The organism is Pseudomonas sp. p50(2008) (genome assembly GCF_015351605.1).
Lineage (GTDB): Bacteria > Pseudomonadota > Gammaproteobacteria > Pseudomonadales > Pseudomonadaceae > Aquipseudomonas.
This window is the reverse complement of the sequence record NZ_JACMYF010000001.1, coordinates 688,706-745,386: the sequence shown is the minus strand read 5'-3', so window position 1 is coordinate 745,386 and position 56,681 is coordinate 688,706. Positions and strand designations below refer to the sequence as shown.

Sequence of the window (56,681 nt, the reverse complement as noted above, 5' to 3'; positions counted from 1 at the left end):
CATTTCTGGCTTTTTTTAGCTGCCCCAATAGTAGCAATACCCTTATTTGTCCGCTTTGGAATGTATCGTGCCGTTATGCGGTACTTCGGTAACGATGCATTGATTGCAATTATCAAGGCAGTCAGCTTGTCCTCGCTAATTCTAGGGGTGTTTGTTTATTGGTACAGTAATCATCAAAATATTGTCCCTCGATCAATTATTTTCAACTACTGGTGGCTGAGCTTGATCATGATTGGCGGGCTTCGCCTTGCTATGCGTCAGTATTTCCTGGGCGACTGGTATGCAGCGGCTCAGCATGTGCCGTTCACCAGTCGGGACGATGGCTTACCGAAAGTCGCTATCTATGGCGCGGGTGCTGCCGGTAACCAATTGGTAGCGGCCTTGCGTATGGGACGAGTCATGCGCCCGGTGGCGTTCATCGATGATGACAGCGGGATTGCCGTCAGGACCATATCCGGTTTGCAGGTCTATAAGCCAAAACATATACAACAGATGATTGATAGGACCGGGGCTCAGGAAGTTCTATTGGCCATCCCTTCAGCAAGCCGGGGGCGGCGTCGTGAAATTTTAGGTTATCTCGAACGTTTCCCTCTCCATGTTCGAAGCGTTCCCGGTTTCATGGATCTAGCCAGCGGGCGTGTAAAGGTTGATGACATCCAAGAAGTAGATATTGCCGATCTCCTCGGCAGGGATGCCGTTCCAGCGCAAGGCGACCTGCTTGCACATTGCATTGAGGGGCAGTCTGTTCTTGTTACCGGAGCTGGCGGTTCCATCGGTTCAGAGCTATGTCGGCAAATTCTTGCTCTCCATCCTACGACGCTGATATTGTTTGAACACAGTGAGTTCAATCTTTACAGCATCTTGTCCGAGCTTGAGCAACGAATAGCCCGCGAGTCACTGTCTGTCCGCTTATTGCCACTTCTAGGTTCTGTGCGCGATCCGGAGAAGTTGCTGAATGTGATAAAAGCCTGGCGTGTAGATACTATTTATCATGCGGCGGCGTATAAGCATGTGCCAATGGTTGAGCACAACGTTGCTGAAGGGGTTCTTAATAACGTTGTGGGTACGCTTAATACTGCCCAGGCTGCTTTGAAGGCAGGCGTCGCCAACTTCGTACTGATTTCGACTGATAAGGCAGTGCGGCCGACTAACGTCATGGGCTGCACCAAGCGGCTTGCCGAGATGTTGTTGCAGGCGCTGAGCCGTGAATTGGCTCCAGTGCTGTTTAGAGATATCACTAATGTCTCGCATGTCAATAAAACACGTTTCACTATGGTGCGTTTTGGTAACGTTCTTGGTTCATCCGGCTCCGTCATACCTTTGTTCTACAAGCAGATACAGTCCGGCGGGCCGCTTACGGTGACGCACCCGAAAATTACTCGTTATTTCATGACCATTCCCGAAGCTGCACAGCTGGTAATTCAAGCAGGCTCTATGGGGCAAGGCGGGGATGTGTTCGTCCTTGACATGGGGGAGCCTGTTAAAATTGTAGAACTTGCTAGAAAAATGATTCATTTATCGGGCTTGAGCATTTGTTCAGAGAAGAACCAGTATGGTGATATTTCAATCGAGTTCACAGGGTTGCGTCCAGGTGAAAAACTCTACGAGGAGTTGTTGATCGGTGACAACGTCAGCGCGACTCAGCATCCGATGATAATGAGTGCAAACGAGGACCATCTGGTATGGGATGTGCTCAAAATCAGGCTGGCAGAGTTACTCGAGGCTGTTGAGGAGGACGACTATCCGCGCGTCAGACAGATCCTTAGCGACACCGTCAGCGGCTATACGCCCGATGGAGATATTGTCGACTGGGTTTACCAACAGCAGCGTCTCGAACACTGATTTTTAATTTTGCAGCAGACCCCTGATTCCAACGGAGACCTGTGCATGGACAGTATAACGTTGATCAGCAATTGAGTTATATCAGCACTGGATATATATCATTCGTATTATATTTGTTAAGGGGAAACTGATGTGGGCGCGATAGTAAAAGTTAGGTAATATCTGCCAAAAGACGTCAGGTGAGACTTTCGCCTGACGTGCATTGACTAAGGTGAAAGTGCAGAGGTGGAATATAAAACGGACACCCCGCTTTCGCGGGGTGTGTTTTATTTAATAGGTATGAAGATCTCTGCCGACCCGCTGATGACTCTTTTTCCTTTGACCCTGCAAGTGGTGTCAAAAAATACACGCCTTTTCTCTTGGTCAACCTTGGTGACAACAACTTCTGCCGTTACTGTGTCATCTATATAAACGGGTCTCAGAAAGTTAAGGTTCTGTGATACGTATACACAGCCAGGGCCGGGGATCCTCATACCGAATATTGCTGAAAAAAAGCCGGCAGACATCAACCCATGTGCAATTCGTTTTCCAAATCGTGATCCGGCAGCATAGTCGCTGTCAACGTGCACCGGGTTATGGTCGCCACTGATTCCGGCGAAGGACTTGATATCAGCATCGGTTATCGTCTGGGAATAGCTAGCTTTCATCCCTACTTCGATTTCGTCGATGGGCACTGAAGCTATAGTAAAGTCTGCCATTAGCTGCCGAGTCCCTTGCGGAGTGGTTTTGCGGGGTTCCCTACCATTACGGCTCCGGCGGGTACACTCTTGGTTACAACCGCTCCCATACCAATCACCGCGCCTTCTCCTATCACTATAGGTTTATTGGGCGTGCCTTGTTTAATTATAGCTCCTGTGCCGATGTATGCATGGTTTTCAATAATTACATTGCCGTTGCATTTTACGCCAGGTGCGAAAGTTACGTAATCGCCAATTACACAGTCGTGGGCAACGTAGGAATAGATATTGGCATGGAAGAACTTTCCAATTGTAGCGTTCGAAGTAACGGTAGTGAAGGGGCACAAAATTACGCCGTCATCGATTTTATTTTCGTCGAGGACCACACTGTTGATTGAGGTTATCGCGAAGGGTTTTATACCCGCGGAGATCATATCGTCAGCTATTTTTTCGCGAACCTTACTGTTGCCGATTGCGATATTGAAAAATTTATCTACGGCGGGAGTCTCTTTAAACGCCTCTGTGGTCATGACTTCAATACCATTAACATGGTCTTCGTTTGAGCCGTCATCGACAAATACAATTCGGCATTCGTCATTGGCCGCAATGCGAATGTGCTCACGAACAAGCGGCAGCACTTCACGGCCAAAACCTCCAGCCCCAATAATTGCGTAAATATTCATATATTCTCCTATTTGATAGCTTACAGCTGACGGCCCGCTTTCAGAACCCTGCAAATATACACGAACCCGATCATGATGGTCTCTCGTGCTGGGGGATTCGCTGATTCTCGTCGTTCGACAGTTAGCCTTGGTCGATATGCCGCTCTAGTTCGGTCTGGTTTGCTTGCCTGAAACATTGCATCTTGACTTTGGGTACTCCGAACCCTGACCGGCGTCAGGGCCTTTCACCGCTGGCTTTTGAACTTAGTGCGGACCGCCAGATTGGGTGCATTGGCCGTTACCCCTCGGATCGGGACTCCCCCGCCTTACGTTTGGTCTCGCTTTTGCGCCTCGTTAGATTTACTAAGCATAGATGCCCAACACTCCAGACATTGGCCCTCGGTGGTTCTGGAGGGGCTCGTAAATACAGCATTCGGTATCCGAAAAGCAATTTTCACTTTTTGATCATTGAATCAGTCGCGATTGTTTCACATCCCGCAACAGACACACTTTTGACAGCCCCCATACATCGCCTAGATTTGGGAGGCAGCTTCGGAAAAGCTGCTTTCCCAATCGATGTCATGGAGCTTCAAATATGCGTACCGGTTACCTCTCCTCTCTGATTTTTGCCCTGCTCACCAGCCTCTCGATCAGCGCTACTGCTGCGCCCGCAGCCAAGCCCGAGACTGGCAAACCCCTTGCAGTGATGGAAGCTGCTCCAAAGGAAATGTCAGGCAAAGTCGACCTCAATGGTGCCGACGCGCCAACTTTGCAGCGAGAACTGACAGGTGTTGGTGAAGCAAAGGCCCAGGCAATTGTTGCGTATCGCGATATGAACGGGCCCTTTGCATCCGTTGATGAGTTGCTGGAAGTGAAGGGGATCGGCAAAGCGATTCTGGATAAAAACCGTGAGAAGCTCGAGGTGAACTAAGCTGATTGTTCAGCATTAGGAAGGCCGGTCATTGACCGGCCTTTTTTCGTTTAGAGGCGATCAAAAAATGTCCTGCGCTTCAAGGCGTGGCACCTGCGCACGGCACCTCCTTTCGTCGGCGCCTAAAAAATTACGACTATCATATGCACTTTGGATTATGCCTATAATAAATACGTCGTCCAACGAACCGCTCGTACGTTCTCGCCCTCAGCCTCTCCCCAGGAGCACCCTTTATGAACTCTCCCAAAGCCCAAGGAACCGCTCTCGTCACTGGTGCATCTTCCGGCATCGGTGCAATTTACGCCGAGCGTCTGGCCGCCCGCGGTTTTGACCTGCTCCTGGTCGCACGCGATCAGGAGCGCCTCGACGCAGCCGCAACCAGGCTGCGCACAGAGCACGGTATACAAGTCGAAGTGCTCAAGGCAGATCTGACGCGAAAGGACGACGTGTTAAAACTCGAACAGCGCCTGCGCAGCGATTCCAGTATCAGCCTCCTGCTAAACAATGCCGGCGTCGCGGCCGATGGTTTGCTGGCCAACTCCGACATGGACCAGCTTGAGCGTTTGATTCAGCTCAACATCACGGCAGTCACGCGGTTGGCCTCGGCGGCGGCGGCGAGTTTTTCCAAGGCGGGTCGTGGGACGATCATCAACATCGCCTCGGTTGTGGCATTGTTTCCAGAACGTTTCAACGCGACTTACAGCGCCAGCAAGGCATATGTGTTAAGTCTGACCCAGTCGTTAAACGCCGAACTGGACGGCACAGGCGTCAAGGTCCAGGCCGTATTGCCTGGGGTGACGCGCACCGAAATCTGGGAGCGTTCCGGTATCGATGCGGCGCAAATTCCTGCGGATATGGTGATGGAAGCCGGTGAAATGGTAGATGCGGCGTTGTCTGGTCTGGACCAAGGTGAGCTGGTCACCATTCCGTCATTGCCGGACGCTGGCGATTGGGAAGCCTTTGTAGCGGCGCGTCATGTGATGGCGCCGAACCTGTCTAAAAGCAAGGCGGCCACGCGTTACAAGTGAGGCGCCATGTATGGGATCGAGGTGTGTGCGGTATGAGTGATCGTCGAATAGTGGTAACGGGTATGGGGCTGGTGTCGCCTCTGGGCAGCGATGTTGAAGCGGTCTGGGAGCGCCTTCTGGCCGGGCAATCCGGGTTGCGTATTTTGCCGGAGGAGGTGGTTGCGGACTTGCCCGCCAGAGTCGGCGGCGTGGTGCCGACGCTGGCTGAAGATGCCGAGGCGGGTTTTGATCCGGATCGGGCGACGCCTCCTAAAGAACAGAAGAAGATGGATCGCTTCATTCTGTTTGCGATGGAGGCGGCGCGTCAGGCGCTGGAGCAGGCGGGTTGGCAAGCGGTGGACGCCACCGCTCAGGAGCGCACAGCAACCATTATCGGATCAGGCGTTGGCGGTTTCGGCGCTATTGCGGATGCGGTGCGCACCACCGACAGCCGAGGGCCGCGGCGCTTATCGCCGTTCACTATTCCTTCGTTTCTGGTCAACCTGGCGGCAGGCCATGTGTCGATTCAGCACGCGTTCAAGGGCCCTTTGGGTGCTCCGGTGACGGCGTGTGCGGCTGGCGTGCAGGCGATTGGTGATGCGGCGAGGTTGATTCGTAGCGGTGAGGCGGACATAGCCGTCTGTGGCGGTGCCGAAGCTGCAATCGATCGAGTCAGCCTTGCCGGATTTGCCGCTGCTCGCGCGTTGTCCAGTGGTTACAACGAAACACCTGAGCGTGCCTCGCGGCCATTCGACAGTGGCCGCGATGGCTTTGTCATGGGGGAGGGGTCCGGTCTGTTGGTGATCGAATCCCTGGAACATGCGCTGGCCCGTGGTGCCCAGCCCATCGCGGAACTGGTCGGCTACGGCACCAGCGCCGATGCCTATCACCTGACCGCCGGACCTGAGGATGGTAGCGGCGCCCGACGCGCGATGTCACTGGCGTTGGCTCAGGCCGGGATTTCGCCGGCACAGGTTCAGCATCTCAATGCTCACGCAACCTCGACACCGGTCGGGGATTTGGGTGAGTTGGCGGCGATCAAGTCATTGTTCGGGACGGATAACAAGATTGCGGTGACATCGACCAAGTCGGCCACCGGGCATTTGCTCGGTGCTGCCGGTGGGATCGAGGCGATTTTCACGCTGTTGGCCATCCGCGATCAGATCGTGCCCGCGACCCTCAATTTCGAAACTCCGGACCCGGCGGCCCAAGGCGTAGACATCGTCCATGGCGAGGCGCGCCCGATGGTCATCGAATACGCGTTATCGAACGGCTTCGGGTTTGGTGGGGTTAACGCCAGCGTGCTGTTCAAGCGCTGGCAGGGTTAATCCTGCGATCGCTTGAGGTGATCACGAGTGACGTCGAGAATCCGCCGGGCCAGTTCGGGATTCTCGACGCTGCGTGACAGCAGCAGTGCGCCGACCAGCGTCGACATGATGACAATGCTGCGATCTTCGGCGTCGTCACCTTCCAGTGTTCCTCGCACCTGTTCCAGCCTTGCATTGAGGATGGTATCGGAGGTTGCGCTGGGCTGTCCGCGCAGACCCAATTCCGATGACATGGTTGGGAGCGGGCAACCCTGATGCGGCGATGTCTGGTGCCATTCGGAGAGATAGCGGTCGATGAAGGCTTCAAGCGGCCGTTCCTCGGCAAACAACATTGCGCAAACGCCTTCCACTTCTTCGCCCGCAGCTTGCAGCGCCCTTTCTACCAGTTCGTCCTTGGAGGCGAAGTGCGAGTAAAAACCACCGTGAGTCAGTCCTAAAGCTTTCATCAAGGGTTGCAGGCCAGTGGCGCCAATTCCATCGCGGCGAAAGCGTGCAGCAGCTTCCTTGATAATACGTTGGTGGGTTTGGGCTTTATGATCCTGCGAGTAACGCATCTTAAATCTCCACGGCAATGCGTCAGTTTAACCAAGGAAACATAGATGGTGACTGTACTTCTACTTCTAAAAAAGCACACAGATGCTTCGAATCGAATTCCGGATATTTAGTTGCTGGCACGAATAGTGATTACTCGTTTGCCGACTGACCACTGAGGCCGGCGAACTTGCACGGCGTTCACTGACTGAGGATTCGTGCCATGTACAAAGACTATCCAGCGGCCTATCAGGTCAGCAAAGGCTCTGCGTTGCAGGTTGATACTGCCTTTTACGACCGGATTCGCGAGGCGAAGGACGGGCGCACGCTGGTCGAACAGTTCGAGGTCCCCATTCGCACCGGCCGCGCCTGGAATGTGCCGGCCGGGCATGTGTTTCGTGTCACCACACCCGTCGGGCCACAAGTGGGGGACTTCAACGTCTGGAACGCCAATGATCCGCGGGAACGCTTGTGGGCAGCCCGTACCCGGCAGTTGCAGGGCGCCCATGTCAGCACCCATGACCGGCTCTGGTCGAACCTGCCATTTTTACGACCATTGGTGACCATTACGGATGACAGTCTGGCCGGTTATGGCATCGACGAGCATGGTGGACGCCTGCACGATTTGCTCGGCACTCGCTGCGATCCGTATGTAAATAAAATGCTTACGGGTGAGGATTTCCATCACCACTGTCATTCGAACCTGACCCGCGCCGTGCTGCCCCACGGTCTGACAGAGTTCGATGTGCATGACGTGCTGAATATTTTTCAGTGCACCGGTCTCAATCATGACGATATGTACTTCATGAAGGCGTGTCCGGCGCAGAAGGGCGATTACCTGGAGTTCTTTGCCGAGATCGATCTGCTGTGCGCGCTCTCGACCTGTCCCGGTGGCGATTTGTCACTGGCCATGTGGGGGCCGGATGCACAGGATCCGCTGAGCGTGTGTCGTCCGCTGGGCGTGGAAATTTATCGATTGGAGGATGCGTTGCTTGAAGGCTGGAGTCAGCCGGAACGTGCGGCGTACAACGGGATGCATGGCTTGCAGGTCGCAAAAGCCGATTGGGAAAAGTAGAAACACATGTGGCGAGAGAGCCGGCTCCCTCGCCACATTTACACTTCAGCGGTCCTGCGCTTCCTTGGCATCCATTTCCGCATTGCGTTCAGCGACGCGTTTCCGTTGCTCTTCGGTAAGATCGACCTTGGTGGCGGTGTCGCGCAACATCATCAAACCACCAACGATCGAGCCGATTGCAACGACCAGAATCAACCAGGCATACCAGGGCATAGGGCTCTCCTTGAGGGGCAGGCCGGTGGCGCAGTTCGCCAACCGATCGTGCATACCACTTTGAGCGATTTATTTTCGCAGTGGTTCCATTCTATGCCTGATATGCCCTACACGCCCCACCACGTTATAGCCCGGTCAACATCGCATCCGCCGGCGCGTCGGCCCGCAGTTGCGCCGTCAGCATGAAGTACACAAAACCCACCGCCATGAACCCGACGAAGATCAACCCGATCAGCGTGTTGAACCATGCCATCGCCACCAGGCACACCACCGCCAGCAGCAGCGCAATGAACGGCACCAGTGGATAGCATGGTGCGCGGAACGTCCGCTCGAGATTCGGTTCGGTTTTACGCAGTTTGAACAGGCTGAGCATGCTCATGATGTACATCACGATGGCGCCAAACACCGCCATGGTGATCATTGCCGCTGTCAGCGTCATTCCGCCCAGATTGATCAAGCCGTCACTGTAAATCGCTGCAATCCCGATCACGCCGCCAGCAATGATTGCCCGGTGCGGGGTCTGGAAACGGGAGAGTTTTGCCAGGGATTTAGGCAGATAACCGGCCCGGGCCAACGCGAAGAATTGCCGTGAGTAGCCCAGGATGATTCCGTGGAAACTTGCCACCAGGCCGAACAGGCCGATCCAGACCAACATGTGCAACCAGCCGGAGTTTTCTCCAACCACGGTTTTCATGGCTTGCGGCAGCGGATCGTTGATGTTCGACAGAGTACGCCAGTCGCCAACGCCACCCGCAAAGAACATCACCCCCATCGCCAGTACCACCAGGGTCAGGATGCCGCTGATGTAAGCTTTTGGAATCGTGCGTTTCGGGTCCTTGGCTTCTTCAGCCGCCATGGCGGCGCCTTCGATGGCCAGGAAAAACCAGATGGCGAAGGGGATCGCTGCGAACATCCCGGCAATTGCCGGCGCCCCGAACACATCAGATCCTGCCCAGCCGTTGAGGGCAAAGTTGCTGAAACTGAACGCCGGCGCGACCACGCCCATGAACACCAGCAGTTCGGCGACCGCAAGCACACAGACCACCAGTTCAAAGGTTGCGGCCAGTTTCACCCCAAGAATATTCAGCCCCATGAACACGATGTACGCCCCCACCGCCGCGTGTTTCGGATCGAGACCGGGGAACTGCACGTTCAGGTAAGCGCCGATTGCCAATGCAATCGCCGGCGGGGCGAAAACGAATTCGATCAGTGTCGCCAGCCCGGCGATCAAACCACCTTTCTCGCCAAAAGCACGACGGCTGTAGGCAAAGGGACCACCGGCATGGGGTATCGCGGTGGTCAGCTCGGTAAAACTGAAGATGAAGCAGGTGTACATCGTGGCGACCATGAAGGATGTCACCAGAAAGCCGAGTGTACCGGCCACGCCCCAGCCATAACTCCAGCCGAAATACTCACCGGAAATCACCAGCCCGACTGCAATGCCCCACAGGTGCAGCGTGCCGAGCGTGGGTTTGAGTTGTGTGTTCATGCGCTTGCTCCCTGAACGATTTGGAAAGCTCGGGAAGGGCGCGTGCAGTGGGCGTGCCAGTGTGGGTTTGTGCGTCGTAAAGCGCTGAAAGCTGTCGTATCGAGGATGTTGGGCGCTGATGTAGGGCGATTGGATGCGCCAGTTGGGGGCGTTGGAGATTTTTATGCTGGTTTCGCGCGCACGTTCGCTTTGAATGACGAGCGATCTTTATCCGGGAAACGCCTGACAAAATCAGGCGCTGTTTGTCTGCCCGGAATCAGGAAAAAACGTCAGCTTCTTTAAAGAAGGCTGCGGCCTGATCCTTGGCCGAAAGCTGTGGCGCTTCATCCAGCTGCCAGTCGATCGCCAGATCCGGATCATCCCAACGAATACTGCGCTCGGCGGATGGGGTGTAGTAGTTGGTGGTCTTGTAGAGGAACTCGGCGAAGTCACTCAATACGACAAAACCATGGGCGAAACCTTCTGGCACCCAAAGCTGGCGGTGGTTTTCCGCGGACAAACGTACAGCGACCCATTTTCCGAAATGCGCGGAGCTTCGGCGAATATCTACCGCTACGTCTAGCACTTCACCCACAGTCACGCGAACCAATTTGCCCTGGGTGTTCTCAAGTTGGTAATGCAAACCACGCAACACACCTTTTTGAGAGCGAGAATGGTTGTCCTGGACAAAGTGCGTATCTACACCAGTAGCCTCTTTGAACGCCTGGGCGTTGAAACTCTCGTAAAAAAACCCTCGCTCATCACCGAAGACTTTTGGTTCGATAATGACAACACCGGGTAGATCGGTGGTAACTATGTTCAAGCTGTATCTCCTGCTAAGGACGTCGATGGTGGACATTCTCGCCCAAAGTGCCGGCATCGCGCGAGTGGAACTGCGGGCGGTCTTTCGTCCTTCTCTGCGCTTGCTGAAGTGCAGGGAGGGGACTGCTCTCGAAGATGAAGCAAATTCTGCGACATCTTTAACCATTGTCTAGCGTCGCAAGGCACCGCTGTAACCCCCCCAAAAACCCACTCTTTACACCTTCTTTACGCCCCTCCACATCCCTCGATCTCGCGCCTTTACACCCTCCTTCCCGACAATGACTCCACACGCGGCAATACGCCGTAACACGGAGAACTTCCATGAGCGTTCTGGACGGAGTGTCGCTGCTGCTGGCAGTGGGACTGTTCATTTATCTGTTGGTTGCGCTGTTGCGCGCGGACCGGAACTAGGAGCGGCTATGCACAGTTATGACTATTGGCTGATCCTTGCCTTCTTCGCCATCGTGCTGATACCGGCACCGTTTCTGGGGCGGTTCTACTACAAGGTGATGGAAGGGCAGCGCACTTGGCTGACTCCGATTCTGGGTCCGGTGGAGCGGGGCTGTTATCGGGTGGCCGGCGTTGACCCGCAGGTTGAGCAGAGCTGGCAGAAGTACACCCTGGCCCTGCTCGCGTTCAACCTTGCAGGATTCCTGCTGTTGTTTGCGATTCTGTTGTTTCAAGATTACCTGCCACTCAACCCTCAGAACCTGCCTGGCCAGGAGTGGACGCAAGCGTTCAATACCGCCGTCAGCTTCATGACCAACACCAACTGGCAGTCGTACAGCGGTGAAGCCACGCTCAGCTACCTGAGCCAGATGGTCGGCCTCACCGTGCAGAACTTCGTCAGCGCCGCCACCGGTCTCGCTGTGCTGGTTGCGTTGTGTCGCGGCATCGGTCGCAAGTCGGCTCAAACCCTGGGCAACTTCTGGGTCGACATGACCCGTGCCACCCTCTACGGCTTGCTGCCGCTGTGCCTGCTGCTGGCGCTGTTTCTGGTCTGGCAGGGCGTGCCGCAAACCTTCGCTCACTACGTGAATGCCGTGACGATGCAAGGTGTCGACCAGGTGATTCCGCTCGGTCCGGCTGCAAGCCAGATTGCGATCAAGCAACTGGGCACCAATGGCGGTGGCTTCTTCGGGGTCAACTCGGCGCACCCGTTCGAGAACCCGACGGCGTGGAGCAACCTGTTCGAGGTGTCGTCGATCATCCTGATTCCGGTCGCGCTGGTGTTCACCTTCGGCCATTACGTAAAAGACCTGCGTCAGAGCCGCGCAATCATCGCCTGCATGCTGGCGCTGTTTTTGATCGGTGGCGCGACCTCGTTGTGGGCTGAGTACCAACCCAATCCGACCCTGAACAACGTCGCCGTCGAACAGACTGCGCCGCTGGAAGGCAAGGAAGCACGCTTTGGTACCACCGCTACGGTGCTCTGGTCGGTGACCACGACGGCTGCATCCAACGGCTCGGTCAATGGCATGCACGACAGCCTCAACCCGCTGAGCGGCATGGTCGCGATGGTCAATATGATGGTCGGCGAAGTGATCTTCGGCGGCGTCGGCGCCGGGCTCTACGGCATGTTGCTCAACGTACTGATCGCGGTGTTTCTCGCCGGCCTGATGATCGGTCGCACGCCGGAATACCTCGGCAAGAAACTGGCGGCCCGGGAAGTCCAGTTGCTGGTGGTGACCTTGCTGGTAATGCCGGTGGGTGTGCTGGTGCTTGGCGCTATTGCGGCGAGTCTGCCGGGTCCGGTCGCTGCGGTGAGTAACCCTGGCGCTCACGGATTCAGCCAGTTGCTGTACGCCTACACCTCGGCCAGTGCCAACAACGGCTCTGCATTTGCCGGCTTCGGTGCCAACACTGCGTTCCACAACCTGATGCTTGGCCTGGGCATGTTGATCGGCCGTTTCGGCTACATCCTTCCGGTGCTGGCGTTGGCTGGCAGCCTGGCGATGAAGAAATCCGCCCCGATCGGCCAGAACAGTTTTCCGACCCATGGCCCGCTGTTCGTGACTTTGCTGACGGTGACCATTTTGCTGGTGGGCGGCCTGACGTTCCTGCCAACCCTGGCGCTGGGTCCGATTGCCGAACACCTGAGCATGGGCTTCTGAGCCTGGTTCTTTTAAGGAGCTGATGATGAATATGCCCGCAATCAAACCGGCCGCCGCCAAGGCGCCGGAACAACCGAAAACCGCGATCTCGGCCCTCTGGCGCCCGGCGCTGGTGCAAGCGTTCGTCAAGCTTGACCCACGCCAGCTGCAGCGTGCGCCAGTGATGCTGGTCGTTGAACTGACCGCGATCCTGACCACCGTTTTGTGCTTCATTCCAGATGCGGCAGTCCCCACTTTCGTCGCGGCGCAAATCGCGTTGTGGCTGTGGTTTACCGTGCTGTTCGCCAACTTCGCCGAAGCCTTGGCTGAAGGACGCGGCAAGGCCCGCGCTGACAGCCTCAAAGCCGGCAGCGAAGGTTTGAGCGCTCGACGCAAGACCGCCAATGGCACCTTCCAGATCGTGCCCGCCACCAGCCTGCGCAAGGACGACGTGGTGCGCATCGAGGCGGGGGAAATGATCCCCGGCGACGGCGAAGTCATAGAAGGCATTGCGGCCGTCAACGAAGCGGCCATTACCGGTGAATCCGCACCGGTGATTCGTGAGTCCGGTGGCGACCGTTCGGCAGTGACCGGCAACACACGCCTGGTGTCGGACTGGCTGCTGGTGCGGATCACCGCCAACCCCGGTGAGTCGACTCTGGACCGCATGATCGCCTTGGTCGAAGGCGCCAAACGCCAGAAAACCCCGAACGAAGTGGCGCTCGACATCTTGTTGATCGGCCTGACGCTGATCTTCCTGCTGGTGGTCGTTACCCTGCAACCGTTTGCCCACTTCGCCAATGGCAGCCTGCCGCTGGTGTTCCTGGTGGCGTTGTTGGTCACGCTGATTCCGACGACCATTGGCGGTCTGTTGTCCGCCATCGGTATCGCCGGCATGGACCGACTGGTGCGCCTGAACGTGATTGCCAAGTCCGGTCGCGCTGTGGAAGCGGCGGGGGACGTACACGTTCTGCTGCTGGACAAGACCGGCACCATCACCTTCGGCAACCGTCGCTGCACCGCTGTGTATGCGGCGCCAGGGGTGAGCAGCAAGGAGCTGGCGGAGGGCGCTTTGTTCGCCTCCCTGGCGGACGACACGGCGGAAGGTAAATCCATCGTCGAGTACTTGCGCGGCCTTCATCCACAACCAGAGCCATCCGCTGAAACCCTGACGGCGGTGCCCTTCAGCGCCGAGACACGCCTGTCCGGTGTCGACTATCAGGGCCGCGTGTATCGCAAAGGTGCAGTGGATTCGTTGCTGGCGTTTGTCGGCCTGAAACGCGCTGATCTTGCGCCGGCGCTGTCCCGGGAAATCGACAAGATTGCCCAGAGTGGCGGCACGCCGTTGCTGGTGTGCGCCGACGGAAAATTGCTCGGCGCGATACACCTCAAGGACGTGGTCAAGCCCGGTATTCGTGAGCGTTTTGCCGAGCTGCGCAAACTGGGGATTCGCACCGTCATGGTCACCGGCGACAACCCGTTGACCGCTGCGGCGATTGCGGCCGAGGCGGGCGTCGACGACGTGCTGGCCGAGGCGACGCCGGAGAAAAAACTGGCGCGCATTCGCCACGAGCAAAACGACGGTCGACTGGTCGCGATGTGCGGCGACGGCGCCAACGATGCGCCCGCGCTGGCCCAGGCGGATGTCGGCATGGCGATGAACGACGGGACTCAAGCGGCTCGGGAAGCGGCGAACATGGTCGACCTCGACAGCGACCCGACCAAGCTGCTGGACGTGGTGCAAATCGGCAAGGAACTGCTGGTGACGCGCGGCGCGCTGACAACGTTTTCCATCGCCAACGACGTGGCCAAATACTTCGCGATCTTGCCGGCGTTGTTCGCCTCGATCTACCCGCAACTAGGCGTGCTGAACGTCATGCACCTGACCAGCCCGCAGAGCGCGATTCTGTCGGCGATTGTGTTCAACGCCTTGATCATTGTGGTGTTGATCCCGCTGGCGTTGCGCGGCGTGCGGGTGCAAGCGGCGAGTGCGGCGGCGCTGTTGCGACGCAACCTGTTGATCTATGGCTTGGGCGGGTTACTGGTGCCGTTCGTGGGGATCAAGGCGATCGACATGCTGCTCACGGCGTTGCATCTGGTTTGACCGGTACGGCGGTGCGGTGGTGTTTTTGTGGCGAGGGGATTTAGCGAAACGTCGCACCGCCCCGTTGGGCTGCGCAGCAGCCCCAAACCAGGACACGCATTTTGCCTGAATAAATGTTATGGCCGGCATGGGGCTGCTGCGCAGCCCAACGGGGATAAATCCCCTCGCCACAGGTGATGTGTGTCCCTGATAAATGTTTTTCTATTTCGAGGATTTTGAAATGTCCACAATGATACGTCCGGCCCTGAGCCTATTGGTCCTCATGACCCTGATCACCGGCGTCGCCTACCCACTGGTTGTCACCGGTGTGGCCCAGGTGGCTTTCCCTGACCAGGCCAACGGCAGCCTCGTACGCGACGAGGCCGGCAAGGTCCGTGGCTCTTCGCTGATCGCCCAGGATTTCACCGGTGACAGCTGGTTCCATCCACGTCCATCCGCGGGTGCCTTCGCCACAATTTCGAGCAGCGCCAGCAACCTCTCGCCGAGCAATCCGGCCCTGGCCACTCGGGTGATCGACGACGCCAGCAAGCTGCTGGTGCCAGGGCAGGGACCGGTGCCTCTGGCACTGCTCACTACTTCTGGCAGCGGCCTCGACCCGCACTTGCCACCGGCAGCGATTAGCTATCAACTGGCGCGTGTTGCGGCGGCGCGGAATCTGCCGGTGTCTACGCTTGAGCAATTGATGAATGCAAACATCGAGCAGCCCTTGGTGGGGCCGCCGGTGGTGAATGTATTGGCGCTGAACATGGCGCTTGAGAATCTGTAGATCGGTGGTGCCAGCAATCGCGGGCAGGCCGCTCCCACATTGGATCTGTGGCGGACAAAGGATTCTCTGTCACATAGGATTCATGTGCACTGAAGATCCAATGTAGGAGTGAGCCTGCTCGCGATGACGGCTGAAAAAACACCACGTCCTTACCTGAAAAAAGAGAAATGAAAGCATGAGCGACTCCGGCCGAGCCGACGCATTGTTAGCCGATTTACCCCGCGATGGCCGTGGCCGGCTCAAAGTATTCCTCGGCGCCGCCCCCGGTGTCGGCAAGACCTACGCCATGCTGCAAGCGGCGCACACCCAGTTGCGCCAGGGCGTGAAAGTCATCGCTGGCGTGGTTGAAACCCACGGTCGTGCCGAGACCGAAGCGCTGCTTGGTGGCCTGCCTCAACAGCCGTTGGTGCGCTCGGAATACCGGGGCGTCATGCTCGAAGAAATGGACCTCGACGGCTTGCTTGCGGTCAAGCCGAAACTGGTGCTGGTTGACGAACTGGCCCACAGCAACGCCCCCGGCAGTCGCCACGCGAAACGTTGGCAGGACATTCAGGAACTGCTCGCCGCCGGCATCGATGTGTTCACCACGGTCAACGTCCAGCACCTGGAAAGCCTCAACGATCAAGTGCGTGGCATCACGGGCGTGCAGGTTCGCGAAACGCTTCCGGACTGGGTGCTGCAGGAAGCCTACGAACTGCTGCTGATCGACCTGCCGCCCCGCGAGCTACTGGAGCGTCTGCGCGACGGCAAGGTCTACGTGCCGGAACAGGCCCGCGCCGCCATCGATGCCTTCTTCACCCAGACCAACCTCACCGCCCTGCGTGAGCTGGCGATGCAAACTGCCGCCGCCCAGGTCGACGATGATCTGGCCCAGGGCTACCGCCAGCTTGGACAGGCAGCACCCGCGGTGCGCGGGCGTCTGCTGGTGGGTGTCGACGGTGATCAACAGGCCGAGCGCCTGGTGCGTCATGCCAGTCGAGTCGCTCAGCGGCGGCATCTGCCGTGGAGCCTGGTGCATGTGGACAACGGCAGCGTGCGCGACGAGCAGTCACGCCTGCGCCTGCAAAGTGCCCAGCAACTGGCCGAACGCCTGGGCGGAGAGGTGGTGCTGCTGCGCGCCGGCGAAGTCGCGAAAACCCTGATCCAGCATGCTGCCGAGCGTCGCGCCAGCCTGGTACTGGTCGGTCAATCCCGGCAACGTTTGCGCCGACGTTTGTTCGGCGGCGGCCTGGCTTCGCGTCTGTTGCGCGATGCCCGTGGATTGGAAATCAACGTCCTCGACAGCGATCACGAACTGCACGCACCACGCCAGCGATCGCCGCAGGCGCTGGTGTGGTTCGATTACGCGTTGGCGCTGGTGGCGACGTTGCTCGCCAGTGCGCTGGCCTGGGGCGTGGCAAGCGTGTTGCCGCTGCCGAACATCTCGCTGGTGTTCCTCGCGGCGGTGTTGCTGGTGGCGGTGCGCAGCAGCCTCGGACCGGCGCTGGCCTGCGCGGCCATGTCATTTCTGACCTATGACTTCCTGTTCATCCCGCCCAATTTTTCCTTCAGCATCCAGCGCGAAGAAGACGTGCTGACCTTGCTGTTCTTTCTGCTGATGGCTGCGCTCACGGGCAATCTCGCCGCACGCCAACGGCGACAGCTACAGGCACTGCGCGACACGCAGGAAGAGACCAGCGAACTGCTCGACCTGTCGCGCAAATTGACGGCCGCGACCGATCGCCAGGCGGTGGTCAGTGCGGCGGCGCAGCACCTCAATGGCTGGAGCGATGTTCAACTGTGCCTGCTGAATCAGGACGGGCAGGGCGGCTGGAAGGTTGAAACCGGTGGCCCGTTGACCTTCTCCGAGGCCGAACGCGCGGCGGCTGATTGGGCCTGGCAGCACGATCAACCGGCAGGCGCGGGGACCGGGACATTGCCGTTCGGGCGCTGGTGGTGGTGGCCGCTGTCGGTGGAAGATGGTCCGCTGGCGTTGCTCGGCGTCTGCGCCAAAGAGGGTCAGACCTTGAGCGGCCAGCGTCGGCGTTTGCTCACCGCGTTGAGCCAGCCGCTGGCCCAGGCACTGGCCCGTGCGCAACTGGCTGAGGACCTGGAAGCAGCACGCCTGCACGGCGAAACCGAGCAACTGCGCAGCGCCCTGCTGGCGTCGGTGTCCCACGATTTGCGCACACCGCTGACGTCCATGCGTGGCAGCATCGACAGCTTGTTGGCGTTAGGTGAAGCCATCCCGCTGGAGGATCGTCGCGAACTCCTCGAAGGCACGCGCGATGAAGCCGAGCGTCTGGATCGCTACATTCAGAACCTGCTCGACATGACGCGTCTAGGCCACGGCGCGCTGAAGCTGGCGCGGGATTGGGTGTCGCCGGCGGACATCGTCGGCAGTTCGCTGAACCGCCTGCGCGCCGTGCTCGCGCCGTTGCAGGTGAGCACCGAAGTGCCGGCGCAATTGCCGCTGTTGTTTGTCCACGCCGCGCTGATCGAACAGGCGCTGGTCAATGTGCTGGAAAATGCCGCGCGTTTTTCGCCGGCTCACGGGCGACTGTTGCTGCGTGCCGGTGCCGACGACAGTGAATTGTTTTTCTCGGTCAGCGATGAAGGGCCCGGTATTCCGGAAGAGGAGCGAGCGAAGATTTTCGACATGTTCTACACCGCCGCACGGGGTGATCGGGGCGGTCAGGGCACGGGTCTGGGATTGGCGATTTGTCAGGGGATGGTCGGTGCCCACGGTGGGCGCATCAGTGTCGCCGACGGGATAGACGGGCGCGGCACCTGCATCACCTTGCACTTGCCTCTGCAAGAACAGCCTTCATTTGAAGCTGAGCGCTGAAGACGAAGCCTGATACCCTTTGCACATTCCCCAGCTGCGATCAGAAACCATGAGCCAGACCGCGACCATTTTGGTCATCGACGACGAACCGCAGATCCGCAAATTCCTGCGCATCAGTCTCGTGTCCCAGGGCTACAAAGTGCTGGAAGCCGGTACCGGCACTGAAGGATTGGCGCAGGCTGCATTGAACAAACCGGACTTGCTGGTGCTCGACCTTGGCCTGCCGGACATGGACGGTCAGCAGGTGTTGCGCGAGTTTCGCGAGTGGTCGGCGGTGCCGGTGCTGGTGCTGTCGGTGCGCGCCAGCGAAGGGCAGAAAGTCGAAGCGCTGGACGGTGGTGCGAATGATTACGTGACCAAGCCTTTCGGCATCCAGGAGTTTCTGGCGCGGGTGCGTGCGTTGCTGCGTCAGGCGCCGGCGGGTGAAGCACAGCAAGCGGCATTGATCTTCGGGCCGTTGACCGTGGACCTGGCGTATCGCCGGGTGTTGCTCGATGGCGTCGAAGTCGCCTTGACCCGCAAGGAATACGCGGTGCTCGCACAGCTGGCACGGCATCCCGGGCGGGTCATTACCCAGCAGCAATTGTTGAAGGATATCTGGGGGCCGACGCATACCGAAGACAGTCACTACCTGCGCATTGTCGTCGGGCATTTGCGGCAGAAGCTGGCGGATGATCCGACACAGCCACGGTTTATTGTGACCGAGGCGGGGGTGGGGTATCGGTTGTTGAGTGAAGATAACCTTTAGATTTTGCAGTGATTGATCGGTCCCCATCGCGGGCAAGCCCGGCTCCCACAGGATTAGCATCGTTCACAACTATTGTGATAATCGCAAAACCTGTGGGAGCCGGGCTTGCCCGCGATGAGGCCCTCAAATCTCACCCCAATACGTCAAGAATCCCGCGACTGCTCAGCCTCATACCGATCCATCGTATCCCGAGCAATCTCCCGCCCCAGGGCGATCAATTCCGGCGCCTTGTAGAACTCGAAAAACCGGCACACCCGCTTCGGCACGTTGATCAGGATATCCGGTGGATAGCCGGCAATCTTGTACTGCGCCAGAGACGTCTGCATCACTTCGAAACTCTGGTTGATCAAATCCAGCAGGGACGCCGGCCCCACGTTATCGATGATGAACGAGCCCGTGGCAGACTTCGGCGCGCCCGTGGATTCCGGCGCCGCAGCCGGTTGCTGCGCTTCGGGTTCGGCGGACTCGATCCACGGATTGATATCTGCCCCTTGCGCTTTCAGCGCTTCCTGTTCCAGCGCGAGCAATTGCTCCGCCTGCTTACGGCGGAACGGCAGCTTCGAACCCAGGGAATTGATCAAGCTGTCGAAACGGCTTTTGAACGCTGCCGGCCGCTGGATCACAGGCAGTTGGTAGTGACGCTGGTTGGTGGAGTTGAGGTTGACCGCGATGATCAGGTCACAATGGCTCGACACCACCGGCACGATCGGCAGGGGGTTGAGAATGCCACCGTCCACCAGCATGCGATTGCCCTGCATGACCGGCGTGAACAGGCTGGGAATCGCCGCTGACGCACGCATCGCCTGATGCAGGCAACCTTCCTGAAACCAGATTTCCTGCTGGTTGGTCAGGTCGGTGGCCACGGCCGTGTACGGAATGCGCAGGTCTTCAATATTGATCTCGCCGACGATCTTGCGGATCTGCCCGAACACCTTTTCGCCACGAATTGCCCCCAGGCGGAAACTGACGTCCACCAGCCGCAATACGTCGAGGTAATCCAGGCTCTCGATCCAGTCGCGATAATCGTTGAGTTTTCCCGCCGCGTAGATCCCGCCGACCACTGCCCCCATGGAGCAACCAGCGATGCACGCGATGTCATAACCACGTCTTTCGATCTCTTCAATGACACCGATATGGGCATAGCCCCGGGCGCCACCTGAGCCCAGTACCAGTGCGACACGCTTTTTCATGAATCGCCCTCGTCTGACAAGGTTTAACAATGCACCCAACGGGGGGCAGGCTACAATCGCCAAGGTCGCTCGAGAGGGTGAAGACGTCGTTTTTTCGACACCCCGTGGCGCCAGATGAGTATCCTCGCCAGCGCTGTAGTTTCAGCAGTGGGGCCAAGGCACTTTTCCTGCGCCAGACCGTCTTACCTGCACGACTGTTTACCTATCTTTGAGGTGTGAGTGATGAAAGCCTGGATCTGTGTACCTATGATTGCCTTGGCGCTCGCCGGTTGTGCCGGCAAAACCGCGTACCGTGAAAGCTGCGGCAGCGGTATCGATGCGGCGTGGCATGAGCTGGACCTGGCCAAGGCTGAGGGTTTCGCCGGCACGGTCAGTTACTCCAAGGCGCTGTCACTGCTGACGGGCGCCAAGACCCAGCAGCAGTTCGAGGCGTACGAAGGCTGCACCAAAAAGGCCGAGAAAGCGCGCTTCTACATTCGTGAGTCACGCGCCGGGCGTTAAGGCATGATGTGATGATCGAGGGCCATTCGAATCAGGGAGAAAGCGATGTCTGCGTTGGTTGATCGGTTAGTGGCTCAGGTACTGGGCATTGAAGTCCGTCTGATGGCTTGTCAGGCGCGCTTGAATGCCCGAACGGACCCGGAAGCGTTGCATGACCTGCGCACTACGGTGCGCCGTTTGCGCAGTTTATTGCGACCGCTGCGCGGATTGCCGGGTGTCGAGCAGCTGGAAGTGGCGGCGTCCGGGGTTGGCGACCTGACCACACCGCTACGTGATCGGGAAGTGCTGGCGGCCTATCTGCTTGAGCATGATCAACCGCAAGCGGCGCAACGGCGCATGGCGCAGATGGCCGAAGCCTATCCCGCCGTGGCCGCGAGTCCCGAGCTTGCGCAGCTGCTGATGATCATCGATGCGTTTTCGCGCTTTCTTCGGGCCTCCCAGCGCCAGGGTTTGCTCAAGGGATTGCGCAAGCGCGTTGAAAAACGCCTGGCCAAACAGTGGAAAAAACTCGATGAAGCGCTGCACGATCCAGCCCACGACCGTCATCGCTTGCGCTTGCTGATCAAGCGCGTGCGCTACGGTATCGAATCCTATCCCGAGCTGGATCGTCTGCCGAAAGCGGCGATGCCGCGTCTGAAATCGGCGCAAGGGGCCTTGGGCGATTGGCACGATTGCTGGCAATGGCTGGCCCGTGCCGAAGAAGAAGCGGATCTGCAACCGTGCGTCGCGACCTGGCACAAAACCATGGCCGAGGCTGAACGTCGCGCCGATCGGGTTCTCGACAAACTCAGCGCTGCCTGCTTCAAATCCTGAAACCACGCGGTTTCCTGTGGCTGCCGAACGCTCGGTCTGCGTACGAACTTTTCTTTGAATAAACGCGGTCCCGTGCAGGAACCGCGTGCATAGGATCGTCCGACGAGGCCCGAGAATTCGGCAGGTCTGCGCTCGAGCTGCATCCAAGGCTCATCTGTCAGTGCTTTTGGCCGGTATAAGCGCTGTATCGCCCTCTCTGGCTGGTTAACATTCCTCCATTCTTTTTCTGCTCCGAGGTCTTCATGCGTTTTTCCGATCTGCTCGACGCCGTCCGCAGCCAGCCGCTGGAGCTGTCTATTCCGGCTGAATGGGCTCAAGGGCGCGCCAGTTTCGGTGGCCTTGTCGCCGCGCTGCAATATGAAGCCATGCGCGCCAAGGTGCCGGCCGATCGCCCGGTACGATCGCTGGCAATCACCTTTGTCGGGCCGGTCGAGCCGGACGTGCCAGTCAGTTTTGAAGTGGATGTCTTGCGCGAAGGCAAGGCCGTCAGTCAGGTGCTGGGCCGGGCCATGCAGAAGGGGCAGGTCGTGACGCTGATCCAGGGCAGCTTCGGTGCGTCACGCCCGTCCGAAGTGTCGGTAGCCGCCGAACCCGCGCCGGAAATGAAGCACTGGGACGACTGCCAGGAGTTACCGTACATCAAGGGCATCACCCCGGAATTCATGCGCCATCTGGCGATGCGCTGGAGCGTCGGTGGCCTGCCGTTCACCGGCAACACGTCGCGGGAAATGGGCGGTTGGGTGCGGTTGCGCGGGGACGTGAAAGAAGAGCCTGTCAGCGAGTCGCATATCCTGGCGCTGGTCGATGCCTGGCCGCCGGCGTTGTTGCCGCACCTGAAAAAACCGGCGATGGGCAGCACGCTGACCTGGACCATCGAATTCGTCCAACCGATCCTTGAACTGAGCACGCTGGACTGGTGCAAGTACCTCGTCGACATCGAATACGCCGCTGACGGCTACGGTCATGCAGCCGCGAAGCTGTGGAGCGCGGACGGGCAGTTGATTGCGATGAGTCGGCAAACCGTGACGATTTTCGCCTGATCAATGGCGGCGGTGGCGCTCACGCCAGGCGCGCCACCAGCCGCCACTGAGGAAAAACCTCGGGAAGGTCACAAACTGCTCGACAAACAAACGCGACAGCGCATCTTTGCGATCACTGAACGGTTCAGCGGCTTGCTCTTCGAGCTGGTGGCCATGGCGCTGAAGGGCCAGTGCTGCCAGCAGGCCGATGACACCAATGGCGATGTTCACCAGGTTCAGGCCGAACACTCCGGTAACAATCAGCAGAAACGCCACGATAAACAGCGGCACGGCAATCAGGTGCAGCACCAGATTGGTCGGGTGCTGGTGATTGTTCGGGTACGCACGCCATTGCCAGGCGGGAAGGTTGGGATGACGTTTACCCATGATGTTTCTCCTCAATCCGTGTTGAACACATGATTGAAGAATAGGCCCGGCGGGGAGGGGCGGCGAATCGAGGTTGGCTATCGATGTGATAGCGATCATGGGCAAAGGGTTGATGCTGATCGCGCCCGTCAACACAAAACAAGCTGTAGGAGCGAGCCTGCTCGCGATGGCGTCCTGTCAGTCGACAACATCTTTGCCTGACCCTCCGCCATCGCGAGCAGGCTCACTCCTACAGGGTTCGTGGTGTTCCCGAAAAGGACAGTCGACACAAAACAAACTTTGGGAGCTGGCTCGCAAAGGGGCCCTTACAGCTTGAGCTGCCCTATCGCCTTACTCAATTCCCCTGCCAGCGCCGCCAACTCATTGCTGGTAGTCGCCGAGTTGACGGTCTGCGCCACCGTGTTCTCGGTCACGTCCCGGATACTCACCACCGCCCGGTTCATCTCTTCCGCCACCTGGCTCTGCTGCTCGGCCGCCACCGCGATCTGCGTATTGCTTTCGCGCATCTGCGCCACGGCGCTGGTGATTTGCGCCAGTGCCACGCCGGCCTCCAGCGCTTGTTGCACGCATTCGTCAGCCTTGAGCGAACTGTCCTGCATGAAATCCACAGCGTCGCGGGTTCCGGCTTGCAGCGCCGAGACCATGATCGTGATCTCGTCTGTCGAAGACTGCACACGTTTGGCCAGGTTGCGCACTTCGTCCGCGACCACCGCAAAACCGCGGCCCATTTCACCGGCACGAGCCGCTTCAATGGCGGCGTTCAGTGCCAACAGGTTGGTCTGCTCGGCGATGCTGTGAATCACCCCGACCACGCCGTTGATCTTCTGACTGTCCTCGGCCAGGCGCTGAATCATCCCGGCAGTTTGCTGCACCCCTGAAGACAACCCGGCAATCGATAGCTGCACACGACTGACCACGGCCTGACCGCTGCCGGCCAGGGTGTCAGCGGTTTGCGAGAGGTCGCGGGTTGCGCCGGCGTGCTGGGCGATGTGATAAACAGTGGCGGTCATCTCGTTGATGGCAGTGGCGGCCTGATCGGTTTCACTTTGCTGGCCGAGCATGCCGTGACGCACCTCGTCCATGCTCGACGCCAGACGCGCTGCGCCGTCATCCAGGTGCCGCGCAGTGCTGGCAACGGTGGTGACAACGCGCTGATAACCGGCCTGCATCGCGTTGAACGCGCTGGCCATCTGCCCGACTTCATCGGTGCATGCCAGTGGGACGCGCGCGGACAGGTCGCCGGTTTTTTCAACATGCAGCATCACGTCTTTCAACGTATTGAGTTGGCTGAGCAGGAAGCGGATCAACAACTGCGAGGCGCCCAGCATGGCCAGCATCAGGATGAACACCGCCACCGCATAGTTGGCGAACCGTTCGCCGAACACCTGGGTCAGGCTCGGGCCATGCGCAACCAACGCGACGGATTGGCCGTCGGTCCGGGTGAAGACGTCGGCGCCCATCAGCGGGTTATCGCCAAACACCGGCATCGAATTCAATTCGACCCAGCCATTGGCACTGGCCAGCGCCTGTATCGGTTGACCCTCCAGCATCGGCGCTTCGCCACGCCTGAACGTCAGCAGGTTATCGACCTTGGGCAGCGGTTGCCCGGCAGGCCAGGCATTGAGCAATCGTGCCTGGGCCTGGACTGACGCCTGGGCGGCGTGACTGCGCGCTTGTTGTTCGAGTTGTACGGCGTACAACACCAGCAACAGGGTGGTGACGAAGGCGACGGCATTGACCGCCCAGAATTTGTACTTCAACGAGATATTGCTAAGCCAGGCACCCATGGAGGTCTTCTCTGATAGCGGAAACAGTTTCGGCAAGGTGCCATTATTGTGCCGCTACTGAGGCCGACGAATCTTGATGTGCGTCAAGGTTCCCTGCGAGGCGGTGTACGGGAATTGCCGGGCGTTATGCGCTATCCTTCGCGCCTTCAAAATTCCCTCGCTACAGGATTCCATCCCATGAAAGCCGCCCTCGTCGAACTCATCACTAAAATCAGCTCCGGGTGCATGAGCGATGACGAAATCCTCAAGGTGGCAGACGAAGCGGCCCAGGCCTACGCCGATCCAGAGGCATTTCTGACGGCCAATCCGGACATCAACTACGACGACACCTTCCCGATCCCGTTGGGCGAATGGGTGGTGGTGGGCAGTCTGCCGGAGACGGTGTTGTTCCAGGCGGACACCTACATGGATCTGTTCGCCCAGATCGTCGCCTCGTTCGGCCCGAGTGTCGACTTCAACATCAAGCCCAAGCAGCTGGCCAAAACCGAGGACCTGACCGCGCTTAATCGCATTCAGGTGCAGATGGGCAGCATGAACAAAGAGAATGGCGGCTATGTGCTGATGAACTTCAGCCAGCTGCTCGATGACGAGCTGCAAGTGGTGCTCGTGTTCGGCAACGATGTACCGCGCGTGCTTGAGCTGTGCGCGAAAATCGGCATTGCCGCTGCGCCATCCCTGGAAGCGCTCAAAGTCGCCATCCACGTTTAAGCCAGCAAACGGCTAATAAAACGGAACCCTTGTGAGGGCCGGCTATCCTAAGAGGGCAAACCACTCTTAGGGAGCGTCACCATGGGTTCCACGTTCAACGGTCTGATTGGCCTGATTATTCTCGCCCTGGACATCTGGGCCATCATCAACGTACTGAAAAGTGGCGCATCAACCGGCATGAAAATCGTCTGGGTGCTGCTGATTCTGCTGCTGCCGGTTCTGGGCCTGATTATCTGGGCCATCGCCGGACCACGGGGTAATGTGCGGATCTGATCGAACATGCAAATCCGACACTTTTCTCTGTAGGAATGAGCCTGCATCGCGATGCGGTCTGTCTGTCACATGCTTGCTGAATATGCCGCCGTCATCGCGAGCAGGCTCGCTCCCACACGTTCTATTTTTTCATGTCAGCGCGCATCCGTTTGAACGATCACTCAGCGTAAAAGTCCAGATACATGTAAGCCCACTTGCGGGTTTTATCGAGGAGGCAGTGATGCAAAAGTGGAAAATCACTTTCGTGGATGATCACGGTGAAACAGTCGACGAAGTCTTTGAGTGCGACGAGTGCCCGGACAACGAGCACGCCGCCAAACTCATCAAGGCCCGTCTCCTGCCGGTCGCTGCCGAACTGGATCTGAACGATCTGGAAGGGCGAACCGATGATGCAAGCGTCAAAAGTCTCAAAACCCAGAACAGCATACAAATCCTCGGCATTACTCCCGTCTGATACAACTCCTGTCACATTGATAACAGGCCTTGGCAGCTGCTCGGTCAAAGGGCTACTCTGCAAGCGAGATCAGCGATTGGATCGCTAAGGTCTGGTCTTGTCAGCTACATGCTTGTTCCCATCGGCAACCTGGTTGTCGTATCGCCCTCACCAATCGGCTGAGGGCGTCGGGAGTACGGAAAGTCTATCCATCGGATTCAGGAGGACGTTTCATGAGCACAGCCTATCAAGAAGACATCAGCAGCAGCGTGCTGCGCCGCATGAAAGAAGGCGGTTTCGACTTTTCAAAATTCCATCCCATCGAGTTCTACGCCATTTTTCCCGACGAGGAGCGGGCTCGCAGAGCAGCAGGTCACTACCGTGGTGAATCCTTGAATGCGCAAATCAGCGTGCGCGATGACGGCGCCTGGGCGCTGGAACTGAGCAAGGTCATGTACGCCACCTACGATGACATTGGCGATTTCGAGCAGGGTTTCGAGGCGGTGGTTGAGCCTCTGGGCGGCATCATCGAAGGATGGGGCGTGAAGCAGGAGGTACGAGGGCTACTCGCATAACACTATGAACAGCAACATTACTCAGCAACGGCTGACCTTCGGGTTGGCCGTTTTCGTTTGCGCTTGATAAACATCTTTTGCTCTTGTCTTTGATTCATAACATTTCAAAAGGCAAAAAAAAGCCGCCCAAAACAGGCGGCTAAAAGGGAAGTTCGGTGAGCTTTTCCAGCGAATGCGCCAATTATCCGCGGCCTCAGCCAAGCAGTGAAATCAACTCTGACTATGCTGGTGATAGCGACAGCATTGCTTCGCAATGGAGCGGGGGCGATCAGGTTGGGGCATTTGCCGCACAGGATTGGTGCGGTATGGCTGAGGCGTTTATCCAACCGATTGATAACAAAGCGTTTATGCCGATGGCACGGGCCTTGCGATGCCTAGATGTCCGGGTGACAAGGAGTACGGCATGATCCGCACCTATTTTGATGAAATGTACGATGCCGGCGGCCAGGTCCGCCCGCATTATCGGGAGTTTGCCCGCTGGCTTGCCGAGACGCCTGACGAGCTTCTGGCGCAACGTCGACGCGAGGCCGATCTGTTGTTTCACCGCGCCGGAATTACCTTCACGCTCTACGGTGACGAGCAGGGCACGGAGCGTCTGATTCCTTTCGACACCATCCCGCGCAGCATTCCCGCCAGCGAGTGGCGCGTCGTTGAGCGCGGCTGTATCCAGCGGGTCAAGGCGTTGAACATGTTCCTCACCGACCTTTACCACGAGCAGCGCATCATCAAGGCCGGCATCATTCCGGCCGAGCAGGTGCTGGCCAACGAGCAGTACCAGTTGGCGATGCAAGGGCTTGATCTGCACCGGGATATCTATAGCCACATCTCCGGCGTCGATCTGGTGCGTGACGGCGACGGCACCTATTACGTGCTCGAAGACAATCTTCGAACGCCGAGCGGCGTCAGCTACATGCTCGAAGACCGCAAGATGATGATGCGGCTGTTCCCCGAACTGTTTTCGGCCCAGCGCATTGCCCCCATCGACCACTATCCCAACCTGCTGCTCGACACGCTGAAAAGCTCCAGCCCGATCGATAACCCGAGCGTGGTGGTGCTGACGCCGGGGCGCTTCAACAGTGCATTTTTCGAGCATGCGTTTCTGGCGCGGGAAATGGGCGTTGAGCTGGTGGAAGGTGCGGACCTGTTCGTGCGGGACGACAAGGTGTTCATGCGCACCACCGACGGACCAAAAGCCGTCGACGTGATTTACCGTCGTCTCGACGATGCCTTTCTCGATCCGCTGGCGTTCAACCCGGACTCGATGCTCGGCGTGCCGGGGCTGCTGTCGTCCTACCGCTCGGGCAACGTGGTGCTGGCGAATGCCATCGGCACCGGGGTAGCGGACGACAAGTCGGTGTATCCCTTTGTCACCGACATGATCCGCTTTTACCTGGATGAAGAGCCGATCCTGAAGAATGTGCCGACGTTCCAGTGCCGTAATCCTTCTGAACTTTCCCACGTGCTGGCCAATCTTCCAGATCTGGTGGTCAAGGAAACCCAGGGGTCCGGTGGCTACGGAATGTTGGTCGGGCCAGCGGCGACCGCGGCGGAAATCGAGTCGTTCCGCGCACGCATCAAGGCCAAGCCCCACGCGTACATCGCGCAGCCGACCTTGTCGCTGTCGACCTGTCCGACCTTTGTTGAAAACGGCATTGCTCCACGCCACATCGACTTGCGTCCGTTTGTATTGTCTGGCCGGGAAACCCGGGTCGTGCCCGGTGGTTTGACCCGTGTCGCCCTGCGCGAAGGCTCTTTGGTGGTGAATTCCTCCCAGGGCGGCGGAACCAAGGACACCTGGGTAGTCGAGGATTGAAGGAAGCTTGCCATGTTAAGTAGAACTGCCTCGGATCTGTATTGGATGTCGCGTTACCTGGAGCGGGCGGAGAACCTCGCACGGATGCTCGACATCAGTTACTCCCTGTCACTGATGCCACAGGATGGCCGCGGTGACGGGTTGCACGAACTCGCGATGCCGCTGCTGATCACCGGCACCCTGGACGATTACCTCGAGCGCCACGGCGATCTGCATGCCGAACGCTTGCTGCATTTCTTCGCTCTGGACGCTGCCAACCCGGCGAGCATCTACAGCTGCCTGGGCGCGGCGCGGGCCAGTGCCCATGCGGTGCGTGGCCGAATCACCGCGGACATGTGGGAAAACATCAACGCCACCTGGCTGGAAATTCGCGGGATTGCCGATCAAGGTTTGAGTCGCTACGGCATGAGCCGTTTCTGTGAATGGATCAAGGAACGTTCCCACCTGTTTCGCGGCGCGTCCTACGGCACGATCATGCGCAACGATGCCTTCCGATTCATTCGCCTGGGCACCTTCATCGAACGGGCGGACAACACGCTGCGCCTGCTCGACGCCCGATACGAAATGGCCGGTGATCAAGCTGAAGCCGTGAGCGACGGCACGGCTCACGCGTATTACCAGTGGAGCGCATTGTTACGGGCCTTGTCGTCCTTCGAGGCCTACACCGAAATCTACCGTGATGCACCCGGTGCCCGGCACGTGGCCGAGTTGCTGTTGCTGCGTGCGGACGTTCCACGATCCCTGCGCGCCTGCACGGAAGAAATCGACCAGATCCTTGCCCAGTTACCCGGGGCCAACGGACGTCCCGCGCAACGCCTGGCCGCAGAAATGGATGCACGCCTGCGCTACACCGGCATCAATGAAATTCTCGACGAAGGCCTGCACGCCTGGCTGACCGAGTTCATCCCGCTGGTGCGCCAGTTGGGTAATGCCATACACACTTCTTACCTGGAGGCTGCATGAGACTTTCCATTAGCCACGAAACCACCTATCACTACGAAGATCAGGTGCGGGCGAGCATCCAGTACCTGCGGCTGACACCCCACGACAGCGAGCGGCAGCACGTGCTCAGCTGGCAACTCGACCTGCCGCGCCCGGTGCGTGCGCAACTCGATCCGTTCGGCAATATCCTGCACGTACTGACCATGGACGAGCCCCATGAAGCGATCATCATTGGCGCCCGTGGCCAGGTCGATATCGACGAGCTGCGGGAAGCCGAACACGAGAGTCAATCGGCGCTGCCGTTCCTGCGATTCACCCGTTTGACCGAGCCTGACGAAGCCTTGCGCGCGTTCGCTGACAAAGAGTGCAAGAAGCGTCGGGATCGCACGGCGTTGATCGACCTGATGCATGGCTTGAACGCCTACATGACCTACACGCCGGGTTCTACTGAAGTCGACACCAGCGCTGCCAAGGCCTTCGCCGGACGTTCTGGCGTCTGCCAGGATCACACCCACGCCTTCCTCGCCTGCGCCCGTAGCCTGGGCATTCCGGCGCGTTATGTGTCGGGGTATCTGTACAGCGAGAACAGCGAGCACCTGGCCAGTCACGCCTGGGCGGAAGCCTGGCTGGATGACGCCTGGTACAGCTTCGACGTGACCAATGAGCTGGCACGACCTGAACGGCATTTGAAACTGGCGGTGGGTCTGGATTATCTGGACGCGTGCCCGGTACGCGGAATGCGCCGGGGCGGCGGGAGTGAACAGATGCACGCGAAGGTGTTTGTATCGCCGACGCCGATGCCGTTTATCTCGGTGCAATCGCAGTAACCTGCGACACCGCGAAATCCCTGTGGGAGCGCAATGCTGTTCACTTAAGCGACACGTATACTTTTGTGGCGAGGGGATAAATCCCTCACCACAGTATTGTGCTCGCCTGAAACTCTTCTTGAGTGAACAGAGGCCAGCCAAGGCAACCCTATGTCACGGCTTAACCTTGCGCCCAGCCATGTGCTTCAAATACCCCACCAACATCTCCAGATCTCCGTCCGGCAGCACCTGCTCCGTAAACCCCGGCATCTTCGCTTGCGGCCACTGCCGCAGACTCTGCGGATCGCGGATATAGCGCTTCAGGAAATCAGCCCCGAAATACTCGGTAGGGTTGAACGGAATGTTCAGGTCCGGACCAAACTGCGAATCCCCGGCGCCGTTCAATCGATGACAGGCCAGGCAATTTTTCTGAAACAACGCAAACCCCTGGTTCACCGGGTCGTCCGCTTTCAACGCGGGATCAGGTAACAGGGCAGGGAAGCGCTCGGCCACAGGTGCCAGTTGTTTGATGCTTGCCACCTCGAATGGCCACTGTTCAGGGCTGATATTGCCGGCCTGCGGATCCGTCCAGACCAGATAAAACGGCCCCGCACTGTGCTTACCCTCGGACAGCGCCGGCCAAGGCCTGGCCGGGTCTTCAATCGCCAGCCACGCCCTGGCACCCTTGTCATTGAGCAACGGCCCGGCGGCCAACTCAGCGGCGAAACCGTCCAGCGCCACAGCTTGCAGATGGTCGTCAGGCGTGATGCCGGTCAACAACGCCGCCAAGGGCACCGCGCGATAGGTCATTTCACGCTTGTAGGAAACGTCGTTGGCAATCGTGATGGTCTGGACGTTTGGGTGCTTTAGCAGCTCCTCGGTTTGCCAGGTGCGTTGGTTCGCGCCCAGCTGCAGTTCCAGCTGTGCGGCGAAGAGGGGCGTGCTGAGCAGCAAGGCCCCGAGCAGAAGAAGCGTTTTCAAAAGATCGCCGTCCATGTCGTGGGAGTGCCGCAAAGGTTGGCACACCCACGTCGGCCCGGGTAGCGAGCCATTCACATTTTCATGAGGCGATAAAATAGTTGCGCCGTATTTTAAGAGCTTTCTAGCCAAGCACCTTGGTCAGGTTCGGCAAGATCAACAACAGCGTGGTGGCGAAAAGAATGAGACCGGCTTGACGTACTTTCGATTGTTTGAACATGGCTTGACCGCCTTTATTGTTATTTCCTGATGCCTGCCTGCATTGCTTCCATGACGGCAGAGCGTTTCACTTCCTGTCTGACGAGCGCCTCGGCAAAACCCGACGACAACTTCGTACATGTTCACCTTAGGGCCCGCGTCACCCGTGGCTTAGATCCATTTCATATGGATATAGCGCCCAAGGCTTTTAAAAAGACATGAGGCGTATTGCCAGCTTCTTTGCCGCCCTTTTGCTAGACAGCTCGGTGACCTGAAACGGTTAATCCGGTAGCTCACTACCGTCCGTCTGAGCGTGTCCGTCAATCTCGCTGAGCGTTGTGGTCATTGAATCTGCGAGGGCTCGGCCTATGGTGAAGGCTTCTCAAAGATCAAAAGATCGGAAGATCTCAACAACAAGAAAAATGAGGACGTCATGACCGAAGCTTTGATTTTCGACGCGTTGCGCACGCCCCGGGGCAAGGGCAAGGCTGATGGCGCCTTGCACAGCGTCAAACCGGTGAACCTGGTGGCCGGGTTGCTGACGGCGTTGCAACAACGCACGTCCCTGGACACCAGTCAGGTCGACGACGTGGTGCTGGGCTGCGTGACGCCCATCGGTGATCAAGGCTCGGACATTGCCAAGACCGCGACACAGGTGGCGGATTGGGACGTAAGCGTCGCGGGTGTGCAGATCAACCGCTTCTGCGCATCGGGACTGGAAGCCGTGAACCTCGGCGCAATGAAAGTGCGTTCAGGTTTCGAAGACCTGGTGGTGGTCGGCGGCGTCGAGTCGATGTCCCGCGTTCCGATGGGCAGCGACGGCGGCGCCTGGGCGCTGGACCCTGAGACCAACCTGCACAGCCACTTCACACCGCAGGGTGTAGGGGCCGACCTGATCGCCACGCTCGAAGGTTTCAGCCGTCAGGATGTCGATGCCTACGCGCTGCATTCGCAAGAGAAGGCTGCACGGGCTCGGGCGGACGGTTCCTTCAACAAGTCACTGGTGCCAGTGCGCGATCAGAACGGAATCCTTCTGCTGGATCACGACGAATTCATTCGGGCCGAATCGACGCTCGAGGGCCTTGGCAAGCTCAAGCCGAGTTTTGAAATGATGGGGCAGATGGGTTTCGATGCCACGGCGCTCAGGGTCTACAGCCATGTGGAGCGGATCAATCACGTCCACACGCCGGGCAACAGTTCCGGGATCGTCGATGGCGCAGCGTTGATGCTGATCGGGTCTGAAGCGAAGGGCAGGGCGCTGGGCTTGCAACCGCGGGCGCGAATTGTCGCCACGGCAGTCACCAGCACCGATCCCACGATCATGCTGACAGGACCGGCGCCGGCCACGCGCAAAGCCTTGGCCAAGGCCGGATTGCGGGCCGAAGACATCGACCTGTTCGAGGTCAACGAGGCCTTCGCCTCCGTGGTATTGAAATTCATCAAGGACATGGCCATCGATCCGCAGAAGATCAACGTCAACGGCGGTTCCATCGCCATGGGCCACCCCTTGGGCGCCACTGGCTGCGCGATTCTGGGCACCTTGCTCGATGAACTGGAAGCCCGGCACTTGCGCTATGGCCTCGCGACGCTGTGCGTCGGTGGCGGCATGGGCATTGCCACCATCATCGAACGCCTCTGAGCCCCGAATTCAAGGAAAATTGCCATGACCGAAGCCATCCGTTACGAAAAGGGCCAGGACCAGATCGTCGTCCTGACCATCGACATGCCGGGCCAGAGCGCCAACACCATGAACGCGGTTTATCGCGACGCCATGGCCGCCTGTGTCGCCCGATTGGTTGCTGAAAAAGACTCGATTGCCGGCGTCATCATCACCTCGGCCAAGAAAACGTTCTTCGCCGGTGGCGACCTCAATGAACTGATCAAGGTCGGCAAGCCCGAAGCCAAAGCTTTCTACGACATGGTACTGACCCTCAAAGGCCAGCTGCGCACCCTGGAAACCCTCGGCAAACCGGTGGTCGCGGCGATCAATGGCGCGGCCCTGGGTGGCGGCTGGGAAATCTGCCTGGCGTGTCATCACCGCGTCGCACTGGACAACTCTTCCGTACAACTCGGCTTACCAGAAGTCACTCTCGGCCTGTTGCCGGGTGGTGGCGGGGTGGTGCGTATGGTGCGCATGCTGGGGATCGAAAAGGCTTTGCCATATCTGCTCGAAGGCAAGAAAGTCCGGCCGCAACAGGCGTTGCAGGCCGGATTGATCGACGAGTTGGCGACGGACAGTCACGAGTTGATGAGCAAGGCCCGCGCCTGGATTCTGGCCAATCCGGCCGTTGTGCAGCGCTGGGACGTAAAGGGCTACCAGATTCCCGGCGGCACGCCTTCCAATCCCAAAGTCGCGCAAATGCTGGCCATTGCGCCATCTATCCTGCGCAGCAAAACCCAGGGCTGCCTGCCCGCACCGGAAAAAATCCTCTGCGCGGCAGTCGAAGGGGCCCAGGTCGATTTCGACACGGCGCACTTGATCGAAACCCGCTACTTCACTGAATTGACCACCGGCCAGGTCTCGAAAAACCTGATCGGCACGTTCTGGTTCCAGCTCAACGAAATCAACGCCGGCGGCTCGCGACCTCAGGGATTCGCGCCTTACGTGACGAAAAAAGTCGGTGTGCTGGGTGCCGGGATGATGGGCGCCGGTATCGCCTTCGTCAGCGCCTCGGCGGGGATAGACGTGGTGCTCAAGGACATCACGCTGGCGGCGGCGCAGAAGGGCAAGGCTCACTCAGAAGCTTTGCTCGACAAGAAAGTCGCTCGCGGGCAGATGCTCCCCGAGCAACGGGAAGCGATTCTGGCGCGGATCCTACCGACGCAAAACGATGCTGATCTGGCCGGTTGCGACCTGATCATTGAAGCAGTGTTTGAGGACCGTGAGCTCAAGGCCAAGGTCTCCAGGACCGCGCAAGAAATCGTCGGCGTGGACGCGGTCATCGCCTCCAACACCTCGACCTTGCCCATCAGCGGCCTCGCCACCGCCGTTGCGGACCAGACGAAGTTTATCGGCCTGCATTTCTTCAGCCCTGTCGAAAAAATGCCCCTGGTGGAAATCATCAAAGGCCTCAACACCAGCGATGCAACCCTGGCCCGCGGCTTCGATTTTGTCCTGCAAATCAAGAAAACCCCGATTGTAGTGAACGACAGTCGCGGCTTTTTCACCTCTCGCGTCTTCGGTACGTTCACCAACGAAGGCATCGCCATGCTCGGCGAAGGTGTCAGCGCGCCGATGATCGAAACCGAGGCGCGCAAGGCCGGCATGCCCGTCGGGCCGCTGGCGATCTCCGATGAGGTGTCCCTGAGCCTGATGAGCCATATTCGCCAGCAAACCGCCAAGGACCTGCAGGCCGAAGGGAAGCCGCTGGTCGAGCACCCGGCGTTCGCGGTGATCGACCTGTTGCTTAATGAATACAAGCGTCCGGGCAAAGCCGGGGGTGGTGGTTTCTATGAATACCCCGCTGGCGGACAGAAGCACCTGTGGCCAGAACTGAAAACCCGTTTCGAGAAAGCCGACGGGCAGATTTCACCCAAGGACGTGCGTGATCGGTTGTTGTTCGTGCAGGCCCTGGAAACGGTGCGTTGCGTGGAAGAGGGCGTGCTGACCTCCACGGCGGATGCCAACGTCGGTTCGGTCTTCGGTATCGGCTTCGCGGCATGGACCGGGGGCGCACTGCAATTCATCAATCAGTACGGCGTGAAGGACTTCGTCGCCCGTGCGCAATACCTGGCCGAGCAGTACGGCGAGCGTTTCGCGCCACCGGCATTACTGCTGGAGAAGGCGGCGCAGGGAAGCACGTTCTAAGGGAGGATGACGCTTTCGGGGCTTGCCTTGTTGCCGTGTTTCGAGGCAGGCTCTGGGGTGTGCATTATTCCCATCACGTGTCAGGTATTTTTTATGTCGTTACGCATCTGCATTCTGGAAACCGACATCCTGCGTCCGGAACTGGTCGACCAATATCAGGGTTACGGGCAGATGTTCCAGCGTCTGTTCACGCAACAGCCTATCGCGGCCGACTTCACGGTCTACAACGTCATGCAGGGCGAATACCCCAGTGACGACCTGACCTTCGATGCCTATTTGGTTACGGGCAGCAAAGCCGACTCCTTCGGCACCGACCCGTGGATCGAAACCCTCAGGACCTTTCTGCTGAACCGCTACGAGCGCGGCGACAAATTGCTGGGCGTGTGTTTCGGTCATCAGTTGCTGGCGCTGTTGCTGGGCGGCAAGAGCGAACGAGCCACCCAAGGCTGGGGCGTCGGCACGCATAACTACAAACTGGCGGCCAAGGCGCCGTGGATGAGCCCGGTGGTGGAAGAGCTGACGTTGTTGATCAGTCACCAGGACCAGGTCACTGCGCTGCCGGAAAATGCCACCGTGATCGCGTCCAGCGACTTCTGCCCGTTTGCGGCGTACCACATCAACGATCAGGTGCTTTGCTTCCAGGGCCATCCGGAATTCATTCACGATTACTCCCGGGCCTTGCTGGATATCCGTCAGCAAGCGCTGGGCGAGCAGATTTATCAGAATGGTGTGGCGAGTCTTGAGCATCAGCACCACGGTGCCACTGTGGCGGAATGGATGATGCGGTTTGTGGCGCACAAGCCTGAAGCCAAAGCGGTTTAAAGCGGCGTGAGCAGTTGTGGCGAGTCCCCTCGCCACACGGTTTTTTAAAGCCAGCCCGATTTCTTGAAACTCGCCCACAAACTCACGCACCCCACGGCAATAAACCCCAACACCGCAAAATATCCGTAGTGCCAGGTCAGTTCCGGCATGTTCTGGAAGTTCATCCCGTAAATCCCGGCCACTGCCGTCGGAAACGCCAGGATCGCCGCCCACGCTGCGAACTTGCGTTGCACCACGCTTTGGCGCGACGCCTCCAGCAACACCCCCACCTCGATCGTCTGACTGGCAATGTCCGCCAGGGTGGTCAGGTCTTCCATCTGTCGCGTGACGTGGATCTGCACATCGCGAAAATACGGGCGCATGTTCTTGTCGATGAACGGGAAACTCAGCTTCTGCAACTCCTCACCGATCTCCACCATCGGCGCAGCATAACGACGCAGGCGAAGTACATCGCGGCGAAGGCCGTGGAGCTTCTGGATGTCGCGTTCGTTCAGCGCACTGCACAACACGTTGCGCTCCAGCTCATCAATCTCGGCATGAATCGCTTCGCCCACAGGCTGATAGTTCTCGATCACAAAGTCGAGGATGGCGTAGAGGACGAAGTCCTCGCCATGCTCCAGCAGCAACGGGCGCGCTTCGCAACGCTGCCGGACATAGGCGTAGGACGCCGAGTGGCCGTTGCGTGCGGTGATGATGTAACCGTTGCCGGCAAAGATATGGGTCTCGATGAACTCGAGTTTCCCCTGATCGTCACGGATGGGCGAATAGGTGACGATAAAGAGCGCATCGCCAAAGCTCTCAAGCTTCGGGCGGCTGTGTTTTTCCAGGGCATCTTCGATGGCCAGTTCGTGCAGATTGAACTGCCGTTGCAGGTTGGTTAGTTCCTGAGCGCTGGGCTCTTCAAGGCCGATCCAGACAAAGTGGTCAGGCTTTGCAGCCCAGGCTGCGCCTTCGTCCAGGGTGATATTGGTGACTTTCTTACCCGCGCTGTAAACCGCAGCAGCAACAACTCTACCCATGATGTTGGTTCACTTCTTATTGGCAGTCTTTTATTGGCAAATGGCCGTGGCAGGCAGTGATCAGCTTAGCCTTGTCTGCAGGTTGAGAGTCAGCAAAATCGGGAGAGTTCGCCGGCAAAAGAAAACCCGCACAGGGCGGGTTTGTTGTCAGGCAGCTTGCAGTTGCCGGTCCATCGAGGCGATGCACTCGCGCATCTGCTCCCGGCATTGAGCGATCAGCTGGGGCATGTCATCCAGGCTCATCCCCGCTGTAGGAATGGCCGGCAACGAGCGAATCAGAATCTTCCCACTGTTCCAGCGGTTCAATCGCATGTGTTTGACGTAACTGCTGACGCACACCGGAATGATCGGCACGCCGGCAGCGATCGCCATCTGGAACGCGCCTTTCTTGAACGGCAGCAGGTCTTCGCCCAGATTGCGCGTGCCTTCCGGAAACACCCAGATCGAGGTGTCCTTGTTTTGCAGGGTATGGGTAGTGGTCAGCATCGACTGACGCGCCTTATGCGCATTGCCGCGATCGATCAATACATTGCCGGCCAGCCAGAACAACTGGCCGAACAGCGGTACCCACTTCAGGCTCTTCTTGCCGATACACACGGTGCGACGGGGCACCACGTTGCCGAGCACAAAAAGATCATAGTTGGACTGATGGTTGGCGATGATCACGCAACTGTCTTGCTTGTCCATCAGGGGGCCGACTTCCGCCTTCACCCGCAGGCGCAAAATGCACATGGCCGGCCACGCGTATAAACGCGCGCACAAGCGGCTGTTGTCCGGATTGAACGGGCGGCACACACCCAGAATCACACCCAGCACACCCGCCAGGATAAAGTGCAGGCCCATCAATAACATACGAAACACAAACAGCATCTACTGGCCCACCGAGACGAAAGGTGGCGCAGTGTACGGATGTGCACTCTATTCAGCAATTGCCGCTATAGAGGTAGGAGATAGGCGATGTTTGAGCGCATGTTTCCGACTTATAGGTCAGACGTGTTCTAGAGCAGTGGAAGGCTTTTCAACACAGCGTGTAAGAAAAAGCCCGACACGACGGTCGGGCTTTTCCATGGAGCAGCTTTGGACTTAACCCATATGCTCCTGATCGAGGACGATCGCGTTGTCCAGCGTCTCCAGCAAGGCCTTGCGTACCTTGAGCTTGGTGTTCTTGTGCGCGGTCATGTTGATCTTCTTCAACTGACGAGCTGCCGCCAGCGCGGTGGTCTGCAATTCATCCGCCGAGACCACTACGTCGAGGAAACCTGCATCAACCGCGCTCTGCGGATTGAACATCTCGCCATTGATGACCGAGCGATGGAACGCCGACTTACGCAGGCGATCACGAGCGAGTTCGATTCCAGCGTGGTGCATGGTCATGCCGATCTGCACTTCATTCAGACCGATGCTGAAGGCGCCTTCGACGCCAATGCGGTAATCCGCTGACAGCAGCAGGAACGCACCTTTAGCGACTGCATGCCCAGGGCACGCCACGATCACCGGGAAAGGGTGGGCCAACAGGCGACGGGCCAGTGTTGAACCTGCCGTCACCAGCGCCACGGCTTCTTTCGGACCCGACGTCATCACCTTCAAGTCATACCCGCCCGACAGAATGCCGGGTGTGCCAGTGATGATCACCACTGCGCGATCAGCCACGGCCTGATCCAGCGCAGCGTTGAACGCAGTAATCACGTCCGGCGAGATGGCATTGACCTTGCCATTGCTCAAGGTCAGGGTCGCGATACCGTCTTCGAGGTGGTAGGAAATCAACTCACTCATGACGCTATTCCTTGTATGAAAGTTGAAGCAGACGTTACCCACCGTCGCAGGCCAGGTAAAGCGCCGTGACTGACTCGCCAGTCACCCTTTACCCACGCGCCAGGCTTGGCCAGCCACACCCGGCAGACCTTCGCCTCTATATAGAAGGCCGTGCCGAGCCGGAGATTGGCAGGTTTGCCATGGCGTGCAGACAGCCGGAACCACTAAATCGCTAACCGCATGAAAATTCTGAAAAAAATATTTGCCATCGGAAAAGGTTTCGACTACATTAGCGCGCCTCGACAGACAGAACTTGTTTGAAGAGATACGGTGAAGTGTCCGAGTGGCTTAAGGAGCACGCCTGGAAAGTGTGTATACAAGAAATTGTATCGAGAGTTCGAATCTCTCCTTCACCGCCACATTAAGTAAACACAAACCCCTGATTTTCCTAGAGAAAGTCGGGGGTTTGTGGTTTCTGGCGTCTGAAAAAGAGCCAATCGGAATGTTATGAAATTCTGGTCCGTTTTCCCGACGGTGTGAGCGTTCTGGAGCCAGTCCCCTCATCGTTAGTGGGTATTGGTGGGTTGTCCTTCATACAACTCGTTCGAGGGACTACTTGCATGCGCCTGAATAAGCCCTGGAAGCTGCCAGACTCATCTAATCTTGCGTCCCTCTTCGTTCTCGACATGACCCGTAACAATGCAGATATCGTTACCCCGTCAGCGCAGATACCATACCTCCTCGCGTGCCTGAGGCCTTCAGGCTAAACACGATTCGAATACTTTGTCCTGAATAAAGAGGTATTAAACGGTGAGAATTGCACTTGTGCTGCTGTTGAGCGCGCTGTCCATGCAGGCCATGGCGGCCACTATTGGTGAGCGCCTAACACCCTGGACCTTACAAGATCAGCACGACCAACCGTACACCCTGGACGAAAAAACCCACGTCTTGCTGGTAGCTCGAAGTATGGACGGCTCCAAGATGGTGAAGGCTGCATTGGAAAATCAACCTAAAGGCTATATGGAAGCACGTAACGTCATCTTCCTCGCTGATGTGCAGCGAATGCCTTCGTTGATCGGCAAGTTCATTGCGATTCCGTCCATGCGTAATTACAGCTACCGTGTCGTGCTCGACCGCGATGGCAGTGTTGCAGCTAATTACCCTGGAGCTGAAGACAAGGTACTTTGGCTGCAGCTTGAAAACGGTACCCTGGTGGCACAGAAGGCATTTGCCAATGCTGATGAACTGCGTGCCGCGTTGGAAAAGCTGCCGACTCAATGATTTGGTTGATCTTTACTTGGACGAGGGTGGAGAGGGGATGGAATCCAGCGGAGTGCTTGTGTAATCCGAGGGCCTGTTTCCATGGAGTGTGGTGGCTGGGGCGCTGATTGATCGGCGGGGCATTGGACGCTCGGCTGGCGCTGTCGCCATCGGCGAAGGATGTGCTGATATCGCGCCGTGATGCGCAAGTACTGCTCGAATGGATAAATCAGACCGAATTGGAAGGCGTGGTGGTGCAGTCGTTGACCCTTGATGAACGCGATCAGCGTCTCGAAGCGCAACGGGTCGTTCAGTCGGCCGCTGATTTATGAATAGTTTGTGAGTCGGGACTTACGTACGCCTTTTCGCTTTAGACTTATTGCAAATTCATCGAACGGACTCGACCTCATGCCCAACGCTTTTGCCTCATACCCTGTTATCAAATCAGCGGCCGCTCTGTTGATTTCCGTTCTTTCGTCGATCGCCAACGCCTCCACGCCGCCAGCGTTCCCTGACGCCACTGCCAGCGATCCCGCGAAACTGGGCTGGATGGTCGGCTCACCACCTCCCGCCGATCGTACGGTGCGTTTCGAAGATGGCAGCTATTTCCAGTTCCCGGCGATGCGCTGGAGCGTCTCGAACTTTCGACAGCTGATGCCAACGATCAACGTTTCCCGCGGCCTTGGCGCGCCTGTTGCGCTGGAAAGCGCGCTGCGCAAGGACATCGACGCGATCAGCTTTACGCCGCTGGGCGCAAAAGAGGCCATGACCTGGGAGCAATCCCTTGCTGCCACTTACACCGACGGCATTGTGGTGATGCACCGTGGGAAAATGGTCTACGAGCGTTACTTTGGCGTCCTTAAACCGGACGGTCAGCACGCCGCGATGTCGGTGACCAAGTCGGTAGTCGGCACCTTGGGCGCCATGCTGGTCGCAGAAGGCCAGATCGACCCCAACAAGCGTGTGGCCGAGTATGTGCCCGAGTTGGCGAGTTCTGCGTTTGGTAACGCCACGGTGCGCCAGGTGCTCGACATGACCACGGGCCTCAAGTACAGCGAGGACTATGCCGATCCGAATGCGGAGGTCTGGGCCCATGCAAACGCCGGGAGTCCGTTGCCCAAGCCCAAGGATTACACCGGTCCGAGAAGTTACTACGAGTTCTTGCAGACGGTAAAACCGCAGGGCGAACACGGTGAGGCCTTCGCTTACAAGACCATCAACACCGACGTTCTGGGATGGGTAATCGCTCGGGTGACCGGGCGTAACGTCGCGCAGTTAATGTCGGAACGGATCTGGAGTCGCCTGGGAGCGGAGCAGGATGCGTATTTCACCGTGGACTCAATCGGGACGCCGTTCGCCGGTGGTGGTTTGAATACTGGTTTGCGGGACCTGGCCCGCTTCGGCGAGATGCTGCGCAATGACGGTCGGTTTAACGGACAGCAGATCGTGCCCAAGGCGGTGGTCGAGGACATCCGTCGTGGAGCCGATAAACAGGCTTTCGCCAAGGCGGGATATGACCTGCTGAAAGGCTGGAGCTATCGCTCGATGTGGTGGGTAACGGACAAAGAGGGCGGTGCATTCATGGCGCGAGGCGTCTATGGGCAGCGCATCTATGTGGACCCGAAGGACGAGCTGGTGATCGTTCGCTACGCCTCCCATCCCGTGGCGGCTAACTCGGCGAATGATCCGGTGACGTTGCCAGCATTCGAGGCGCTGGCTCGGCATTTGTCCAAATAAAAAAGCGGTCCATTCGTCGGGCATGAAGCCATCTGAACGACAGGTCCAGTAATGACCGGCTAGTCTCAAAATCCTTGGTGGTCGATATTTTTCGGGCAAATAGGGCTTGCCGGTGTCGATCCCGCTTTTGAAGGGGCGAGAAGATGACTGAACCGTATATCGAAGACGACGGATCCGAGTTTCCGATCAACAATTGCGTGCAGTGTGGCCAGACGGAGTACGTAGCGAGCTTTGGTGAAGATCAAATCAAAGTCGGCAAGATGAAAGCCATGGTGCGGCCCGGGCCTAAGGCCAAGTTTTTACCCAAGGTAGCGGCACCGTCCAGGAAGTAAGCAACCCTTCGTCAAACCCCGTCATCGAACGGGGTTTTTTATAACTTAAGAAAATGTCACAGAGCGTGTTTCAGCCAGGATCTTTCACAAACTTTTCACACGACCCTACGTACTCTCAGCTCATCCGTTAGAAAGCAACACCTAGCCCGTTCCCCAGCGGGCTTTTTTTTGCCTGTCATAAAACCTTTTCAAAAAATGCTGTCCAACCGTCGCCTATTTCGAAGAACGGAGGATATGTGTGGACGTTTCCTCCGCTGAGGCATTCAATGCCCGGCTTTCGGTTCCCCCCCTATTTTTTGAGGTTTTCGTCATGCGTTTAACACTGCCCGCTCTGGTTCTGGGTCTTTTGGTTGCTCAAGGCGCAATGGCGGCCGGTGACGGCACCGCTGCAATCGGTGGTGGTCTGGGCGGCGCACTGGGCAACGTGGTTGGCCAAAGCATGGGCGGCAGCACCGGCGCAGCTATTGGTGCGGGTGTTGCAGGCGCAGCCGGTAGTGCCGTTGCTGCACGTAAAGGCAGCCGCACCAAAGCGGCCATTGGCGGCGGTGTCGGTGCGGCAGGCGGCTCGGTGATCGGCAATAGCCTCGGCGGCAAGACCGGTTCCACCATCGGCGCAGGTTTGGGCGGTGCGTTGGGCGGCGGCGTTGGCAGCAACCTCGCCAAGGGCCACAAGCGTCACTGATCCTGATCGACAAAAAAACCCGGCCTCGTGCCGGGTTTTTGCGTTTATGAACGTTTGTCTCTGCAGCGGCTCAAATCCTTTACAAACCCAAACAAATGAGAGGTACACCATGACTACCGAAGGCAAGGAAGTGGGCGGCTTTAGTCGTCACCGTTTGACGTTGTCTGCATTTGTGTTGGGCGTGTTCTTCGCTCAAGGGGCGCTGGCGGCCGGCGACGGTACTGCGGCGGTTGGCGGTGGCCTTGGCGGTGCGCTGGGTAATGTCGTCGGTGGACAGATGGGCGGTAGCACCGGTGCGGCGATTGGTGCCGGTGTCGGCGGCGCGGCCGGCAGTGCTGTCGGCGCCCCCAAAGGTAGCCGCACTGAAGCGGCCGTTGGCGGTGGCTTGGGCTCGGCGGGCGGCTCAGTGATTGGTAACAGCCTGGGCGGCTCCACCGGTTCGACCATTGGTGCGGGCCTCGGCGGCGCGGCGGGTGGCGCAGTCGGTAATAACCTGGGCAGTGACAACGGCAGCTCCCATTCCGGCGGCGGCCATAAAAACAAACATAAACACAAGAACAAGCATCGCTAATTCACGCCGATCCGCGGGAGGTATGCCATGACGCCTGAAACCGAAGGTAATGAAGAAAAAGGACCGAGCGGTGTTCCCTACATCAACGATCCAGATAAAGGGCAGGATCTCAATGACCCTGGTAACGAAGATCCGGGATCACTCATGGATGATGCCACCGTACCGCTTAACGATTCCGATGATGCGGGCGATGTAGGAAATACAGAGTATGAAGAAGAGGATTTAGACGAAGACGAGCAATAGTCGACCGACCGATCGTCCACTTGATCGAACGCGGTGCTTTGCGATGTTCTCGAACTTTCAGGGCCTGTTCTTTCAGGCCCCTTGAGAGGTGCTCCATGAACTCCGATCCTGATGTTTCCGACGTTGACGAAACTCCCGAATACCCACTGCCATCACCCACTGACTCATTAAGCCGTGATCAACGTCCACCGGACGATGACACCGCCGTTGAGCAAGTCCCCAACGACGATGTCAAGCGTGGCGACGTGGAAGCCAGCCCCGATGATCCCGATATAGCCGGTGATGATGCCTCCGGTGAACCCAGCTGAAACGCGCATGTCCTTAGTGCCGCTCGTCGATTGAGTGGCACCTTTAAAAATCGAACGCTGCCAGACATCAGGACAGTGTCTTTTTAAGGAGATGCATCATGAACAGGTCAACGTTGACAGCCATGACAATGGCCGGCGTGTTGTCGGTCAGTTCATTTGTGGCGTTTGGTCAATCTTCCGGCAACGATGCGCCGGTCGATAAAGGCGGCATGCCGCCTTCCACTGAAATGAATGCGGGTTCAGCGAAAGGAAATGCCTTGCTGCCTGGCAGTATTGATAGTGGGAATGCGGGTGATGCTAATGGGAGTAGTACAAGTCCTGGGACGGGAAGTGGGTCGATGAGTGGTGGGAGTTCGATGGGGAGCGGATCCGGGAGTGGATCTGAGGATTCGAGTGGTTCTGGAGCGAGTGGGAGCAGTTCTGGTGGTGCAAGTAGTGGGGGTGGAGCGGGTGGTTAGACGACTCCGGCTTTCATAACGTTAATAGCCCAGCTTCAGCTGGGCTAACTAATTTAGCTCTTGATAATGGACTGATGTGATTATAGAAAATTCACATCGATCCGAGTAACCTCTAATTTCACATAATGGTCATTTAAGTCTGGGTGGTCGTAGTGTATGTCTTGATCGTCAAAATTGGTAAAGGACTCAAATACACTATTTTTTAGCGTTCCACACAGAAAATAGGTATAGCCTTTGGAGGCTTTTTCTACCATGGGATCTGTGCTTTTTGCTCTGCTTATCATGTAGGTATCAGAAAGGTAAAGTGTTAGCTCAATCGGATATGTTTTTCCGATTTCAGTTGCATATGGGCATGAATTTACGAAGCATTCAATAGAAAGCCCATTGATGAGTAGCGTCGCATGATTTTCGTCGTCTTCATTGATTTTTAGTAGCTTTGCTGAGATTGAATTATCCATTGTGCGGCCTATCTTTTTGTCTTGAGAGTCGCTATTGATCACCTTTCAGAAATATTTTTCTGATTGTATGCATTTGGTTGTGCTGTCTCGGCGTATTTGGATTGTAGAGAAAATCATTAGGTGACTTACGCCGGTTAATAGGCTTTTTGATGGTTCTCAATAAAATTCTGTGCAAGCGAAAGTTCTGTGATTAGGGATGGTATAGTTTTCGATGTGGAGGAATACAATGGTGCGTCCCAATTGTAGTTTTCGATCACTCTTATTTGAAAAAAGCCTGCTGCACTAAAGGACGGGTACCAGCCGGCGTCTAGCAGTAGCGAGGCGGGATACTCAACTTGAAGCAGGTCTTCCTTCAAAGAGTCGATTTGATATTTAACGTCTTTGTTCTCTAGTGAGGAAAGATTGTCATGTGCGATATTTCCACTGATAAATTTCAAGTCAATCAATTCGTTAGTGTCCTGAATTTATTTTCTGGAATGGGATATCGATGTATTGTCCTAGCACTAATGCCTATGCGTAACTTAGATTTCTGTTCGTCGCAAAGTAGAGTGACGGCTTGATGCTCACCTTGTGCGATGATGCCTATTTTTACACTAACCAATGTTAGTTTTCTGTTTGACAGTTGAACGTTCCGTAGTAAGGGGTTCTCCGAGTTGATGAGATCGCTGCTGTGTCAGATACGAAGCTTTTATTTTGGCGTTATTTTGATAGTGATTTGATCCATTTTTTATAGAATTTTCTTTGTTCTTCAATGTTGTTTGTGATATCGGTATCTTCGTAGTCGAAAATGTTGACTATATCTTCATCATCTGTAGGTTTTCCGAGTTCGATCTCATAGGCTAAAACGCCAGCAGACATTTGCGAGGACATGCGGGAGGTGTGAACATTTATTTTTGCGCCTTTGCATAAAAATTTTATGTCCGGGAAGTCGGCTCGTAACAGACCAAAGCATTCATAAATATCTTCCTCTTTGTATGTTTTGCTTAAATTGTCCTCCATTAAAAAAGTCAATTCGCGATTTTTTCGATCACGCATAATTAACGCCTTCTCTAGCTTTTCGTTGACTATTATTGATATTTCTATTGTTTTCATGGTTTCTTCCTATAGGGGTTAATGATTGAGTATCCTTTGTCGCTACCATCCTCATTGACTGGAGTAGCACCTACAATATCCCTGCTATCTATTCCAGCAGGGACGGCGATTTCCACCTCATTTCTGTGTGGTGAAATTAAACCGAGCTTTTTGTTCACATCTATGCCGTGAACGTCTTTCAACACATAAATAAATCCATCTTCCATTCCTTGGTCTGTTGCAAAATTTCTGGCCTGATTTATTGAGGGCGTTGTACTGATATAGATACTCGGAGGATTTCTGTTGTTTCGAGCGTGTAAGTAGAGGTCCATACTCATTCCAAGGGGTTCAAATCCGGTTTCGAATATCACCTTCGGGTCACGGGTGTCCCCTCGGTACGTATATCGACTCTTTGGTTTAGGCGATGGACGCTTCGGCTCACCCTCATCAACCCCAACCTTCCCAGCCGGATCCTCATCCCCGAACGAAGGCGTCTTACACCCATCCCGCCCGGGACACTCATTCAACCCCAGCGGATCAACCCAACCCGTCGGATTCCTTGTGTACTGATACCCGTTCAGTCCACCCGCCAACCGTTTCGGGTCCGGTGTCAGGTATCGGCCGACGTCCGGATTGTAGTAGCGATGCCGGTTGTAGTGCAGGCCGGTTTCGGCGTCGAAGTACTGGCCCTGAAACCTCAGCGGTTGGTCGAGTACCTGATGCGTATCGCGGTTCAGTCGGGTCAGGCGGCCGTAGGCGGTGTATTGGGCGGCCCAGACGATTTCGCCGCTGTAGTCGGTCAGTTCCTGGGGGGTGCCGAGGTGGTCGAGTTGGTAGTAATAAGGGCAGGCTTTGCGCGGGCCTTTGCCGTCGAGCATCGCCAATGGCCGGAAGGTGCCGGGCTCGTAGACGTAGCTGCGGTAGTGCTCGGCGCTGCTTTCGGCGACGAGGTTGTCGCCTTGCCAGAAGAATTCGGTGGTGTTGCCATCGACGGTCTTGCTGATCCGGCGGCCAAAGGCATCGTATCGATAGGTGGCCTGCGTGCCATTGGGCAGGGTGATGCCGATCAGTCGATGCTGGCAGTCGTAGCGGTACTCGGTCACCAGTGCCGGCGCAGTTCCTCGGCGCTTGCGGATCAAATTCCCGAAGGCGTCGTAGGTGTATTGGCGATTACCTTGTTTGAGCAGGCGGTGGTTTTTGACCGTGATCGGCCCTGGACGATCCAGCATCAGCAGGTTGCCTGCCGGGTCGTGAACGAAGCTTTCCGGTTGGTGCTCGCGGGAGTGGTGGACGCGGATCAGGCGGTCAAGGAAGTCGTGTTGATAGCTGCGCTTGCCGTTTCGGGTGTCAGCAATGCTGTCGAGATTGCCGTTTGCGCTGTAGGAATAATCTCGGCGGTAAAGAGGGCGTAACGGCTGGCCGATAGCGTGAGCGGTCAACCGACCTTGGTCGTCGTACGCGTAATCGCTGCTGAGCAAACCTTGCTGGCGCTGTCGTTCACGCCCGGCAATAAATGCGTGGGACGACAACCGTGATCCATTGAGATCGATGGCTGCAAGTGCGCCACCCTGGGCAAGATGAAAGTCGAGTTTGCTGTGGTCCGGCAGGCGCATGTGATCGAGCTGGCCGCAGGCGTTGTAGCGGTAACGCAACGTGCCCCAGCCCTGATGCTCGGTGACCAGGCGATCCTGTTCGTCGTACTCGAATTCCAGCGGGTGATCGTTGTTGTCGTCGACACGGGTCAGGCGGCCGAGCGCATCGTAGTGGTACTCGACTTTTTTCCCGTCCGGCAACGTCTTGACCAGTAGCCGGCCAGCGGAATTGCGGTGGTAGCCGGTCACTAATCGCGAGTCGTCATCGCCGAACTCGGTTTTCTGCAGCAAGTGCCCACTCAAGTCATAGGCATAAGCGGTACGTCGACCATCGAACCCGGTTTCCTGTCGGATCAATCCGCCAGGCCAGTAGTCCAGCTGATACTTTTCGCCGGATTCGTTTTCGATCTCGGTCAGCAGCAGTCGCGCATTGTCGTAGCGGTACTTCAGCTGCGATCCGTCGGGATTGATCCGGCGACTGACCAGATGCAAGTCCGCGGCGTACTCAAAACGCGTAACGCGGCCCAGCTCGCAACGTTCCCCGGTGATCTTGCCGTACGCGTTGTAGGTGAAAGCGCGGCTGGCACCCGAGGGGAAGGTGGTTTGCAGCAGACGTCCTACTGCGTCCCATTCATACCGGGTGACGCCACCGTGTTCGTCCTGTTGGGTAATCCGACGCCCCAGGCAGTCGTAGGAAAAGCGTCGTTGGCCTCCCGTTGGCAAGGTCTCTTCAACCAGTTGCCCCAAGGCATTTCGTACAAAGGTATGGCCGCTGCTGTCCGGGTAGCGGATCAACAACAACTGTCCCTTTATGTCGTAGTGGTAATAGGTGGAGTGGCCCTCGGGGTCGGTCGCCCGGGTCACATCACCCTGAGCATTGCGCTGATACGTCCAGACCGCGTTGGCGCGATGGCGTGCGTGCAGGAAGCCGTTCCGGTATTCGTAGGAAGTGGGTTCGTCCTCAGGGGGAATATGAGCAATCAGCCGTCCGGCTTCGTCATAGCGGTATTCGGTTATCGCGCCGAGTGGCGTCTGTTCGGCCGTCAGCCGTCCTTTGCTGTCATAGGTGTTCAGATGCTCGCCGCCATCGGCTTCAACGCGGCGTATCAGACGAGCCTGTTCGTCATGCCGGTAAGCCTCTTCGCTACCATCGGCGTTCTTAACCACCACCTCGCCGTGGTCGTCCCAGAGGTAACGCGTGTCCATCTGCGAAAAGCTCGCCCAATGCCTGATGCATCGCGCCGCCTTGCCGGATCTTTCCCACTCCCAAAAGAAACTTGCCCCACCGGCCAATTGCCGTTGAAGAATGACGTTCTGGTCGTCGTAGTCGTACCGCTCGCTTTCGTCGGCCGCGTTGTTTGCCGCTACCAGGCGATGACAGGCGTCGTAGCGGTAGGTCGCAAGGACTTGCTCGGTGCTCCACGCGTCTTGCAGCGTGGGGGCCGGATGAAAACTCTGATAGTCGACGGCGACCAGGTGTCGACGATCCCAGCGCAACCGCAGTGAGCGGCCGGCACCATTGTCCAGGCGTTCGATTCTGTTCGCGAAATCGCGCTGCACCGTCAGACGGTTGCCATAGGCATCGCTGATCGTCGCCAATTGCCCTGCACGGAAGTGGAAAAAACGTGCGGTCTCACCGGCCAGGGCGACGATCAGTTCCTGCGAATCGTCCCCTTTGTAAATGGCGGCACGGGACAGGCTGTTGTGAATCGCCGGACGTTCGGCAGTTGGCAGGGGAAACGTCGTGCGCCGGTTTTCGTGGTCGGTCCAGATGACCTGATCTGCATCGATGTGCAGCGAATGGGACAGGGAATGACTCCAGCCGAAGCCGAGCCCGCAATCGATGTCTGCTGCGCTGGTGCGATAGAGCCGGGTGAAGTCGAACGGCAAAATCCCGTCCAGCGAACCATCGATCAGCGTGAGCAACTCTTCGCCCGTGACCATCGACACGGGGCAGCCGTTGGTGCACGTCAGCGGCCCGCAATCAGCGCTGTCACCATTGGGATTCTTCGCTTGGTCGGGCGCGTCGTCCTGGCGTTCTTGTTTGCTTAATCGGGTTTTTGTGACGGAGGTGTGGCGGGCGATGACTAACGGATTGTCCACCCGAACAACCTTTGAGTCGGCGGCGCGAATCGTTAGCGGCACCGAAGCAGCGGGCTTCAATGGGACATTTCGCGCAGTGACCATCAAGGGTTTGAGTGCGCCTGCGTGAGCACTCAGGTCGGACCGATTAGTGAGTTCCGCCAGTCGCAGACTGGCCGCTGCCAGCCATTGCCTGGCGCGTGGCGACTCGACCTTGCCCAGCACTTTGCTGCTGATGCCGACGTTTAAACCTGCCGGGCCTGTTAAACAGGTCAGCAGGAAGCCAATCAATAGTTCGGTGCGAATTTGCGCGACGACTTCGGCGATGTATTGCGGCGGCAGCATCCTCAGCCAACTGGTGAACGCGGCGAGATGAATGAACATCAACGGCTCGTCACTCAGCATCAACAACAGGCTGGCGATGGCGTCTGCAGAGGCGTTGAGCAGGGTGTCGAGCTCGCCCTCGGTCAGGTATTTGAGCAGCTTCTCACTGTTGGTTTGCAGGTCGGCGATCAAGCCATAAACCTGCTTCACGCCATCCCATAAACCGAACAGCGACTGCTCGAAACCGCGCCAGTCGGCCTGTTGCAGCATGCCGTAACGCTGGCTGAAACCCGCTTCGGAAAACCCAGCCCACAAAGGCGCGAACTCGGCTGTCCATTCGTTGCGCAGCCAACCTTCCAGATCGCTGATGACGTTTTGATAGGAGGCATAAAGTGCTTTGACGTGTTGCGCGGAAACGTTCGGGAAAAAAGTGATGCGGTAACGCTCGCCGCGCGAGCATTCAGGTATTTCGAGGATGCCGCTGGGGCCGATGGTGTGGTGAGTCGGCGCGCCATGGCGGATCTCACCGTCTCGCCCCTGGGTTATCAGTTCGAGCGTCAACGGCGTATTGCCGATCGGGACGAAGCGCGCGGTTTCGAACCGGTGCACCAGCGTCAAAGGACCGCTTGCGGGGCAGGTGGCGACGGTAGAACTGACCGTCGAATGAGTCGATGCGCTGAGCTGGTGCTCTTCACCCACCGTGAAGACTTGCTCGACCTCTAGCGCAGAGCCTGTCCAGTAACTTTCCGCCCAGGACTCGTAGTTGTTGAGGCAAAGTCGAAAGTCAGCGATCAGCGCTTCGACGTCGGGATGCGCAGGGTTCATGGCGGCAACGACCAGCAGCCCGATGGCGTTGTTCAAGGCCAAAACCTTGTCAGGATCGAACATTCGCAGCCTCTCGCGCCTACTGATTAAATTTCGCGAGACTTTGCGTGGGATGCGGGAGGAAAGAAGTCGGGGAAAGAGACGGGTGCTGTAGGGGAAATCGCCAAATGACGTCGTCAACGTGGTGAGTGAATTTTCCCCCGCCTGTCATTGTTCGTTGCCCTATGCCGCCCGCGCTCGATATGCTGCTGAACCCTTTAATCAAATCCGGATCCGGCCGTACGTTTGCCGCATTGGGATGTCATTGAAAACGGATCAGATGCGATGAATGCACCGCTGAACGACATCGGCCCGATCAAGGCCGTGATTTTCGATATGGACGGCTTGCTGCTGGACACCGAGGGTATTTACACCGAAGTCACGTCCATCATCGCCCAGCGTTATGGCCGTACTTTCGATTGGAGCGTCAAACAGAACATCATTGGCCGTGGCGCGGGTGATCTGGCGCGTTATGTGGTCGAGGCGCTCGATCTGCCGATTACCGCCGAAGAGTTTCTAAAGATTCGCGAGCCGCTGATGCGCGAGCGTTTTCCGACCGCGCTGGCGATGCCGGGTGCACAGGAACTGGTTCGGCATTTGAAGGCCAACAACATTCCTATCGCGGTGGGCACCAGCTCTTCGCGTCAGTCGTTTGGCCAGAAAACCACCCTGCACCGTGACTGGTTTGAACTGTTCGATTTCATCGTGACGGCCGATGACCCGGAAGTCGGCGCAGCCAAACCGGCGCCGGACATTTTCCTGACCGCGGCGCGCCGCTTGGGGGTCGCACCGGAGGATTGCCTGGTGTTCGAGGATTCGCCCTTCGGTGTCACCGCGGCGAAAGCGGCGGGGATGAGCGCCATTGCGATTCCGGATGCGGCGATGGCCGACGAAAAATACGCACACGCCGACGGGATTCTTCGTACGTTGAAGGCTTTCAGACCCGCCGACTGTGGTTTGCCGGCGCTTGAGTGGGCTTGATGTCCAATCAATTGTGGGAGCAAAGCTTGCTCGCGAAAGCGGTGTATCAGCCGAAATTGACGTCGGCTGATACTCCCTCATCGCGAGCAGGCTCGCTCCCACATTTTATTTGCGTTTGACCGACCTGTATCAGGCGCCGAAACCACCGTCGATGGTCAGGCTGGCACCGGTGATGTAGCCCGCTTCAGGTCCCACCAGGTAAGCGACGAAACTGGCGATTTCATCCGCTTTGCCGTAACGGCCCACCGCCATCAACGGGATCAGGCTTTCAGCGAAGTCGCCGCTGGCTGGATTCATGTCGGTGTCCACAGGGCCTGGTTGCACGTTATTGATGGTGATGCCCCGTGGACCGAGGTCGCGCGCCAGGCCTTTGGTCAGTCCGACCAGTGCCGATTTGCTCATCGCGTAGGGACCGCCACCGGCGAAGGGCATGCGGTCGGCGTTGGTGCTGCCGATATTGATGATGCGACCGCCTTCGGTCATGTGTTTGGCGGCGGCCTGGGTGGCAATGAACACGCTGCGCACGTTGATGGCCAGCGTCTGGTCGAAGTCTTCCAGTTTGAAATCTTCCAGCGGCGCAACCGCCAGCACGCCGGCGTTGTTGACCAGGATGTCCAAGCGGCCAAAGGCTTTGACGGTCTGGTCGACAGCGCTGCGAATGGCGTCGGCATCGGCGCTGTCGGCTTTGATGGCCAGGGCCTTGCCGCCGTTGGCCGTGAGGCTGTTTTGCAACTCTTCGGCTTTTGCGGTGGAGCTTACGTAAGTGAAGGCAACGGTCGCGCCTTCAGCGGCCAGGCGTTTGACGATGGCTGCGCCGATGCCGCGAGACCCGCCTTGAATCAACGCCACTTTGCCGCTGAGGTTCTGAGTAGTCATGTCGATCTCCAAAGTCCCGAGGCGAGATGCCTCGGTTGATGGAGCCTAGTATCGATTCTTGATTACAGTCTGAGTAGACGGTAATTGCGATAGTCTGTGTAAACCAGAAGTTTATAGTGGTGCTTATGGAAACCTTCAGCAGTATCGAATGCTTCGTGCGCAGCGCCGAGGTCGGCAGCTTTGCCGAAGCCGCTAGACGCTTGAGCCTGACCCCGGCGGCAGTGGGCAAAAGTGTCGCCAAGCTTGAGGCGCGGCTGGGTGTGCGGTTGTTCCAGCGCAGCACCCGAAGTCTGACATTGACCGAGGCCGGTCATCTGTTTCTCGGCGAAGTCAGCGCCAGTTTGCACACCATCCAGAACGCCGTGGCCAATCTTGCCAGTGCCGAAGGACGCCCGGCCGGCACGCTGAAAGTCAGCATGGGCACCGTGTTCGGTCGGCTGTACATCGTGCCGATGCTGGGTGAGTTTTTGCGGCGCTTTCCGGCGATTAATCCGGACTGGCATTTCGATAACCGTCAGGTCGATCTGATCGGCCAGGGATTCGATGCGGCAATAGGTGGCGGCTTCGAGCTGCCGCAGGGTGTGGTGGCGCGTAAGCTGACCCCGGCCCATCGGGTGCTGGTGGCCTCTGCCGACTACCTGGATGCGCATGAATTGATTGGCGAGCCTGATGATCTTGAACAGCACGAAGGCATCCTGATTCGTTCACCGCAAACAGGTCGCGTGCGCTCATGGCAGTTGACCAGTCGCACCCAGCAACACAGCCCGCTGACGCTCAAGGCGCGAATGACGATGAGCGATTCGGAGGCCGCATGCGCCACGGCGACCCAGGGACTGGGCATCGCCCTGGTGAGCATGCCGTTTGCCATCGGGTACCTGGAGGCAGGCACCTTGCGGCGGGTGTTGCCGGATTGGTACGTCGATGATGGCAATATCTCTATCTATTACGCGGAGCACAAACTGCTACCGGGCAAGACCCGGGCGTTTGTCGATTTTGTGATCGAGCAGTTTACGGCGCTGGGGTTGGGGCAGCGGTTTAGTGCGGTTTGAGCAAGACTTGGGACCGAGGTGAGGCCATCGCGGGCAAGCCACGCTCCCACAGGTTTTTGTGTCGAACGACGATTATGTGAACGACGTAAAACCTGCTTGCCCGCGATGAACGATCACGCGGTCTACCGAGCAAACCGCCCCGGCCAGCCAATGATGGTTTTCGGCCGCGGCGTGGCATAAGTCCGCACCTTCGATGTCGACAACCCCAATCGCACCAAAGATTCGGCAATGGTCACCGCCGCCGTCACGCCATCAATCACGGGCACGCCGGTGCGTCGGCGAATCTGCTCATCCAGCCCGGCCATGCCGCCGCAACCCAGGCAGATCACTTCAGCCTTGTCTTGAGTGACCGCCAATTCGGCCTGATGCACGATAGCTTCCAGCGCCCGTTGCGGTTCGTGCTCCAGCTCAAGGACCGCCAAACCACTGGCCCGCACGGACGCGCAGCGGTCCCAGAGCCCCGACAGTTTCAACCGATCCTCGATCAGCGGCACGGTGCGGTCGAGGGTGGTGACCACCGAATAGGCATGGCCGAGGAACATCGCAGTACTCGCCGCCGCGTCGGTGATGTCCACCACCGGTACGTTGAGCAATTCCTGCAACCCTTCGCGACCGTGCTCGCCGTAACCGGCCTGGATCACTGCATCGAAGGGTTCGTCGTAGGACATCACCCGGTCCATGACAGCGATGGCTGCGAGGTAACTCTCGAAATTGCCCTCGACCGAGTCGGCACCGAAATACGGGGTCAGGCCGATGATTTCAGTACCCGGCGCGGCCACGGACTGCGCCGAGCGCGCAATGGCCTGGGTGATGGATTCGGTAGTGTTGACGTTGACCACGAGAATTCGCATGAGAAGTCCTTAAAGCGGGGCAGTTCTGCGGCCCGAAGCTGTCGGGCCGCCGGGGATTTAATGGCTGGCGTTGTCGACCGCGATGGATTCACCACTGACGTCGGCGTAATGAGGCTGACGTTTGGCGATGATCAGGTAGAGCATTCCGGCGATCCCGGCACCGATCAGCCAGGAGAAGGGCGACACGCTGTGGAATCCCGGTACCAGCGCCAGCACGATGGCGATCAGTGCCGCAGGAATAAACGCCGCGACCGCGCGTAAATTGACGCCGCGGCTGTAGTAATAAGCGCCGTTGGGGTCTTCGCTGTACAACTGCGGCACGTTGACCTGACCTTTTCGTACAAGCCAGTAGTCGACCATGATCACCCCGTACAGCGGGCCGAGCAGGGCGCCCAGGCCAGAGAGGAAGTACACGATCACCAGCGGGCTGTTATAGAGGTTCCACGGCAGGATCAGCACGGCGATGGTCGCGCTGATCAATCCGGCACGGCGAAAGGTCAGGTATTTAGGTGCCAGGTTGCTCAGCACGAACGCCGGGGCCACGAAGTTGGCCATGATGTTGACCGCCACGGTCACGATCAGGAACGCCAGGCAGCCGAGCACCAGGAAGAAGGTGTTGGGGATCGAGGCGATGATCTCGGTCGGGCTTTCGATGATCCGGCCATTGATTTGGAATTGCGCGCCGCAGAGCAGCACGGTGATGGCCGCGAACACCAGAATATTCACCGGCAATCCCCAGAAGTTTCCTACCTTGATGGTCTTGCGGCAGGGCGAGGAGCGGGCGAAGTCGCAGAAATTGAGGATCAGCGTGCCGTAGATGGCCAGCCACAGTGCACCGCCGGCGAAGATGTTGCGCCACATATCGCTGCCGGTCAGAGGCTCGCGGATGGACCAGGCAATGGTCGCGTCGGCCTGGGTGTACATCCACGCCGCCAGCGCTGCGACCGTCAGCAGAATCACTGGCCCGGCGAACGCCTCGTAGCGTCGAACCATCTCCATGCCGTAAGCCAGAATGCCCAGTTGCACCAACCAGATCGCGACGAAGCACACCCAGCCCAGACTCGAGAGGCCGAGGAACAGGTTGTGATCGTAGTCGGCGAAGCCAGGGTGTACGGCGGTCAGCAACACACGCAAGACCACCGACGCCAGGTACGTCTGAATTCCGAACCAGGCGATGGCGATAACGGCGCGGATCAATGCAGGAATCTGCGCCCCGTGAATGCCGAAACTGATGCGGCTGATCACCGGAAACGGCACACCGGTTTTCTGGCCCATGTAGCCGGAGAGGTTCATGAAGCTGTACACAAGCGCCGCGCCGATACCCAGGGACAACAAAATCTGCCAGCCGCCCAGCCCCAATGCATACAGCCCGATGGCGAAGGAATAGTTGGCAATGTTGTGCACGTCATTGGTCCACAGGGCGAAAATACTGTAGCGACCCCAGCGTCGACCTTCGGCCTTGGTCGGGGCGAGGTCCTTGTTGTGCAAGCGCGGGCTTAGCACGACCGGGTCCTGAAACGTCTGATCGTGGGGAACGATAGTGGGGTGAGAGGAGGGTAGATCCAGCGCGATGTTCTTGTTTAAGAGGCTAGTACGCATTCCGGCAGGCTCCTGAAGCTTGGCGTCGCGATGACTGTGCTTGAGCGTTGGCTCGACAAATCTTCGTCGCGGGCGATAAGCATCATTGGTTACGGGGCATCTGCAGCCTGTACGGGATAGGGCGCTTCAGGCGTGCGGATCTAAAGTGTGTGTATGTTTTGATTTGTGTTGTATACAAAACATGTATGCACTCAAGCCAGATCTATGCCAGTTAGCGATCTATCAAACGTAGTTGTAATTTCGTTTTGTTATCTGTTTTCGATAAATGCAGGAAATTTAAGAGAAATAAATTGACCGATTGAACAGGTATTTATTTTTGCGGTGCGGGGGAAGAGAAAAGGTTGTGGAGGAGGTTAGCCAGGAGGGATGTAACTTTTCAGGGCGCTAAAACAAAAAGTGCACACATAAATGGCACCGATGGTGAC

The 56,681-nt window shown here is 57.8% G+C and carries 53 protein-coding genes and 1 tRNA gene (1 of these 54 cut by a window edge); 35 read left to right on the top strand and 19 right to left on the bottom strand.

Features of this window, described 5'->3' with window-relative positions; translation table 11 throughout:
* Positions 1-1,842, top strand: the 3' portion of a protein-coding gene (locus H7698_RS03335; protein ID WP_194690571.1) for a polysaccharide biosynthesis protein. Its footprint begins 168 nt before the window's first position; 1,842 of the gene's 2,010 nt are visible here — the last part of the coding sequence; the start codon falls outside the window, past its left edge; its stop codon occupies positions 1,840-1,842.
* Between the two features lie 266 nt (positions 1,843-2,108).
* Here H7698_RS03335 and H7698_RS03330 read toward each other — a convergent pair whose 3' ends face one another.
* A complete protein-coding gene (locus H7698_RS03330) occupies positions 2,109-2,540 on the bottom strand; it encodes a MaoC family dehydratase (RefSeq protein WP_194690570.1) in 432 nt (143 codons plus the stop codon).
* Positions 2,540-3,202, bottom strand: coding sequence for an acetyltransferase (locus H7698_RS03325; protein ID WP_194690569.1), 663 nt, complete (start codon positions 3,200-3,202; stop codon positions 2,540-2,542). Before H7698_RS03325 ends, H7698_RS03330 begins: the two co-directional genes overlap by 1 nt.
* Before the next feature lie 574 nt (positions 3,203-3,776).
* Here H7698_RS03325 and H7698_RS03320 point away from each other — a divergent pair.
* From H7698_RS03320 to fabF, 3 genes are all read left to right on the top strand, one after another.
* Complete coding sequence (locus H7698_RS03320) at positions 3,777-4,112, top strand: ComEA family DNA-binding protein (RefSeq protein ID WP_194690568.1); 336 nt, start codon at positions 3,777-3,779, stop codon at positions 4,110-4,112.
* 233 nt (positions 4,113-4,345) lie between these two features.
* Positions 4,346-5,140, top strand: coding sequence for an SDR family NAD(P)-dependent oxidoreductase (locus H7698_RS03315; protein ID WP_194690567.1), 795 nt, complete (start codon positions 4,346-4,348; stop codon positions 5,138-5,140).
* Between the two features lie 32 nt (positions 5,141-5,172).
* Positions 5,173-6,447 carry a beta-ketoacyl-ACP synthase II gene (fabF, locus tag H7698_RS03310; protein WP_194690566.1) on the top strand — a complete coding sequence of 425 codons (1,275 nt, stop codon included), beginning with the start codon at positions 5,173-5,175 and terminating at the stop codon, positions 6,445-6,447.
* Here fabF and H7698_RS03305 read toward each other — a convergent pair.
* The gene (locus H7698_RS03305; protein WP_194690565.1) at positions 6,444-7,001 is read right to left on the bottom strand and encodes a TetR/AcrR family transcriptional regulator; all 558 of its coding nucleotides are present in this window, start codon (positions 6,999-7,001) and stop codon (positions 6,444-6,446) included. The two genes, fabF and H7698_RS03305, sit on opposite strands and share 4 nt — an antisense overlap.
* A gap of 200 nt (positions 7,002-7,201) precedes the next feature.
* On the opposite strand from H7698_RS03305, the gene H7698_RS03300 reads away from it, so the two are divergent.
* Positions 7,202-8,053, top strand: a complete 852-nt coding sequence (locus H7698_RS03300; protein WP_162436133.1) for an urea carboxylase-associated family protein — start codon at positions 7,202-7,204, stop codon at positions 8,051-8,053.
* Between the two features lie 45 nt (positions 8,054-8,098).
* Here the strand turns inward: H7698_RS03300 and H7698_RS03295 are convergent, their stop codons facing one another.
* The 3 genes from H7698_RS03295 to rfbC all read right to left on the bottom strand — a co-directional run bounded on the left by H7698_RS03295 (position 8,099) and on the right by rfbC (position 10,557).
* Positions 8,099-8,266 (bottom strand): DUF2897 family protein, encoded by a 168-nt coding sequence (locus H7698_RS03295; protein ID WP_081744012.1) that lies wholly within the window; start codon positions 8,264-8,266, stop codon positions 8,099-8,101.
* A gap of 124 nt (positions 8,267-8,390) precedes the next feature.
* Positions 8,391-9,755 (bottom strand): ethanolamine permease, encoded by a 1,365-nt coding sequence (gene eat / locus H7698_RS03290; RefSeq protein WP_194690564.1) that lies wholly within the window; start codon positions 9,753-9,755, stop codon positions 8,391-8,393.
* 256 nt (positions 9,756-10,011) lie between these two features.
* Positions 10,012-10,557, bottom strand: a complete 546-nt coding sequence (gene rfbC, locus H7698_RS03285) for a dTDP-4-dehydrorhamnose 3,5-epimerase (protein ID WP_194690778.1) — start codon at positions 10,555-10,557, stop codon at positions 10,012-10,014.
* Positions 10,558-10,877: 320 nt separating this feature from the next.
* Between rfbC and kdpF the strand changes: the two genes are divergently transcribed.
* From kdpF to H7698_RS03255, 6 genes are all read left to right on the top strand, one after another.
* The gene (gene kdpF, locus H7698_RS03280; RefSeq protein WP_007899818.1) at positions 10,878-10,967 is read left to right on the top strand and encodes a K(+)-transporting ATPase subunit F; all 90 of its coding nucleotides are present in this window, start codon (positions 10,878-10,880) and stop codon (positions 10,965-10,967) included.
* Between the two features lie 8 nt (positions 10,968-10,975).
* Positions 10,976-12,670: a potassium-transporting ATPase subunit KdpA gene (gene kdpA / locus H7698_RS03275; RefSeq protein WP_194690563.1), complete on the top strand. Its 1,695-nt coding sequence runs from the start codon at positions 10,976-10,978 to the stop codon at positions 12,668-12,670.
* A 25-nt stretch (positions 12,671-12,695) separates the two neighbouring features.
* On the top strand, positions 12,696-14,753 hold the full coding sequence (gene kdpB / locus H7698_RS03270) for a potassium-transporting ATPase subunit KdpB (protein WP_194690562.1): 2,058 nt from the start codon (positions 12,696-12,698) through the stop codon (positions 14,751-14,753).
* A gap of 220 nt (positions 14,754-14,973) precedes the next feature.
* Entirely contained in the window at positions 14,974-15,519 is a 546-nt protein-coding gene (gene kdpC, locus H7698_RS03265; RefSeq protein WP_162436137.1) for a potassium-transporting ATPase subunit KdpC, read from the top strand.
* 175 nt (positions 15,520-15,694) lie between these two features.
* Positions 15,695-18,346 carry a sensor histidine kinase gene (locus H7698_RS03260; RefSeq protein ID WP_194690561.1) on the top strand — a complete coding sequence of 884 codons (2,652 nt, stop codon included), beginning with the start codon at positions 15,695-15,697 and terminating at the stop codon, positions 18,344-18,346.
* A gap of 49 nt (positions 18,347-18,395) precedes the next feature.
* Positions 18,396-19,094, top strand: coding sequence for a response regulator (locus tag H7698_RS03255; RefSeq protein WP_194690560.1), 699 nt, complete (start codon positions 18,396-18,398; stop codon positions 19,092-19,094).
* Between the two features lie 143 nt (positions 19,095-19,237).
* Here the strand turns inward: H7698_RS03255 and H7698_RS03250 are convergent, their stop codons facing one another.
* Positions 19,238-20,284: a patatin-like phospholipase family protein gene (locus H7698_RS03250; protein WP_162440599.1), complete on the bottom strand. Its 1,047-nt coding sequence runs from the start codon at positions 20,282-20,284 to the stop codon at positions 19,238-19,240.
* Positions 20,285-20,506: 222 nt separating this feature from the next.
* Here H7698_RS03250 and H7698_RS03245 point away from each other — a divergent pair, with 222 nt between their 5' ends.
* The 3 genes from H7698_RS03245 to H7698_RS03235 all read left to right on the top strand — a co-directional run bounded on the left by H7698_RS03245 (position 20,507) and on the right by H7698_RS03235 (position 22,638).
* Positions 20,507-20,785, top strand: a complete 279-nt coding sequence (locus tag H7698_RS03245; RefSeq protein ID WP_194690559.1) for a hypothetical protein — start codon at positions 20,507-20,509, stop codon at positions 20,783-20,785.
* 45 nt (positions 20,786-20,830) lie between these two features.
* A complete protein-coding gene (locus tag H7698_RS03240) occupies positions 20,831-21,598 on the top strand; it encodes a CHAD domain-containing protein (RefSeq protein ID WP_194690558.1) in 768 nt (255 codons plus the stop codon).
* Positions 21,599-21,840: 242 nt separating this feature from the next.
* Complete coding sequence (locus tag H7698_RS03235) at positions 21,841-22,638, top strand: acyl-CoA thioesterase (protein ID WP_194690557.1); 798 nt, start codon at positions 21,841-21,843, stop codon at positions 22,636-22,638.
* Here the strand turns inward: H7698_RS03235 and H7698_RS03230 are convergent, their stop codons facing one another.
* Positions 22,639-23,004 carry an Mpo1-like protein gene (locus tag H7698_RS03230; RefSeq protein ID WP_194690556.1) on the bottom strand — a complete coding sequence of 122 codons (366 nt, stop codon included), beginning with the start codon at positions 23,002-23,004 and terminating at the stop codon, positions 22,639-22,641. It lies immediately after the preceding gene.
* Between the two features lie 305 nt (positions 23,005-23,309).
* Entirely contained in the window at positions 23,310-24,014 is a 705-nt protein-coding gene (locus H7698_RS31810; RefSeq protein ID WP_442966270.1) for a methyl-accepting chemotaxis protein, read from the bottom strand.
* A gap of 954 nt (positions 24,015-24,968) precedes the next feature.
* Between H7698_RS31810 and H7698_RS03220 the strand changes: the two genes are divergently transcribed.
* The 7 genes from H7698_RS03220 (at position 24,969) to H7698_RS03190 (ending at position 30,362) form a co-directional block, all read left to right on the top strand.
* Entirely contained in the window at positions 24,969-25,499 is a 531-nt protein-coding gene (locus H7698_RS03220; RefSeq protein WP_194690554.1) for a hypothetical protein, read from the top strand.
* Between the two features lie 81 nt (positions 25,500-25,580).
* A complete protein-coding gene (locus H7698_RS03215; protein ID WP_028622263.1) occupies positions 25,581-25,772 on the top strand; it encodes a PLDc N-terminal domain-containing protein in 192 nt (63 codons plus the stop codon).
* Positions 25,773-25,992: 220 nt separating this feature from the next.
* A complete protein-coding gene (locus H7698_RS03210; protein ID WP_162440601.1) occupies positions 25,993-26,226 on the top strand; it encodes a hypothetical protein in 234 nt (77 codons plus the stop codon).
* A 212-nt stretch (positions 26,227-26,438) separates the two neighbouring features.
* On the top strand, positions 26,439-26,780 hold the full coding sequence (locus H7698_RS03205; protein WP_162440592.1) for a ribonuclease E inhibitor RraB: 342 nt from the start codon (positions 26,439-26,441) through the stop codon (positions 26,778-26,780).
* A 403-nt stretch (positions 26,781-27,183) separates the two neighbouring features.
* Positions 27,184-28,593: a circularly permuted type 2 ATP-grasp protein gene (locus H7698_RS03200; protein ID WP_194690553.1), complete on the top strand. Its 1,410-nt coding sequence runs from the start codon at positions 27,184-27,186 to the stop codon at positions 28,591-28,593.
* Positions 28,594-28,605: 12 nt separating this feature from the next.
* A complete protein-coding gene (locus H7698_RS03195) occupies positions 28,606-29,556 on the top strand; it encodes an alpha-E domain-containing protein (protein WP_162440590.1) in 951 nt (316 codons plus the stop codon).
* The gene (locus H7698_RS03190; protein WP_194690552.1) at positions 29,553-30,362 is read left to right on the top strand and encodes a transglutaminase family protein; all 810 of its coding nucleotides are present in this window, start codon (positions 29,553-29,555) and stop codon (positions 30,360-30,362) included. The genes H7698_RS03195 and H7698_RS03190 overlap by 4 nt, the downstream gene beginning before the upstream one ends.
* Positions 30,363-30,515: 153 nt before the next feature.
* Here H7698_RS03190 and H7698_RS03185 read toward each other — a convergent pair whose 3' ends face one another.
* Positions 30,516-31,337, bottom strand: coding sequence for a c-type cytochrome (locus H7698_RS03185; RefSeq protein ID WP_162440588.1), 822 nt, complete (start codon positions 31,335-31,337; stop codon positions 30,516-30,518).
* A gap of 613 nt (positions 31,338-31,950) precedes the next feature.
* Here H7698_RS03185 and H7698_RS03180 point away from each other — a divergent pair.
* From H7698_RS03180 to H7698_RS03170, 3 genes are all read left to right on the top strand, one after another.
* Positions 31,951-33,156 (top strand): acetyl-CoA C-acetyltransferase, encoded by a 1,206-nt coding sequence (locus H7698_RS03180; protein ID WP_194690551.1) that lies wholly within the window; start codon positions 31,951-31,953, stop codon positions 33,154-33,156.
* Between the two features lie 24 nt (positions 33,157-33,180).
* On the top strand, positions 33,181-35,325 hold the full coding sequence (locus H7698_RS03175; RefSeq protein WP_194690550.1) for a 3-hydroxyacyl-CoA dehydrogenase NAD-binding domain-containing protein: 2,145 nt from the start codon (positions 33,181-33,183) through the stop codon (positions 35,323-35,325).
* Positions 35,326-35,418: 93 nt separating this feature from the next.
* Positions 35,419-36,147 (top strand): amidotransferase, encoded by a 729-nt coding sequence (locus tag H7698_RS03170; RefSeq protein ID WP_194690549.1) that lies wholly within the window; start codon positions 35,419-35,421, stop codon positions 36,145-36,147.
* 44 nt (positions 36,148-36,191) lie between these two features.
* On the opposite strand, the gene H7698_RS03165 is transcribed toward H7698_RS03170, so the two are convergent.
* The 3 genes from H7698_RS03165 to H7698_RS03155 all read right to left on the bottom strand — a co-directional run bounded on the left by H7698_RS03165 (position 36,192) and on the right by H7698_RS03155 (position 38,939).
* Positions 36,192-37,166: a magnesium and cobalt transport protein CorA gene (locus H7698_RS03165; protein ID WP_162440584.1), complete on the bottom strand. Its 975-nt coding sequence runs from the start codon at positions 37,164-37,166 to the stop codon at positions 36,192-36,194.
* 147 nt (positions 37,167-37,313) lie between these two features.
* A complete protein-coding gene (locus tag H7698_RS03160) occupies positions 37,314-38,036 on the bottom strand; it encodes a 1-acylglycerol-3-phosphate O-acyltransferase (protein WP_162440583.1) in 723 nt (240 codons plus the stop codon).
* 213 nt (positions 38,037-38,249) lie between these two features.
* On the bottom strand, positions 38,250-38,939 hold the full coding sequence (locus tag H7698_RS03155; RefSeq protein ID WP_194690548.1) for a crotonase/enoyl-CoA hydratase family protein: 690 nt from the start codon (positions 38,937-38,939) through the stop codon (positions 38,250-38,252).
* Positions 38,940-39,247: 308 nt separating this feature from the next.
* Between H7698_RS03155 and H7698_RS03150 the strand changes: the two genes are divergently transcribed.
* From H7698_RS03150 to H7698_RS03110, 9 genes are all read left to right on the top strand, one after another.
* Positions 39,248-39,337: transfer RNA gene (locus H7698_RS03150), tRNA-Ser, on the top strand.
* Between the two features lie 391 nt (positions 39,338-39,728).
* The gene (locus tag H7698_RS03145; RefSeq protein ID WP_194690547.1) at positions 39,729-40,199 is read left to right on the top strand and encodes an FAD/FMN-containing dehydrogenase; all 471 of its coding nucleotides are present in this window, start codon (positions 39,729-39,731) and stop codon (positions 40,197-40,199) included.
* Positions 40,200-40,321: 122 nt separating this feature from the next.
* The gene (locus tag H7698_RS03140; RefSeq protein ID WP_194690546.1) at positions 40,322-40,510 is read left to right on the top strand and encodes a hypothetical protein; all 189 of its coding nucleotides are present in this window, start codon (positions 40,322-40,324) and stop codon (positions 40,508-40,510) included.
* Positions 40,511-40,586: 76 nt separating this feature from the next.
* Positions 40,587-41,915, top strand: a complete 1,329-nt coding sequence (locus H7698_RS03135; RefSeq protein WP_194690545.1) for a serine hydrolase domain-containing protein — start codon at positions 40,587-40,589, stop codon at positions 41,913-41,915.
* A 143-nt stretch (positions 41,916-42,058) separates the two neighbouring features.
* Positions 42,059-42,247 (top strand): hypothetical protein, encoded by a 189-nt coding sequence (locus H7698_RS03130; RefSeq protein WP_162440578.1) that lies wholly within the window; start codon positions 42,059-42,061, stop codon positions 42,245-42,247.
* A gap of 310 nt (positions 42,248-42,557) precedes the next feature.
* Positions 42,558-42,929 (top strand): hypothetical protein, encoded by a 372-nt coding sequence (locus tag H7698_RS03125; protein ID WP_059404653.1) that lies wholly within the window; start codon positions 42,558-42,560, stop codon positions 42,927-42,929.
* 109 nt (positions 42,930-43,038) lie between these two features.
* Positions 43,039-43,500: a glycine zipper domain-containing protein gene (locus tag H7698_RS03120; RefSeq protein ID WP_194690544.1), complete on the top strand. Its 462-nt coding sequence runs from the start codon at positions 43,039-43,041 to the stop codon at positions 43,498-43,500.
* A 27-nt stretch (positions 43,501-43,527) separates the two neighbouring features.
* Positions 43,528-43,743 (top strand): hypothetical protein, encoded by a 216-nt coding sequence (locus H7698_RS03115; protein ID WP_194690543.1) that lies wholly within the window; start codon positions 43,528-43,530, stop codon positions 43,741-43,743.
* 95 nt (positions 43,744-43,838) lie between these two features.
* A complete protein-coding gene (locus H7698_RS03110) occupies positions 43,839-44,051 on the top strand; it encodes a hypothetical protein (protein WP_194690542.1) in 213 nt (70 codons plus the stop codon).
* 538 nt (positions 44,052-44,589) lie between these two features.
* Here H7698_RS03110 and H7698_RS03105 read toward each other — a convergent pair.
* The 3 genes from H7698_RS03105 to H7698_RS03095 all read right to left on the bottom strand — a co-directional run bounded on the left by H7698_RS03105 (position 44,590) and on the right by H7698_RS03095 (position 50,924).
* Entirely contained in the window at positions 44,590-44,967 is a 378-nt protein-coding gene (locus H7698_RS03105; RefSeq protein WP_194690541.1) for a hypothetical protein, read from the bottom strand.
* A gap of 699 nt (positions 44,968-45,666) precedes the next feature.
* Positions 45,667-46,059, bottom strand: a complete 393-nt coding sequence (locus H7698_RS03100) for a hypothetical protein (RefSeq protein ID WP_194690540.1) — start codon at positions 46,057-46,059, stop codon at positions 45,667-45,669.
* Positions 46,056-50,924: an RHS repeat-associated core domain-containing protein gene (locus H7698_RS03095; RefSeq protein ID WP_194690539.1), complete on the bottom strand. Its 4,869-nt coding sequence runs from the start codon at positions 50,922-50,924 to the stop codon at positions 46,056-46,058. Before H7698_RS03095 ends, H7698_RS03100 begins: the two co-directional genes overlap by 4 nt.
* 261 nt (positions 50,925-51,185) lie before the next feature.
* Here H7698_RS03095 and H7698_RS03090 point away from each other — a divergent pair, with 261 nt between their 5' ends.
* A complete protein-coding gene (locus H7698_RS03090; protein WP_194690538.1) occupies positions 51,186-51,881 on the top strand; it encodes an HAD-IA family hydrolase in 696 nt (231 codons plus the stop codon).
* Between the two features lie 129 nt (positions 51,882-52,010).
* Here the strand turns inward: H7698_RS03090 and H7698_RS03085 are convergent, their stop codons facing one another.
* On the bottom strand, positions 52,011-52,757 hold the full coding sequence (locus tag H7698_RS03085; RefSeq protein ID WP_162438299.1) for a 3-oxoacyl-ACP reductase family protein: 747 nt from the start codon (positions 52,755-52,757) through the stop codon (positions 52,011-52,013).
* Between the two features lie 125 nt (positions 52,758-52,882).
* Here H7698_RS03085 and H7698_RS03080 point away from each other — a divergent pair, with 125 nt between their 5' ends.
* Entirely contained in the window at positions 52,883-53,806 is a 924-nt protein-coding gene (locus H7698_RS03080) for a LysR family transcriptional regulator (RefSeq protein ID WP_194690537.1), read from the top strand.
* Between the two features lie 122 nt (positions 53,807-53,928).
* Here the strand turns inward: H7698_RS03080 and H7698_RS03075 are convergent, their stop codons facing one another.
* Positions 53,929-54,657, bottom strand: a complete 729-nt coding sequence (locus tag H7698_RS03075; protein ID WP_194690536.1) for an aspartate/glutamate racemase family protein — start codon at positions 54,655-54,657, stop codon at positions 53,929-53,931.
* A 57-nt stretch (positions 54,658-54,714) separates the two neighbouring features.
* The gene (locus H7698_RS03070; protein WP_194690535.1) at positions 54,715-56,256 is read right to left on the bottom strand and encodes an NCS1 family nucleobase:cation symporter-1; all 1,542 of its coding nucleotides are present in this window, start codon (positions 56,254-56,256) and stop codon (positions 54,715-54,717) included.
* Positions 56,257-56,681 lie beyond the last annotated feature (425 nt).

Excerpts from the sequence above, each read along its gene's own strand:
- H7698_RS03330 (WP_194690570.1), bottom strand. The coding sequence starts at position 2,540 with ATGGCAGACTTTACTATAGCTTCAGTGCCCATCGACGAAATCGAAGTA.
- H7698_RS03325 (WP_194690569.1), bottom strand. The coding sequence starts at position 3,202 with ATGAATATTTACGCAATTATTGGGGCTGGAGGTTTTGGCCGTGAAGTG.
- H7698_RS03320 (WP_194690568.1), top strand. The coding sequence starts at position 3,777 with ATGCGTACCGGTTACCTCTCCTCTCTGATTTTTGCCCTGCTCACCAGC.
- H7698_RS03315 (WP_194690567.1), top strand. The coding sequence starts at position 4,346 with ATGAACTCTCCCAAAGCCCAAGGAACCGCTCTCGTCACTGGTGCATCT.
- fabF (WP_194690566.1), top strand. The coding sequence starts at position 5,173 with ATGAGTGATCGTCGAATAGTGGTAACGGGTATGGGGCTGGTGTCGCCT.
- H7698_RS03305 (WP_194690565.1), bottom strand. The coding sequence starts at position 7,001 with ATGCGTTACTCGCAGGATCATAAAGCCCAAACCCACCAACGTATTATC.
- H7698_RS03300 (WP_162436133.1), top strand. The coding sequence starts at position 7,202 with ATGTACAAAGACTATCCAGCGGCCTATCAGGTCAGCAAAGGCTCTGCG.
- H7698_RS03295 (WP_081744012.1), bottom strand. The coding sequence starts at position 8,266 with ATGCCCTGGTATGCCTGGTTGATTCTGGTCGTTGCAATCGGCTCGATC.
- eat (WP_194690564.1), bottom strand. The coding sequence starts at position 9,755 with ATGAACACACAACTCAAACCCACGCTCGGCACGCTGCACCTGTGGGGC.
- kdpF (WP_007899818.1), top strand. The coding sequence starts at position 10,878 with ATGAGCGTTCTGGACGGAGTGTCGCTGCTGCTGGCAGTGGGACTGTTC.
- kdpA (WP_194690563.1), top strand. The coding sequence starts at position 10,976 with ATGCACAGTTATGACTATTGGCTGATCCTTGCCTTCTTCGCCATCGTG.
- kdpB (WP_194690562.1), top strand. The coding sequence starts at position 12,696 with ATGAATATGCCCGCAATCAAACCGGCCGCCGCCAAGGCGCCGGAACAA.
- kdpC (WP_162436137.1), top strand. The coding sequence starts at position 14,974 with ATGTCCACAATGATACGTCCGGCCCTGAGCCTATTGGTCCTCATGACC.
- H7698_RS03260 (WP_194690561.1), top strand. The coding sequence starts at position 15,695 with ATGAGCGACTCCGGCCGAGCCGACGCATTGTTAGCCGATTTACCCCGC.
- H7698_RS03255 (WP_194690560.1), top strand. The coding sequence starts at position 18,396 with ATGAGCCAGACCGCGACCATTTTGGTCATCGACGACGAACCGCAGATC.
- H7698_RS03250 (WP_162440599.1), bottom strand. The coding sequence starts at position 20,284 with ATGAAAAAGCGTGTCGCACTGGTACTGGGCTCAGGTGGCGCCCGGGGC.
- H7698_RS03245 (WP_194690559.1), top strand. The coding sequence starts at position 20,507 with ATGAAAGCCTGGATCTGTGTACCTATGATTGCCTTGGCGCTCGCCGGT.
- H7698_RS03240 (WP_194690558.1), top strand. The coding sequence starts at position 20,831 with ATGTCTGCGTTGGTTGATCGGTTAGTGGCTCAGGTACTGGGCATTGAA.
- H7698_RS03235 (WP_194690557.1), top strand. The coding sequence starts at position 21,841 with ATGCGTTTTTCCGATCTGCTCGACGCCGTCCGCAGCCAGCCGCTGGAG.
- H7698_RS03230 (WP_194690556.1), bottom strand. The coding sequence starts at position 23,004 with ATGGGTAAACGTCATCCCAACCTTCCCGCCTGGCAATGGCGTGCGTAC.
- H7698_RS31810 (WP_442966270.1), bottom strand. The coding sequence starts at position 24,014 with ATGACCGCCACTGTTTATCACATCGCCCAGCACGCCGGCGCAACCCGC.
- H7698_RS03220 (WP_194690554.1), top strand. The coding sequence starts at position 24,969 with ATGAAAGCCGCCCTCGTCGAACTCATCACTAAAATCAGCTCCGGGTGC.
- H7698_RS03215 (WP_028622263.1), top strand. The coding sequence starts at position 25,581 with ATGGGTTCCACGTTCAACGGTCTGATTGGCCTGATTATTCTCGCCCTG.
- H7698_RS03210 (WP_162440601.1), top strand. The coding sequence starts at position 25,993 with ATGCAAAAGTGGAAAATCACTTTCGTGGATGATCACGGTGAAACAGTC.
- H7698_RS03205 (WP_162440592.1), top strand. The coding sequence starts at position 26,439 with ATGAGCACAGCCTATCAAGAAGACATCAGCAGCAGCGTGCTGCGCCGC.
- H7698_RS03200 (WP_194690553.1), top strand. The coding sequence starts at position 27,184 with ATGATCCGCACCTATTTTGATGAAATGTACGATGCCGGCGGCCAGGTC.
- H7698_RS03195 (WP_162440590.1), top strand. The coding sequence starts at position 28,606 with ATGTTAAGTAGAACTGCCTCGGATCTGTATTGGATGTCGCGTTACCTG.
- H7698_RS03190 (WP_194690552.1), top strand. The coding sequence starts at position 29,553 with ATGAGACTTTCCATTAGCCACGAAACCACCTATCACTACGAAGATCAG.
- H7698_RS03185 (WP_162440588.1), bottom strand. The coding sequence starts at position 31,337 with ATGGACGGCGATCTTTTGAAAACGCTTCTTCTGCTCGGGGCCTTGCTG.
- H7698_RS03180 (WP_194690551.1), top strand. The coding sequence starts at position 31,951 with ATGACCGAAGCTTTGATTTTCGACGCGTTGCGCACGCCCCGGGGCAAG.
- H7698_RS03175 (WP_194690550.1), top strand. The coding sequence starts at position 33,181 with ATGACCGAAGCCATCCGTTACGAAAAGGGCCAGGACCAGATCGTCGTC.
- H7698_RS03170 (WP_194690549.1), top strand. The coding sequence starts at position 35,419 with ATGTCGTTACGCATCTGCATTCTGGAAACCGACATCCTGCGTCCGGAA.
- H7698_RS03165 (WP_162440584.1), bottom strand. The coding sequence starts at position 37,166 with ATGGGTAGAGTTGTTGCTGCTGCGGTTTACAGCGCGGGTAAGAAAGTC.
- H7698_RS03160 (WP_162440583.1), bottom strand. The coding sequence starts at position 38,036 with ATGCTGTTTGTGTTTCGTATGTTATTGATGGGCCTGCACTTTATCCTG.
- H7698_RS03155 (WP_194690548.1), bottom strand. The coding sequence starts at position 38,939 with ATGAGTGAGTTGATTTCCTACCACCTCGAAGACGGTATCGCGACCCTG.
- H7698_RS03135 (WP_194690545.1), top strand. The coding sequence starts at position 40,587 with ATGCCCAACGCTTTTGCCTCATACCCTGTTATCAAATCAGCGGCCGCT.
- H7698_RS03130 (WP_162440578.1), top strand. The coding sequence starts at position 42,059 with ATGACTGAACCGTATATCGAAGACGACGGATCCGAGTTTCCGATCAAC.
- H7698_RS03125 (WP_059404653.1), top strand. The coding sequence starts at position 42,558 with ATGCGTTTAACACTGCCCGCTCTGGTTCTGGGTCTTTTGGTTGCTCAA.
- H7698_RS03120 (WP_194690544.1), top strand. The coding sequence starts at position 43,039 with ATGACTACCGAAGGCAAGGAAGTGGGCGGCTTTAGTCGTCACCGTTTG.
- H7698_RS03115 (WP_194690543.1), top strand. The coding sequence starts at position 43,528 with ATGACGCCTGAAACCGAAGGTAATGAAGAAAAAGGACCGAGCGGTGTT.
- H7698_RS03110 (WP_194690542.1), top strand. The coding sequence starts at position 43,839 with ATGAACTCCGATCCTGATGTTTCCGACGTTGACGAAACTCCCGAATAC.
- H7698_RS03105 (WP_194690541.1), bottom strand. The coding sequence starts at position 44,967 with ATGGATAATTCAATCTCAGCAAAGCTACTAAAAATCAATGAAGACGAC.
- H7698_RS03100 (WP_194690540.1), bottom strand. The coding sequence starts at position 46,059 with ATGAAAACAATAGAAATATCAATAATAGTCAACGAAAAGCTAGAGAAG.
- H7698_RS03095 (WP_194690539.1), bottom strand. The coding sequence starts at position 50,924 with ATGTTCGATCCTGACAAGGTTTTGGCCTTGAACAACGCCATCGGGCTG.
- H7698_RS03090 (WP_194690538.1), top strand. The coding sequence starts at position 51,186 with ATGAATGCACCGCTGAACGACATCGGCCCGATCAAGGCCGTGATTTTC.
- H7698_RS03085 (WP_162438299.1), bottom strand. The coding sequence starts at position 52,757 with ATGACTACTCAGAACCTCAGCGGCAAAGTGGCGTTGATTCAAGGCGGG.
- H7698_RS03080 (WP_194690537.1), top strand. The coding sequence starts at position 52,883 with ATGGAAACCTTCAGCAGTATCGAATGCTTCGTGCGCAGCGCCGAGGTC.
- H7698_RS03075 (WP_194690536.1), bottom strand. The coding sequence starts at position 54,657 with ATGCGAATTCTCGTGGTCAACGTCAACACTACCGAATCCATCACCCAG.
- H7698_RS03070 (WP_194690535.1), bottom strand. The coding sequence starts at position 56,256 with ATGCGTACTAGCCTCTTAAACAAGAACATCGCGCTGGATCTACCCTCC.